Source organism: Rathayibacter sp. VKM Ac-2805 (assembly GCF_009834265.1).
Taxonomy (GTDB): Bacteria; Actinomycetota; Actinomycetes; order Actinomycetales; family Microbacteriaceae; genus Rathayibacter.
In genome coordinates, this window is sequence record NZ_CP047185.1 from 2,714,732 (window position 1) to 2,771,162 (window position 56,431).

Sequence of the window (56,431 nt, forward strand, 5' to 3'; positions counted from 1 at the left end):
CCGGAGGATCTGCGCAGGGGCGCCCCGCTCGACGACCACGCCGTCGGCCATGAAGACGACCTCCGAGGCCACCTGCCGGGCGAACTCGAGCTCGTGCGTCACGACGAGCATGGTCCAGCCCTCCCCCGCCAGCTCCCGCATCAGCGAGAGCACGTCGCCGACCAGCTCCGGGTCCAGCGCCGAGGTGGGCTCGTCGAAGAGGAGCAGATCGGGCCGCAGCGCGAGCGCCCGGACGATGCCCACGCGCTGCTGCTGACCGCCGGAGAGCTCGAAGGGGTAGGCGCTCCCCCGGCCGCCGAGGCCGACGCGCTCGAGCAGGCGCTCCGCCTCCGGGACCACCTCGGACGCGGGACGGCGCTGCACTCGCAGCGGCCCCTCCGTCACGTTCTGGAGGACGGTCAGGTGCGGGAAGAGGTTGAAGTGCTGGAAGACCATCGCGGAGTGGTCGCGCAGCCCGGTGAGCGCCTTCCGTCCGACGCCGCGGTCGAAGTCGAGGACGCTGCCGTCGGCGAGCTCGACCACGCCGCCGTCCGGCACCTCGAGGCTGTTCAGCGAGCGCAGGACGGTGGTCTTGCCCGAGCCGGACGGCCCGATCAGGGCGACGACCTCGCCGCGATGGACCTCCAGGTCGATGCCGCGCAGCACCTCCACCCCGCCGAACGACTTGCGGAGGCCGCGGGCCGTGAGCACGGGCCGGGCGTCGGTCGGGGTGTCAGCGGGCGACATAGCGGTCCAATCGCTTCTCGAGCAGGCCCTGGCCGCTGGAGAGCACCAGGCAGATGAGCCAGTAGATCAGAGCGGCCTCGAGGTAGAGGAGCATGAACTCGCTCGACGCGGTGGCGATCTTCTGCGCCTGCCGGAAGAGCTCGGTCACCAGGATGAGGGAGGCCAGCGAGGTGTCCTTCACCAGCGAGATGAAGGTGTTCGACAGCGGCGGGACGGAGACCCGCGCGGCCTGCGGCAGGATGATGCGGCGCAGCGAGAGCGAGCGGCTCATCCCGATGGTGTGCGCGGCCTCCCACTGCCCCTTCGGGACGCTGAGGATCGCCGCGCGGATCACCTCCGCCGCGTAGCCGCCCACGTTGAGGGCGAACGCGATGGTGGCGCTGGGCCAGGGGTCGATCTTCAGTCCGAGGCTCGGCAGCCCGTAGAAGATCACGAACAGCTGCACCAGGAGCGGCGTGCCCCGGATGACGGAGATGTAGGCGCGCGCGATCCAGGAGAGGATCCGCACCCGCGAGAGCCGCATCAGGGCGACCGCCAGCGCGAGCACGAGCCCGATGGCGAAGCTCGCCAGCGCGAGCGGGATCGTCCCGACGATGCCCCCGGAGAGGATCGGCCAGAACGACCGGAGGACGAGGTCCATTGTGTTCTCCCGCCTTCGCGGGAGGATCCGCGGTCGGCTCGATCGGGTGGTGGCGTCGGGGGCGGATCGTGTCCGCCTCCTGGGGAATGCTGGCACGCTTCGCGCCGGGGCGGGCGCCCTTGCAGGCGGACCCGCGGCCTGAGCCGCTCCGCCGCTCCCCCGCGACGGGACCGCTCACGCACGAGACGGCCCCTCCCGGAAGGGGAGGAGCCGTCTCGGGGTGGGGCTACTGGGAGACGTCGGCTCCGAAGTAGCGCTCGGAGATGGAGGCGAGGGTGCCGTCCTCGCGCAGCTCGTCGAGGGCGGAGTCGACGGCCTCGACGAGGTCGTCCGAGCCCTTCGGGAAGGTGAAGGCGCTCTCGGAGGTGTCGTCGGTGGTGACGGCGACCTTGAGGCCCGCGGCCTGGTCGGGGTAGGTCGTGGACCAGTCGAGCCAGGTGAGGCGGTCGTTCACGGTCGCGTCGACGCGGCCCTGCTCGACGAGGGCGATGGCCTGCGCCCAGCCCTCGACGCCCTCGACCTCGGCGCCGTTCTCCTGCGCGACGGTGTACCAGTTGCTCGAGAGCGACTGCGCGGTGGTCTTGCCGGAGAGGCCGGCGAGGTCGGTGATCGAGGTGTCGCTCGAGGGGACGATCACGACGCCGGGGCTGACCGAGTACGGCTCCGAGAAGTCGTACTTCGCCTCGCGCTCGTCGTTGATCGAGACCTGGTTCGCGATCACGTCGAAGCGCGCTCCGTCCAGGCCCGCGAACATCGCGTCCCACTGCGTCTCCTGGAAGTCGGGCTCGACGCCCAGCTTCTCGGCCACGGCGGTGATCACGTCGACGTCGTAGCCGGTGAGAGCTCCGGTCCCGCCGTCGGCGTGGAAGGAGAAGGGCGGGTAGGTGCCCTCGGTGCCGATGGTGAGCTTCCCCGAGTCCTTCACCTCGGACAGGCTCAGGCCGGAGCTCGCGGAGGCGGTGCCCTCGCCGCTCGAGCCGGAGACCACGTCGTCGGTCGAGGCGGGCGCGCAGCCGGCGAGGACCAGGGCGGCGGCGGCGGCGGTCGTGCCGAGCAGGACGCGCAGGGAGGTGCGGGCGGAGAGGGTCACGGTGTTGTCCTTCGGTGCATCACGGAGTCGTGGCGGTCCCGCTGCGCCGGATGCGGCGCGGGGATCGACGAGGGGACGGGTCGTCCCGGGGCGGACCGCTGCTCGGCGGAACCGCCCGGAGTGACGATAACCAGTGGAGGGGGCGGCCCTATTCCCGGATGTCGCCGTGTGACGCCGGGAGTCCGGCCAGGAAGTGCTCGGCACCGGCGACCTCGTCGCTCGTGAGGCCCGTCGCCGACTCCGGACGCACCAGGTGGAAGGGGGTGCTCTGCTCGCGGGCCCAGTCGTAGGCGTCCTCGTGGAGGTTGTCGTCGATCCACACCACGGCGTCGATCGCGCCGCGCTCGGCGGCCGCCTCCAGCCACACCGCGACGGGCTGGAGCTTGCCCGTCCGGCCCGGGAACCGCGGGTCGCGCGGGAGGCCGCCGTCGAAGACGATCGCCTCCGTGCCCGCCGGCAGCCCGAGGTCCTGGGCGAGGACCCGCGTCAATCTCGGCGGCCAGGTCGTGGCCCACACGATCGTGCCGACCGCGGCCAGGCGGGCGACGAGCGCCGCCCGCTCGGGCTCGAGCTCCAGGCGGTGCGAGCCCGAGGCGCGATCGCTGCGGACGGAGGGATTCAGGACGCCGTCGACGTCGAGCAGGATCAGGGCGGCCATGCCTGTCACCGTAGCGGCGGCGGGGCGGATCGCGCGAGGAGCGCTAGCGTGACGCGATGCCTCCGTCCCTCCTGCTGCCGGGAGGCCGCACAGCTGTGCTGGGGCCGGATCCCGTGCGGCCGGAGGCGCTGCTGCTCACGGTCGACGGCGCGGAGCAGTCGCTGATCGATCCGGGCGATCCCCGTGCTCTGCACCTCGAGTACCTCGCGCGCCTCGGCGCGGTGGTCGACGCCGCCGCCCCGCCCGGCGAGCCGCTGCGCGTGCTGCACCTCGGAGCCGGAGCCCTGGCCCTGGCCCGGTACGTCGCCGCGACCCGGCCGGGCTCCGAGCAGCTCGCGGTGGAGAGCGCGGCGGGACTCGTGGAGTTCGTGCTCGAGCACGCGCCGCTCCCCCGCGACGCGCGCGTCCGACTCCTCACGGCCGACGCCGCAGGGCCCCTGCCGCCCTGGAGCGCCGACCTCGTCGTGCTCGACGTCTACGACGGGGACGAGATCCCGGAGGCGTTCTACCGCGCGTCCGTCCTCGCTCCGCTCGCCGCCCGCGTCGGCGCCGACGGGCTCCTCGCGGTCAACGTCGCCGACGACGCCGACCACCGGAGGCTGGACCGCCTGCGCGGGGTCGTCCGGGAGCTGCTCCCGGTCACCGCGGCGGTCGGATCGACCGCCTTCGTCGAGGGGCGCACCGGCGGGAACGCGATCCTGCTCGCCTCAGGCTCGGCGCTAGCCGACCACGTCGCCGGCCGCCTGCTGCGCGCCGGCCCGCACCCGGTCTCCGGCGCGGCGGATGGCGACGTCGTGGTCGCCGAGGTGGCGGTAGAAGTCGACCCGTGAGTCGAGAGTGACGCCGGTCTCGAGGTACTTGGCTCGGATCCGCTTGATGTAGGTGCGGACGGTGTGCTCGGCGACGCTGAGGTCGACCGCGACGGTGCGGACCGCGGCACCCGCTCCGTAGGCGCGCATCACACGGCTCTCCTGGGGGCTCAGCACCGGGCGGCGCTCCTCGCGCCCGTGCACGAGCCGGTGGCGGGCGGTGTCCGAGATCCAGGTGCGGCCGGAGGCGACCGAGACGACCGCCGCGGCGAGCTCGCTGGGGTCGTCGCCCTTCCAGACGTAGGCCGCTCTCTCCCGTCGCAGCACGGCCCGCACCGGCTCCAGCGAGTCGGAGGAGGAGAGCACGACGAGGCCGACGGTCCGGGTAGCCGCACGCTCGAGGGTGTCGGCCACCTCCTCGCCGGGCACACCGTCCAGGTCGAGGACCGCGATGCGGTCGACGCCCTCCTCGTCGTGCGAGAACTGCGGCAGCAGCTGCGCGAGCAGCGCCTGCAGCGCGGCGCGCTCGATCGCTGGTCCGTCGACGACGGCCAGCGTGAACCGATCGAATCCGGTCACGGGGGTCCCCTAGCAGGGGCAGGTTCGGGTCCGCCCCGGCTGCACCGTAGCGGTCCGCGACGTCGTCCTGCACGTGATGGGACATTCCGTCTCAGTGGGAGGACGCCCCCAGAGCGCTCCGGATCGGCTCACGGAGCGCGTGGAGGACCATCCGCGACGCCGTCTCCGGCTAATGTCCCTCACCATGGACGACAGCGCAGAGGGCTCCCGGCGGGCCCGGAGGATCCCCGCGGAGCAGGTCCGCAGCCGCATGATCGACACGGCGCGCGATGTCGTCTCGAACCACGGCCTCACGGTCAGCTTCGCGCACCTGCCGATGGAGGAGTACATCCGCCTGGCCGGCGTGCCCCGCAGCTCCGTCTACCGCATCTGGAGCACGCGCGAGGAGTTCGTGGCCGACCTCGTCGGCGAGGTCTTCGTGCGGGACCGGTATGCGGAGGGCGCCGACCCCGAGGCCCAGCAGGAGATGCGCGAGGTCTACGAGCGCTCCACCGATCTCCTCTCCACGGCCGCCGGCCGCCGCCGGGTCGCCTGGGAGACCATCCGCATCGGCGCACGGGCGAACGCCGAGTCGCTCCGCCGCTCCGCCGACTGGTCGTCTTACAACGCGCTGCTCGCCTGCACCTTCTCGATGGAGGAGGGGCCTGCTCGCGACGCCGTGCGGGCCACGGCGAAGCGGATCGAGGGCATGCTCACGCGCCGGATGCGGGACTACTACGAGGAGACGCTGGAGGTCTTCGGCGGCACGATGCGCCCGGGATTCACGACGCTCCAGCTCGCGCACCTCACGGCGATCGTGATCGACGGACTCGCCCACCGCGGCCGTCTCCTCGACGACGACCTCGATGCTCCCGTGACCGCCCCCGGCCTCGACGGCGAGCCGGTGGAGTGGACCCTGGCGGCCTGGACGATCCGCTCGATCGTCGACGGGATGCTGGAGCCCGTCGCGGAGGACTGAGCGGGGCGCGGGCCGGACCCCGCGGCCCGGATCAGTCGTCCGGTTCGGTGAACCCGTCGATCAGCAGCAGCACCGACACCACCGCCAGCGACGGTCCGTCGGGATCGGCCGGGTCGAGCGGGCCGGTCACCAGCTCCGGTGCCGCGATCCGCGCGATGCACAGCCCCTCGATCAGGGCCGAGACGGCGGAGGCGAGAGCGGCGGAGCCGCGGTCCGGGCGCAGCCGGAGCCCCGCCTCGGCGAGGGTGTGCTCGTAGTACTTCGCCATGTTGTCGATGAAGTGCAGCTGGCGGGCGCGCAGAGCGGATCCGATGGCGGTCCGTGCCGGCTCTTCGTGCGATCCCACCGCGCCGGCGAGCGCGATGAAGTTGCGCCAGTGCTGCGACGAGAAGACGTTGTCGACGTTCGCGTCGACGGCGACCCGGACGGAGGCGGTCAGGGCCTCGCGGCGCTGCGCCGGGGTCGGCTCGGGGTCGAGGCTGCGGTGGAGGTGGGAGTTCCCGGCCCGCAGGGACGGCTGGTCGAGGCGGGTGGCGAGGACCCTCTCCGGGATCGCGGCGATCAGCTCGTCGTAGAACGACTGGCGGGTGGGCCAGATCCGGTACACGGTGCTGCGCGGAACACCCGCCGAGCGGATGACGTCCTCGAGGGGCAGGTGGGCGACTCCGACGCGCAGGCCCTCGGCGCGGACGACCGCGAGAGCGGCGTCCAGCAGGCGGGTGCGGACCTGCTCGCGGGTCAGGCGGGGAGGACGCGCCGACTCCTCCGCATCGAGGGGGTCGTCGCTCATCAGGCCTCCGGCGCCGGGATGCACGGAGGGAGTCTCCGGCATCTGCTGTCCAGCCGAGCGTACCCGGAGGGAGGGCGGAACGTGAGAGGAGATCGGGGACGGGCGCGGCCCGCGCATGCGGCTCGGGTGCCGCGCGGGCCGCGCTGCCTGTCCCCCAGGCGGCCTCCCCATGGGCCGGTTCGACCGTATGCTTCCCGACAGACGTCCGTCAACTGACGCGACATGATGTCTCCTCGGCGGCGTCCGCCGACCGGTCACGAGGACCGCCTCCGGGACTCCTCCGCCGCCGGGAGCACCCTCGCCGCGGTCTGCGCTCGAGAGGCGTGCGGAGCGGACAGCTCGCCCGCGACGACGTCCGACACGACGCCGGTGGCGTGCTCGACGAGGTCGACGTTCCGGGTCAGCCGCGCGTGGTGGCACGGGCTCGCGTCGACGTCGACCACGAGCTTCGCGAAGCGCAGAGCGTCGCCGAGCCGCGCGAACGGCGAGAGCTCGGCGACGAGGGACGGCACGTCCGCTGCGGCGAGGTAGGTGTAGCGGCAGGTCGAGACCACGTAGTCGTCGACTCCGGCCGTCGCCGATCCGGTCGCGACCATGATGTCGCCGAGGTCGACCGGGGCGCTGGCCAGGCCGAGCGCCACCGCGGCGGTCACCTGGATGTCACCCACCAGCGCCGTCACGTGGACACCGGCGGGCCAGGGCGGCAGGGAGCCGAGCTCGGTCGACCCCGTCCGCAGTCCCTTGCCCGCCGCCGAGGCGAGGGCGTCGATCATCGGCACTCCCGTGCACTCCCCCGCGTGCTCGGCGTCCTCCGAGACGGCGTCCCCGCAGGAGGCGAGCATCGCCGAGACGCTCAGCCGGCTCTGCGGGTCCAGTCCTGCGATCACCGCGGGGCTGACCTGGCCGGAGTCGTCGACCATCCGTCCGAGGCGCTCCGCGACGTCGGATCCCGTGTTCGGGGTGCCGAAGGTGAGGACGGACGAGACCATCGAGGCGACGGCGGTCCCGTCGACCGAGCCGCTCAGCGCCTGGCGGGCGGCGAGCCCTCCCATCGAGTGCGCGACGACGACGGCGCGGTGCCCGGTCGCGGAGACGAGGCAGGCGATCGAGGAGGCGAGCGCGTCGCTGATCCCCGGATCGGTGACCCAGCGCGCGGCGAGCCGGCGGTAGTCGAAGGTGTAGACCGCGGCGCCGTCGATCTGCTGCAGCCGGCCGAGGAGGGACGGCTCGGGAGCGTCGAGCGGAGCGGTCGCCGACTCCGACGACACCATGTCCACGAGATGGGAGAAGGCCCCTGTGCGGTCGGCGTCGTGCGTCGCCGTGCCCAGCCAGCCGTGCAGCATCACGATGGGGACCAGCGCGGCGGCGGAGCGCGGCCGGACGTCGTCGCCCGCGAGCACGGGAGCCAGCTCCGCAACGCCGCAGGACGAGGGAGCGACCGCCTCGGCCGCCTCCGCCCGCCCCGCGGGCACCACGACGACGCCGACCACCACGAGCAGTGCGGCCAGCACGACGATCACGAGTCTCATCCGCGCGTTTCCTCACGTGCCGCGACCAGGACGGGGAACGGTTACAGGCTCGACCCGACGAGCACGCATCGAGTCAATCACCCCGCTCCTGCGGGGAGGGCCGCTCGTCGCGAACGGGCGGCCCCCCGTGCGGGTGACCGCGGGCCGGAGACGACGAAGGCCCCGCCGGTGTCCCGACGGGGCCTTCGATCGTTCAGCTCACCTGGATCAGCTGTAGTTGCCCGGCTCGTAGCCGTCGCTCGAGAACGAGTCGAAGTCGACGAACGAGAGGTCGGCGTCGCTGAACGCGGCGTCGTCGGCGAAGATGCGGTTGGGGTACCGCTCGGCCTTCGCCTCCTCGGTCGCCTCGACCGACACGTTCCGGTACTTGGGCAGACCGGTTCCCGCCGGGATCAGCTTTCCGATGATCACGTTCTCCTTCAGGCCCATCAGCGGGTCGCGCTTGCCCTCCATGGCCGCCTGCGTGAGGACGCGGGTGGTCTCCTGGAAGGACGCGGCCGACAGCCACGACTCCGTCGCGAGCGAGGCCTTGGTGATGCCCATGACCTCCTGGCGGGCGGACGCGGTCCGCTTGCCCTCGGTCAGAGCCGCACGGTTGACCTCGCTGTAGCGCGAGCGGTCGACGAGCTCGCCCGGCAGCAGCTCCGTGTCGCCGTGGTCGACCACGGTGACCTTGCGGAGCATCTGACGCACGATGACCTCGATGTGCTTGTCGTGGATCGGCACACCCTGCGAGCGGTAGACGCCCTGGACGCCGCCCACCAGGTGCTTCTGGACCTCGCGGACGCCCAGCACGCGCAGGACCTCCTTCGGGTCGACCGTTCCGACGTGCAGCTGCTGCCCGAGCTCGACGTGCTGGCCGTCCTCGATGAGGAGCTGCGAGCGCTTGAGCACCGGGTAGATGACCGCCTCGTCGCCGTTGTCCGGCTGGAGGATGACGCGGCGGGCACGGTCGGTGTCCTCGATGGTGATCCGGCCGGCGGCCTCCGCGATCGGCGACGCGCCCTTGGGGGTGCGGGCCTCGAAGAGCTCCTGCACGCGGGGAAGACCCTGCGTGATGTCGTCGGCCGAGGCCGATCCACCGGTGTGGAAGGTGCGCATCGTGAGCTGCGTGCCGGGCTCGCCGATCGACTGGGCCGCGATGATGCCGACGGCCTCTCCGATGTCGACGAGCTTGCCGGTGGCGAGCGAGCGGCCGTAGCAGGCCGCGCAGACGCCGACGGCGGACTCGCAGGTCAGGACGGAGCGCACCTTGATGTGGCGCACGCCCGCTCCGACCAGCTTCTCGATGAGCACGTCGCCCACGTCCTCGCCGGCCTCGGCGACGAGCTCGCCGGCCTCGTTCGACGCCGGGGTGGCGAGCGAACGGGCGTAGACGGAGTTCTCGACGTTGGAGTCCTTGATCCAGGCGCCGGTGGCGTCCTGGAGCATGATCGGCAGGTCGAGGCCCTTCGAGGTGCCGCAGTCCTCCTCGCGGATGATGACGTCCTGCGAGACGTCGACGAGTCGACGCGTCAGGTAGCCCGAGTCCGCGGTGCGGAGCGCGGTGTCGGCCAGGCCCTTGCGGGCACCGTGCGTGGCGATGAAGTACTCGGCGACCGACAGGCCCTCGCGGTACGAGGAGATGATCGGTCGGGCGATGATCTCGCCCTTCGGGTTGTTCACCAGGCCTCGCATGCCGGCGATGTTGCGCACCTGCAGCCAGTTGCCGCGGGCACCGGAGGTGACCATGCGGTTGATGGTGTTGTCCGTCGGGAAGTTCGCTCGCATGGCCTTGGCGACCTCGTCGGTCGCCTCGGTCCAGATCTTCACGAGCTCCTGGCGGCGCTCCGCCTGAGTGGTCAGACCCTTGTCGTACTCGGACTCGACCTTCGCGGCCTTCTTCTCGTAGCCCGCGATGATCTCGGGCTTCGACGGAGGCGTGAGGATGTCGGACAGCGCCACGGTGACACCCGAGCGGGTGGCCCAGTAGAAGCCGGCGTCCTTGATCCGGTCGAGGGAGGCGGCGACCTCCACCTTCGGGTAGCGCTCCGCGAGGTCGTTGACGATCCCGGAGATGGTCGTCTTGTCGGCGACCTGCTCGAAGTAGGGGTAGTCGACCGGCAGCGCCTCGTTGAAGAGGGCGCGGCCGAGCGTGGTCTCGAGGAGGACCGGCGCGGTGACCTTGCCGTTCTCGTCGATCTCGACGCCCTCGGGGGCCTGACCCTGCGCGAAGTACACGTCCGACATGCGGATCCTGACCTTCGAGTTCAGGTGCAGCGAGCCCTGGTCCTTCGCGAGGATCGCCTCCGAGACGGAGGAGAACGCGCGGCCCTCGCCGGCGGCGCCCTCGCGGATCGTCGTCAGGTGGTGGAGGCCGATGATCATGTCCTGCGTGGGCAGGGTGACCGGACGGCCGTCCGAGGGCTTGAGGATGTTGTTCGACGCGAGCATCAGGATGCGCGCCTCGGCCTGGGCCTCGACGGACAGCGGCAGGTGGACGGCCATCTGGTCGCCGTCGAAGTCCGCGTTGAACGCGGCGCAGACGAGCGGGTGCAGCTGGATCGCCTTGCCCTCGACCAGCTGGGGCTCGAAGGCCTGGATGCCGAGACGGTGCAGCGTGGGCGCACGGTTCAGCAGGACGGGGCGCTCGCGGATGATCTCCTCGAGCACGTCCCACACCTGCGGGCGCGAGCGCTCCACCATGCGCTTGGCGGCCTTGATGTTCTGCGCGTGCGACAGGTCGATCAGGCGCTTGATCACGAACGGCTTGAACAGCTCCAGCGCCATCTGCTTGGGCAGACCGCACTGGTGCAGCTTGAGCTGCGGGCCGACGATGATGACCGAGCGTCCCGAGTAGTCGACGCGCTTGCCCAGCAGGTTCTGGCGGAAGCGACCCTGCTTTCCCTTGAGCATGTCGCTCAGGGACTTGAGGGCGCGGTTGCCGGTTCCGGTGACGGGGCGGCCGCGGCGGCCGTTGTCGAAGAGGGCGTCGACCGCCTCCTGGAGCATGCGCTTCTCGTTGTTCACGATGATCTCGGGGGCACCGAGGTCGAGCAGGCGGCGGAGTCGGTTGTTGCGGTTGATCACGCGACGGTAGAGGTCGTTCAGGTCGCTGGTCGCGAACCGGCCTCCGTCGAGCTGCACCATCGGGCGCAGCTCCGGCGGGATGACCGGGACGACGTCGAGGACCATCGCGGCCGGCGAGTTGCCGGTGGCGAGGAACGAGTTGACGACGCGCAGGCGCTTGATGGCGCGGATCTTCTTCTGACCCTTGCCCTCGGCGATCTGCAGGTGCAGCGTCTCGGCCTCGGCCTGGAGGTCGAACTGCTCGAGGCGCTTCTTGATCGCCTCGGCGCCCATGTAGGCCTCGAAGTAGACGCCGTACCGGTCGACGAGCTCGTTGAAGACCGCGTCCTCGGGCTTGAGGTCGCCGACCTTGAGGGTGCGGAACTGCTCCCACACGCTCTCGAGCCGCGCGATGTCCTCGTCGAAGGACTTGCGGATCTGGCCCATCTCCTTCTCGGCGCCGTCCTTGGTGCGGCGCTTCTGGTCGCTCTTGGCGCCCTCCGCCTCCAGGGCGGCGAGGTCGGTCTCCAGGCGCGCCAGGCGGTCCGCGATGCGGGAGTCGCGCTGGTCCGAGAGGGTCTTGATCTCGAGCCGGAGCTCGTTCTCGAGGCCGGGCATGTCGGCGTGACGGCCGTCGTCGTCCACGTCGATGATCATGTACGCCGCGAAGTAGATGACCTTCTCGAGGTCCTTCGGCGCCATGTCCAGCAGGTATCCGAGGCGCGAGGGGACGCCCTTGAAGTACCAGATGTGGGTGACGGGGGCGGCGAGCTCGATGTGGCCCATCCGCTCGCGGCGGACCGAGGACTTGGTGACCTCGACGCCGCAGCGCTCGCAGACGATGCCCTTGAAGCGGACTCGCTTGTACTTGCCGCAGGAGCACTCCCAGTCGCGAGAGGGTCCGAAGATCTGCTCGCCGAACAGGCCGTCCTTCTCGGGCTTCAGGGTGCGGTAGTTGATGGTCTCGGGCTTCTTCACTTCACCGTGCGACCAGCGACGGATGTCATCGGCCGTTGCGAGGCCGATGCGCAGCTCATCGAAAGTGGTTACGTCGAGCAATGTTTTCTCCTTGTCGGAAAACAGGGTGTCTCGTCAGAGACGGGAGGTCGTCAGATGCTGGCGCGGATCAGATGTCGTCGACGGAGGACGACTCGAACCGGGAGGAGATGTTGATGCCGAGCTCTTCCGCGGCGCGGTAGACCTCGTCATCGGTGTCGCGCAGGCTGACCGCGGTGCCGTCGGCCGAGAGGACCTCGACGTTCAGGCACAGGGACTGCATCTCCTTGATGAGGACCTTGAAGGACTCCGGGATGCCGGGCTCCTGGATGTTCTCGCCCTTGACGATGGCCTCGTACACCTTCACGCGGCCGAGGATGTCGTCCGACTTGATGGTGAGGAGCTCCTGGAGAGCGTAGGCGGCGCCGTAGGCCTCGAGGGCCCACACCTCCATCTCGCCGAAGCGCTGGCCGCCGAACTGCGCCTTACCACCGAGCGGCTGCTGGGTGATCATCGAGTACGGGCCCGTCGAGCGCGCGTGGATCTTGTCGTCGACGAGGTGGTGCAGCTTCAGGATGTACATGTAGCCGACCGAGACCGGGTCCGGGAAGGGCTCCCCGGAGCGGCCGTCGAACAGCTGCGTCTTGCCGGACGAGCCGATCAGGCGCTCTCCGTCGCGCGTCGGGGTGGTGGAGTCGAGGAGCCCTGCGAGCTCCTCCTCCGCCGCACCGTCGAAGACGGGGGTCGCGACCTTGGTGCCGGGCGCCGCCTCGCGGGCGTGCTCGGGCAGGCGCGCGGCCCACTCCGGCTGGCCCTCGACCTTCCAGCCCTGCTTCGCGATCCACCCGAGGTGGATCTCGAGGACCTGGCCGAAGTTCATGCGGCCGGGGACGCCGAGCGGGTTGAGGACGATGTCGACCGGGGTGCCGTCGGCGAGGAACGGCATGTCCTCGACCGGCAGGATCTTCGAGATGACGCCCTTGTTGCCGTGGCGGCCGGCGAGCTTGTCGCCCTCGGTGATCTTGCGCTTCTGGGCGATGTAGACGACCACGCGCTGGTTGACGCCCGAGCCGAGCTCGTCGTCGCCGTCCTGCGCGTCGAACACCTTGACGCCGATGATCGTGCCCTGCTCGCCGTGGGGCACCTTCAGCGACGTGTCGCGGACCTCGCGGCTCTTCTCGTTGAAGATCGCGCGGAGCAGGCGCTCCTCGGCCGAGAGCTCGGTCTCGCCCTTGGGCGTGACCTTGCCGACGAGGATGTCGCCGGGGCGGACCTCGGCGCCGATGCGGATGATGCCGCGCTCGTCCAGGTCGGCCAGGAGCTCCGGGCTGACGTTGGGGAGGTCGCGGGTGATCTCCTCCTTGCCGAGCTTGGTGTCGCGGGCGTCGACCTCGTACTCCTCGATGTGGATCGAGGAGAGGACGTCGTCCTTCACCAGGTTCTGGCTGAGGATGATCGCGTCCTCGAAGTTGTGGCCCTCCCACGGCATGAACGCGACGAGCAGGTTCTTGCCCAGCGCGAGCTCGCCGTTCTCGGTGGCGGGGCCGTCGGCGACGACCTCGCCGACCTCGATGCGCTCGCCGGCCGAGACGACCACGCGGTTGTTGTACGAGGTGCCCTGGTTGGAGCGGTCGAACTTGCGGAGGAAGTAGGTCTGCGTGCCGCCCTCGTCCAGCTGGACGGTGACGGAGTCGGCGGAGACCTCCTGGACGACACCGGCCTTGTCGGCGGTGATGACGTCGCCGGCGTCGATGGCCGCGAAGCCCTCCATGCCGGTTCCGACGACGGGCGACTCGCTGCGGAGCAGCGGGACGGCCTGACGCTGCATGTTCGCGCCCATGAGCGCGCGGTTCGCGTCGTCGTGCTCGAGGAACGGGATCAGCGAGGTCGCGACCGAGACCATCTGGCGCGGCGAGACGTCCATGTAGTGGACGCGCTCGGCGTCGACGAGCTCGACCTCTCCGCCCTTGGGGCGGACCAGGACCTTGCCCTCCGCGAAGCGGAAGTCCTTCGTGAGGGGGGCGTTCGCCTGGGCGACCAGGTACTCGTCCTCCTCGGACGCGGTGAGGTAGTCGATCTGCGAGGTGACGGTGCCGTCGACGACCTTGCGGTACGGGGTCTCGATGAAGCCGAACGAGTTGATGCGCGCGAAGGACGCGAGCGATCCGATCAGGCCGATGTTCGGGCCTTCCGGGGTCTCGATCGGGCACATGCGGCCGTAGTGCGAGGGGTGGACGTCGCGGACCTCGACGCCGGCGCGCTCACGGGAGAGTCCGCCGGGGCCGAGCGCCGACAGGCGGCGCTTGTGGGTCAGACCCGCGAGCGGGTTGTTCTGGTCCATGAACTGCGACAGCTGGCTGGTCCCGAAGAACTCCTTGATCGCGGCGACGACGGGGCGCACGTTGATCAGGGTCTGCGGGGTGATCGCCTCGATGTCCTGCGTGGTCATGCGCTCGCGGACGACGCGCTCCATGCGGGACAGTCCGGTGCGGACCTGGTTCTGGATCAGCTCGCCGACCGCGCGGATGCGGCGGTTGCCGAAGTGGTCGATGTCGTCGACGTCGAGACGCAGCTCGACCGGCTCGCCGTCGCGCACGCCGGGGAGGGCGGTGCGGCCGTCGTGCAGGGCGACCAGGTACTTGATGGTCGCGATGATGTCCTCGACCGTGAGCACCGAGTCGGACAGCGCCTTGTCGATGCCGAGCTTGCGGTTGATCTTGTAGCGGCCGACCTTCGCGAGGTCGTAGCGCTTGGAGTTGAAGTAGAAGTTGTCCAGCAGCGCGCGGGCGGCCTCGGCGGCGACCTGCTCGCCCGGACGGAGCTTGCGGTAGATGTCGCGGAGGGCGTCCTCCTTGGTGAGGATGTTGTCCTTCTCGAGGGTCAGCTCGATCGACTCGTAGCCGGCGAACTGCTCGAGGATCTCCTCGCTCGTCAGGCCGAGGGCCTTGAGGAACACGGTGACCGACTGCTTGCGCTTGCGGTCGATGCGCACGCCGACCTGGTCGCGCTTGTCGATCTCGAACTCGAGCCAGGCGCCGCGGCTCGGGATGACGCGGGCGGAGTAGATGTCCTTGTCGGACGTCTTCTCCTGCTGGCGCTCGAAGTAGACGCCGGGGCTGCGCACGAGCTGGGACACGACGACACGCTCGGTGCCGTTGATGATGAACGTGCCCTTCTCGGTCATCAGCGGGAAGTCGCCCATGAAGACCGTCTGGGTCTTGATCTCACCCGTGAGGTGGTTCATGAACTCGGCCTCGACGTACAGCGGAGCGGCATAGGTCTTGCCGCGCTCCTTGCACTCCTCGATCGTGTACTTCTCGGGCTCGAGGTACGGGTTCGTGAAGCTCAGCTGCATCGTCTCGCTGAGGTCCTCGATCGGGGAGATCTCCTCGAAGATCTCGTCGAGGCCGGAGTTGGCGGGGAGGTCCTCCCGGCCGGCGGCCTTCGCCTCGGCGACGCGGGTCTTCCACGCCTCCGAGCCGACGAGCCAGTCGAAGCTCTCGGTCTGCAGCGCGAGCAGATCCGGAACGGTCAGGGTGTCGCTGATCTTGGCGAACGAGAGACGCGAAGCTCCGCGTCCGTTCTTGGGTGAGGTGGTGGTCGCGGTGGACGCAGCAGCCAAGGAAGGAACCTCCGTAGACCCTCGCGGGTCTCAATCTGTGGGATGTGTGGAGTGGGCTCCCGCCGGACGGGCCGCCACCCCTGCCCGCACGCCGTGCGGACCGAGGCGACTCGGTCTTGGGGGCGGGGCTAGAGTGTGGCAACGGCATCCACCATCTGATGCCGGGTTCCGGTGACCTGCCGACCGCGATATGAGGGCATGGGTACTCGGGAGCGCAAAGTACGAATATAGCCGCATCGCGCCACGCCGCGCAAGTGCGGATGCTTGCGCCGCCCCGCGGGGTCCGGTATACGAGGCCACGGCCTCCCGGATCGATCCGACCGGGCCCGGCGCGGAGCCCCGCCGTCCCGCCGCCGCGGCAGACTGGTCGGATGCAGGAACGCACCGGCCGCCGACGCGGAGACGACTCCGAGCACCCCCGCGCCGTGCTCGCCAGCGGGTACACCGCGCGGATCGAGCCCGACCGCCACTCGCCCGAGGCGGCGACCCTGGTCGTCGACGGCACTCCGCAGTCGCACGTCGACCTCGCGGATCCGACGCACCTCTCGTTCGAGTACGTCCGCCGGATCGGCCACGCGATCGACCTCGTCGCCCCCGAGGGCGAGAGCGTCACGGCGCTCCACCTGGGCGCCGGAGCGCTGACCCTCCCCCGCTACGTCGCCGCGACCCGGCCGGGCTCGCGCCAGCAGGTCGTCGAGATCGAGGGCGCTCTGGTCGAGCTGGTGCGCGAGGCGCTCCCGCTCCCCCGCGGGGCGCAGATACGCATCCGCCAGGGCGACGCCCGCGAGGTGCTCGGCAAGCTGCCGCCCGGGCTGCGCGGCACGGTCGACGTGGTCGTCGTCGACATCTTCTCGGGCGCGCGCACTCCCGCGCACGTGACCAGCGCCGAGTTCTACGGGGCGATCGCGCCGCTGCTCGCCCCCGGCGGCCTGGTCGCGGTGAACGTGGCCGACGGCGGCGCGCTCGCCTTCGCCCGCGCCCAGGCCGCGACGCTCGCCTCCGTCTTCGCGCACACCGCGATCATGACCGACACCCAGATGCTCAAGGCCAAGCGCTTCGGGAACGTGGTGATGCTCGCCTCGGCCGATCCGCTGCCGCTCGACGGCCTGCCGCGGCGCCTCGCCTCCGACCCCGCCCCCTCCAAGCTGGTGCAGGGGCGGGAGCTCGGGAACTTCATCGCCGGCGCCCTCGTCGTCACGGACGCGACCGCCACCCCGTCGCCGCTGCCGGCGCGGAGCATCTTCCAGGTGCGACGGGGCTGACCCGGGCCGCGCGTCGGGGCGCCGTCCGGGGACCCGCCGGTACACTCGACGCCGGGGTCAGCGACCCCGACCGTCCTCTCGTCCGCCGCGCGCGACGACCCGGATCCGCACTCCACGAGGAAGCATCGCCCTGAGCATCATCATCCGCCACGACCCCGCGACCCTCCACGAGGAGATCGACGTCGACGCCGCCCAGGAGCGCCTGGAGGAGATCGGCGCGCTGCGCAGCCTCGCCGCGCTCACCGAGAAGGCGGAGCTGCTGCGCCTGCTCGGGCGCGTCGACGAGGCGTGGGACCTCGCGAACGAGGCCGTCCGCCGCACCCGCTTCTCCGGCGACCGCGCCGAGCTGCTCACCGCCCGCGTCCGCCGCGCCCGCCTCATGCAGCTGCGGGGCCGCACCGACGAGGCCCTCTCGGAGCTCGCGCTCTGCGTCGAGGAGGCGCGCACGCACGAGTGGCACCTCGAGCACTCCTTCGCGCTCAAGCACCGCGGCCTCACCTTCTTCGAGCTGGGCGAGTACGGCCGGGCGATACGCGACTTCGACGCCGCGACCGCCCTCGGCGAGCGCGTCGGGGTCCCCGAGGAGGAGCTCGAGGTCGCGCGCCTGGGCTACGCCGCCGCCTCCGAGTTCCAGGACGGGACCGACCGCGAGGCCCGCACCGACGGCATCGCCCGCGGCCGCCGCCGCGCCGACGGCGACGAGTCCTAGGCAGCGCCACCGGTGGCCGACCTCGAGGACGTGGCCCGCTGGGCCGACGCGCTGATCGAGGAGCACCTCGACCCCTCCTGGTCCTTCGCGCTCGACCACGCGCGCACCCGCGGCGGCGCCTGCCACTGGACGCGCCGCCGGATCACGGTCTCGCGCCACCTGGCAGCCCGCTGGAGCGACGAGGAGGTCCGGCAGACACTCCTGCACGAGGTCGCTCACGCGCTCGCGGGGCCCGACGCCGGGCACGGACCGCAGTGGCGGCGGATCGCGGCACGGCTCGGCTACACGGGATCGCGCACCCACAGCAACCCGACCGCGGACGAGCTCGCGCCGTGGGTCGGCACCTGCCCGGGCGGACACCTCTTCTACCGCCATCGCCGGCCCACCCGGCCCCTGGCCTGCGGCCGCTGCGCGCGCCGGTTCGAGCCCGCGAACGCGATCCAGTGGCGGCGCCGACCGGTCCCGGCGCCGTGACCCCGGACGAGGCCCCGCACGGCGGGCGCACGTCGGTCGCCGGGCAGTGGCTCCCCGAGGCCGACGGCCGGCGCTGGTGGTTCGACTCCGGAAGCCTCGCACTCGACTTCGCCACGACCGGAGCACTGCCTCCGGGAGCGGCCGAGCACCTCGACTCCGACGCCGCTCTGGCCGCCTGGCTCGCCGAGCGCTTCGAGGCGGTCGGCCCCGAGAGCCGGGACGCGCGCCTCGACGACGCGCTGATGCTCCGGGGCGCGATCGCCCGGCTGGCCGTCGCGGCCGAGGCCGGCACCGCGCCCGACCCGCGCGACGTCGACGTGGTCAACCTGGTCGCGGCGATGCCCGATATCCCGCCGGTGCTGAGCGGCGGATCGCGGCAGGCAGGACGGCTCCACGCGGCGGGCAGGCAGGCGCTCGCGTCCATCGCCCGGGAGGCCGTGGGGCTGCTGGGTCCGGCCGCGACCGGACGGCTGCGGCGCTGCGCGGATCCGGAGTGCCGGATGCTCTACCTCGACACGTCCCGAGCCGGGTCGCGCCGCTGGTGCTCGATGCAGCGCTGCGGGAACCGGTCGAAGGTCCGGGCCTACCGGGCGCGCGCCGCCGCCCCGCGCGGCTGACGCACCGCCGCGGCACCGGGAGCGGCGCCGCGGCGGGACGGGTCAGTCGGAGACGCGGACCGAGCGGTCGAAGGCGACGTAGCCCGAGAAGTCCTTGCCGACGCGGTCGAACGCCGTCGGGTAGGGGTGCGGGTACGACCAGGCCTTGTCCTTCTGCAGGCCGTCGCCGGTCTGCACCGAGAAGTACTGGCACTCGCCCTTCCACGGGCAGGTGTAGGGCGTGGGGCTCTCGACGAGCACGCCCTCGGCGATGCTCGACGGCGGGAAGTACCAGTTGCCCTCGATCGAGATCAGGTCGGAGTCGGGGGCGTCGGCGAGGACGACGTCGTTGAGGACGGCTTTCATGCGGGCCAGCTTTCGGTCGGGGCGGGGGGCGGAGGGACCGCCTCCGCCGAACGCTACGCCGGGGGCGGGCGAGTGGTCGAGGCGGCGGCTCGGATCCGCAGGGGCTTGTGCGCTCCGCGGACGCCCTGCACCGCTCGGAGGCCGCGCCCGCCGGAGCGGCGGGTCAGCGGAGGACCGACACCTCGTCGACGGCGTCGACCCGGGCGGCGGCGCGGACCTCGTCCGCCCGCCCCTCGGCGGCGAGCAGGCGGCCGGACTCGGACGCGGTGAGCAGATGCGCGCACGCCCGGCGCAGGCCCTCGTAGGACGCGCAGGCCACCGCGGCCTCGGGCGAGACGTGGTCGATGCCCAGCCCGATGAGCGCGTCGACGACGGCGCCGGCCGCCAGCTGGTCCTCCATCGCGAACCGCGCCGCTCCGCTGTCGTCGACGTCGCCGAGGGCGATCACGTTGACGCTGGTGCGCCCGCCGTTCTCGTGCTGGCGCTCCAGGATCCAGCGGGCGACGGCCGAGCGGTCGGCCAGGCCCGCGCGGACGACGCGGCCCTCCACTCCCCCGAGGTCGGGGCTCTCGCCTCCGGGCAGAGCGTCGACGAGCACCGTGACGTGGGCGGGGGCGAGCACGCGGAGGGCGCGCGCCCCCCACTCGAAGCGGATCTGATAGGTCGACTGGTCGACGGAGGCGGCGGGAGCGGTCACCCTGACACGGTAGCGAGCACCGGAGGCGCATACACGTCCGGGGCTCCGCGCGCACCCGGTTCCCGCGCAGGGGCGGGCGGAGGAGGATGTTCTTCGTGAAGGTGATGCTCAAGCACGTGCTCGACACCGACGCCGACTCCGCCTGGCGCGCCCTGCAGAGTCCGGCCGTGTTCCGGGAGGTGATGTCCCCGCTCCTGACCGCCGCGTCGCTGGACGAGGGCGGCTTCCGCCCGACCTGGGGGCTCGGCTCCCACGAGGTCGCGATGGACGCCCTCGGGATCGTGCCGATGGGCGCGCAGGAGATCGACCTCTCCTACCGCCGCGTCCCCTCGATGCCCGACGTGCGGATCCTGCGCGACAGCGGCGGGCCCCTCACCGGCTCCCTCCGCCTGATCACCGCGTGGGACCACCGCATGGCCGTCGCCCCGCTCCCCGACGGGCGCACGCTCTTCCGCGACCGCCTCGAGTTCTCGGCGGGCCTCGCCTCGGCCGCGCTCTGGCCGTCGATGTGGGCGTTCTGGCAGTGGCGCGGCATCCGCATCCGTTCCCTCGCCCCGTCCTGGCGCCACGATCTCGGTGCCGACACCCGCCCGCGCGGGGAGTCCGCCGCATGAGCCCCGACGGCGTCGCCGAGGAGGAGACCGAGCTGTCGCGCTCGGAGCTCCTGCGCCTCCAGTGGCCCTCCGCCGACGAGGAGGAGCAGGACGACGACGGCGTCTCGCCCCGCCGCCGCCTCACGACCGCGGTCGAGGTGTCGGACTGGCGCCGCCACGTCCAGGCCCTCTACTCGGAGGTGCGCCGGCTCTCGAACGTGGACCTGCTCGCCGCGCACGCGTCCTGGATCCGCGGGCGCAACGCGCTCTTCGCGCAGCACCCCTCCACCCCCCTCCTCCCGGCCGACCGCGCGCACTTCCGCTCGCTGCCGATCGCGCCCTACGACGCGGCCTGGCGCTTCGAGCTCGAGGTGGCTCCGGCCGAGGAGGCGCGGCGGATGGACGTGGAGACCGGCACCGACGGCACCGTCCCCTTCGAGCTGATCGGCACGGTCGAGGTGCCGGACGCCGGCAGCCTCGACGTCTGGCGCCTCGCGTCCTACGGAGGAGGCCTGTTCCTGCCGGTCAAGGACGCCCTCGCGGGGACACCCGGCGGCACCTACGGCGGCGGCCGCTACCTCCTGGACACCGTGAAGGGCGCCGACCTCGGCCCGGGCTCCGCCCCGGGGACGCTGGTGCTCGACTTCAACTTCGCCTACAACCCCTCCTGCGCCTACGACCCGGCCTGGGCCTGCCCGCTCGCCCAGGCGGGCAACCGGCTGCCGGTCGAGGTGCCGGTCGGCGAGCGCTACCGGGGCTGACACCGACCCTGGACGTTCTCGGAGGGGCGGCCGATAGCCTCCGGGCGGCGCCGTCGTGCGCCGGAAAGCAGGAAAGCCGCATGCCCCGTCCCGTCCTCCTCGTCACCGGAACCTCCACCGGCATCGGCCGCGCCACAGCGATCGAGGCCGCGCGCGCGGGCTGGCGGGTGGTCGCCACCGTGCGGGATCCGGAGCGGGCGGAGGGCCTGCGCGCCGCCGCCGCCGAGGCCCGCGTCGAGCTCGACCTGCGGGCGCTCGACGTGACCGACGCGGACTCCGTCGCCGGCTGCCTCCGCGCCGTGGAGGAGGAGCTCGGCGGTCTCGACGCCCTCGTGAACAACGCCGGAGCCGGCCACCTCGGCACCCTCGAGCTGGAGGATCCGGAGGAGCTGCGCCGCGTGATGGAGGTCAACTTCTTCGGCACCGTCGCGGTCACCCGCGCCGCGATGCCGATGCTGCGCTCGTCCCGCGGCCGCATCGTCACCGTCTCGAGCGTCGGCGGCGCGATCGGGCAGCCGTTCAACGAGGACTACTGCGCGGCGAAGTTCGCGGTCGAGGGGTTCTTCGAGGCGCTCGCCCCGGTCGCCGCCTCCGTCGGCGTCCACGTGTCGCTGATCGAGCCGGGAGCGGTCCGCAGCAGCTTCGTCGAGAACGTCGGCATCGACGCGGCGGCGATGCTCGCGCAGGCCGGCCCCTACGCGCCGGCGCTCGGCGCCTACCTCGACCGCGCCGCGTCGTCCTTCTCCTCGACCCACGCGCAGGACCCGTCCGACGTCGCCGCCGTCATCCTGAAGACCCTGCGCGACCCGGAACCGGCCTTCCGCGTGCAGACCTCGGACTGGGCGGGCGACTTCGTCGGGACCAAGCTGAGCGACCGCGACGGCTCCCGCGTGCAGGCCGCGATGCGCGGATGGATCGGCATCCACTAGAGTGGGACGGTGCGAGCGCAGCGACTGCGCTCCCCCGCGTCGTAGAACGCCCCTTGTCCCCTAGGACTCTGACCGTCGAGGATCCGTCCCGACCATCTGGCGCACGTGCATGAGGCCCCCGGCCGCGCGCACCGAATCGTACGGCGAACGGATGTGACCACCGTCACCTTCGCCCGAACGCCGATCACCCGCGCCCCGGCCACCGCCCGCGCGTCCTCGATCGGCATGATGCCCCCGAAAGGCACCACTCCATGTCGAACACCCCCCTCTCCTTCAGCGCCCTCGGCGTGCCGGCCCCCCTCGTGGCCGCGCTCACCGCGAGCGGCATCACCGAGCCCTTCCCGATCCAGGTCGACACGCTGCCCGACACCCTCGGCGGACGCGACGTCCTCGGCCGCGGCAAGACCGGCTCCGGCAAGACCCTCGCCTTCTCCATCCCGATGATCGCCCGCCTCGGCGGCTCGCTCGCCGGCGGACGCCGCCGCCCCGGCCGCCCGCTCGGACTCGTCCTCGCGCCGACCCGCGAGCTCGCCACGCAGATCACCGCCGCGATGCAGCCCCTCGCCGACGCCTACGGCATCGTCACCACCACGATCTTCGGAGGCGTCTCGCAGCAGCGCCAGGTCGCCGCGCTCAAGCAGGGCGTCGACATCGTCGTGGCCTGCCCGGGCCGCCTCGAGGACCTGATGAAGCAGGGCTTCGTGAACCTCGACGCCGTCGAGATCACCGTCCTCGACGAGGCCGACCACATGGCCGACCTCGGCTTCCTGCCGGTCGTCACGCGCATCCTCGACAAGACCCCCCGCGGCGGGCAGCGCCTGCTGTTCTCCGCGACGCTCGACAACGGCGTGGACAAGCTGGTCAAGAAGTACCTCCAGAACGAGGTGCTCCACTCGGTCGACGAGGCCAACTCGCCCGTCGCGCTGATGACCCACCACGTGTTCGAGGTCGACGGCCTCGACGCCAAGAACGCGCTCGTGAAGACGCTCGCGTCCGGCACCGGCCGCCGCATCCTCTTCATGCGCACCAAGCACCACGCGAAGAAGCTCGCCAAGCAGCTCACCGGCCAGGGCATCCCCGCGGTCGACCTGCACGGCAACCTCTCGCAGGTCGCCCGCGACCGGAACCTCGCCGCGTTCGGCGCCGGCACCGTCAAGGTCCTCGTCGCCACCGACGTCGCCGCCCGCGGTGTGCACGTCGACGACGTCGAGCTCGTCATCCACGTCGACCCGCCGATGGAGCACAAGGCGTACCTGCACCGCTCGGGCCGCACCGCCCGCGCCGGCAGCGAGGGAGACGTCGTCACCGTCGTCCTGCCCACGCAGCGCAGCGACGTGAAGACCCTCCTCCGCAAGGCCGCGATCCAGGTCGCGCCCCAGCAGGTGACGGCCGACTCGGCCGCCGTCGCGAAGCTCGTCGGCGACGTCGCTCCGTACGTCACCCCCAGCGCCGTCGTCGAGCCCGTCCGCGGCCAGTCGCAGGGCGGACGCTCGCAGGGCGCCAACGCGCAGCGCAAGCGCGCGGCCCGTACCGAGGGCACCGCCGCACCCCGCGGCGGACGCTCGACGGTGCCGCGACCGGCGGAGGCGACCGCCCCCGCCGCGACCGCACCGCCGCCGAGGGACCCGCCCGCGGCGGCGCCCGCGGAGGCCGCAGCCGCTCGGCCGCCGGTGCCCCCTCGACCTCGGGCGGATCGCGCTCGTTCTACAGCACCGCGACCGGCGGAGCAGCCTCGGCCGCTCCCGCCCGCGAGTCCGCCGGCGGCGGCGCCCGCCGCGGCGGCCGCCGCGCGCAGGGCTGAACCGTTTTGTGCGCCGCGTAGCGGCGCACCGCGGTCGACTTCAAGGACGGTCGCGGCGCGCAGAGCGTGTCGCGACCGGCTAGGTCCGATCCGCTCACACGCGGATCGACCGTTCGCCTCGCGGGCAGCCGCGGAGCGGCGCACCGCGGTCGGCTTCAAGCACGGTTGCGGTACGCAGAGCGTGTCGCGACCGGCTAGGCCGATCCGCTCGCACGCGGATCGACCGTTCGCCTCGCGGGGAGCGGCTGGTCCGGGGGCTGAGCGTTCGGTGATCGCACCTCAGCGCTCGTCCTGATCAGGGCGCCGACATCACGAAGGGCCGGGGCCCGCGACTTCTGGTCGCGGGCCCCGGCCCTTCGTCGTTCACGCTTCACCTCTTCGAGCGGAGTCCCGCACAGGGAGCTCCGGAAGTCCTCACCGCGTCATGATCAGGCGATCCCCTGCTGCGCCGTCGTCGGGCAGGGGCGCCGCCTCTCCTCGCCCGGTCACAGAGGTCCGGTGGACGCCGGATCCACGAGCCGAACGGCCGGGTCGCGTGCCGGCGGATCGGTCCAGGCGGACGCCCGACACTCCAGCCGGCCCGCCATCCTTGCAAGCCGACCGCGACGCGCCGCTATCGGTGCGCAGAAGGGAGCGCCGCGGCCGATCCGCGCCGCTAGGACAGGCGGCCGACGGAAGCGAGCGCGGCGCGGATCAGAGCGCCCCGCCCGCCCTCCATCTCGGCGGAGATCGCGTCGGAGCAGGCCTCGTCGGGGGTCATCCAGGTGAGCTCGAGGGCGTCCTGGCGGGGGTCGCAGGTGCCGGTGACGGGCACGACGTAGGCGAGGGAGACCGCGTGCTGGCGGTCGTCGGTGAACGGTCCCATGCCGGGCATCGGGAAGTACTCGGCGACGTGGAAGGGGAGCGGGCTCGCGGGGAGGAGGGGGAAGGCCATGGGGCCGAGATCCTTCTCGAGGTGGCGGAACAGCGCGTCGCGAAGCGTCTCGCCGTACATCACGCGGCCCGAGACGATCGTGCGGGTGATCTGGCCGGAGGGGGTCGCGCGCAGGAGCACACCGACCTCGGTGACCTGCCCGAGCCCGTCGACCCGGACGGGCACGGCCTCCACGTACAGCAGCGGGAGCCGCCGGCGGATCTCGGCGAGTTCGTCGTCGGACAGCCACCCGGAGTTCGGGTCAGGGGTGCGCACGCTCATGCAGCCATTCTCACCCTTCGCGGCTGGTGTTCCGACCGGCGGCGGCGATCCCGCACTCAGGGGGATGATGGTGCGATGGGAATCGACGCGAACGCGGTGCTGTGGTCCTCCTCCGAGCGCGACCGCGTCGGCAGGCCCCTCCTGGTGCTGCTGCACGGCTACGGCTCGCACGAGGGGGACCTGTTCTCGCTCGGCGCCTACCTGCCGCTGGAGCCGGTCCTCGCGTCCCTCCGGGCGCCTCTCGCCCTGGGCGGCGGGGCGAACGCGTGGTGGCCCCTCCGTGTCCCGCTGGTGCCGGACGAGCCGCGGGCCGATCCCGAGGCCGTCGAGGCGGCGGCGGCCGGTGTGATCGAGTGGCTCGACGGTCTGGAGCACCCGGGCCCGGTGGGGCTGCTGGGCTTCTCCCAGGGCGCCGCGCTGGCGGTGCAGCTGCTGCGGCGCGCGCCTGGCCGCTTCGCCTTCGCGGTCGCCCTGTCCGGGTTCGTGGTCCCGCTCGCCGAGGGCGACGACGCGGACGAGCGGCTCGCCCGCGAGCGTCCGCCGGTGTTCTGGGGCCGCGGGACGCTCGACACGGTGATCCCGGAGGAGCTCGTGCGGGACGCGGCGGCCTGGTTCCCGGAGCACACGGCGCTCGACGCCCGGGTCTACGAGGGCGTCGCCCACGGAGTCGGGCAGGCCGAGCTCGCCGACATCGGCACGTTCGTGCGTCTCGGCTTCGCCTGACGGGCGGACTCCCCCGCGTCAAGGGCTCGCCCCCGGGCCGCGGCCCCGGCAATGTCGGAGGTGGCAGGGAGGATGGATGCATGCCGGACGTCCTCGAGCGCTTCTCCCCCGCCACGCGCGCGTGGTTCGAGGGCGCGTTCCCGGCGCCGACCGCCGCCCAGGAGGGCGCCTGGTCGGCCATCTCGAGTGGAGCGCACGCCCTCGTGGTCGCTCCCACCGGCTCCGGCAAGACGCTCTCGGCCTTCCTCTGGGCGATCGACCGGCTCGTGCAGGGCCCGCCGCCGGAGGATCCGCAGCACCGCACGCGCGTGCTCTACGTCTCGCCGCTGAAGGCTCTCGGCGTCGACGTCGAGCGCAACCTCCGCTCGCCGCTCGTCGGCGTCACCCAGACGGCGCTGCGGCTGAGCGCCGAGGGCATCGGCAGCGCGCCGGCCACGGTCACCGTCGGGGTGCGGTCGGGAGACACGCCCGCCGCCGAGCGGCGCGTGCTGCAGAAGACGCCGCCGGACATCCTGATCACGACCCCCGAGTCGCTCTACCTCATGCTCACCTCGGCGGCGCGCGAGTCGCTCCGCGGCGTCGAGACGGTCATCGTCGACGAGGTCCACGCGGTCGCGTCGACCAAGCGCGGGGCGCACCTCGCCGTCTCCCTCGAGCGGCTCGACGCCCTGCTCCCGAAGCCGGTGCAGCGCATCGGCCTCTCGGCGACGGTGCGTCCGCGCGAGGAGGTGGCCCGGTTCCTCGCCGGCCGCTCCCCGGTCGCGATCGTGGCTCCGGCGTCCGAGAAGCAGTGGGACCTCAGCGTCGTCGTCCCGGTCGAGGACATGTCCGAGCTGGGGACGGCGGCTCCGCAGGACGGATCGACGATGGGGGCCACCGGTCCGCAGAGCGGGTCGATCTGGCCGCACGTCGAGGAGTCGATCGTCGACCGGGTCCTCGCGCACACCTCCTCCATCGTCTTCGCGAACTCCCGCCGTCTCGCCGAGCGGCTGACCGCCCGGCTCAACGAGATCTACGCCGAGCGCCGCGAGCTCGCCGCGGAGCGGGCGCGCGAGGCGGGCGAGCCCGTCGCCGTCGGGGCCCTGCTCGCCGAGGCGGCCTCCTCCTCCGTCCGCCGCTCCCCGGCCGAGGCGATGGGAGCGGCCGGGGGCACGAGCGGCAGCGGGCAGTCCGCGCCCGACGAGGAGCCGCTGCTCGCCCGCGCCCACCACGGCTCGGTGAGCAAGGAGCAGCGCGCGATCATCGAGGACGACCTGAAGTCCGGCCGCCTGCGCTGCGTGGTCGCGACCTCGAGCCTCGAGCTGGGGATCGACATGGGCGCGGTCGACCTCGTCGTCCAGGTCGAGACGCCGCCCTCTGTCGCGAGCGCCCTGCAGCGCGTGGGTCGAGCCGGCCACCAGGTCGGCGAGGTCTCGCGCGGGTCCTTCTACCCCAAGCACCGGGCCGACCTTCTCCACTCCGCCGTGACGACGGAGCGGATGCGCTCGGGCCTGATCGAGGCGATCGCCGTCCCCGCGAACCCGCTCGACATCCTCGCGCAGCAGACCGTCGCCGCGACGGCCCTCGAGAGCCTCGACGTGGACGACTGGTTCGACACCGTCCGCCGCAGCGCCCCCTTCGTGTCCCTGCCCCGCTCCGCCTACGAGGCGACCCTCGACCTCCTCTCGGGCCGCTACCCCTCCGACCAGTTCGCGGAGCTGCGGCCGCGCCTCGTCTGGGACCGCGACGCGAACACGCTCACCGGCCGGCCCGGCGCCCAGCGCCTCGCCGTCACCAGCGGCGGCACCATCCCCGACCGCGGGCTCTTCGGCGTGTTCATGGTCGGCGAGCCGGGCTCGACCGGCAACCGCGTCGGAGAGCTCGACGAGGAGATGGTTTACGAGTCCCGCGTCGGCGACGTCTTCGCGCTCGGAGCCACCAGCTGGCGCATCCAGGAGATCACCTACGACCGCGTGATCGTGACGCCGGCGTTCGGCGAGCCCGGGCGCCTCCCGTTCTGGAAGGGCGACTCGCAGGGGCGCCCCGCCGAGCTCGGCGAGGCGATCGGGGCGTTCACCCGCGAGGTGGGCGCCGCCGCCCCCGAGACGGCCCGCGAGCGCTGCACGGCGGCCGGGCTCGACGAGTACGCGACCAACAACCTCCTCTCCTTCCTCGACGAGCAGCGCCTGGCCACCGGGCAGATCCCGGACGACCGCACCCTCGTGCTCGAGCGCTTCCGCGACGAGCTGGGCGACTGGCGGCTGGTGCTGCACTCCCCGTACGGGATGCAGGTGCACTCGCCGTGGGCGCTCGCCATCGGCGCTCGCGTCCGCGAGCGGCACGGCGTCGACGGAGCGGCGATGGCCGGGGACGACGGCATCGTCGTGCGGATCCCCGACACGGAGTCGGAGCCGCCGGGCTCCGAGCTGTTCCTGTTCGAGCGCGAGGAGCTGGAGCAGCTGGTCACGAGCGAGGTCGGCGGCTCCGCCCTCTTCGCCGCCCGGTTCCGCGAGTGCGCGGCGCGGGCGCTCCTGCTCCCGAGGTACAACCCGGGCAAGCGCTCCCCGCTCTGGCAGCAGCGGCAGCGGGCGGCGCAGCTGCTCGACGTCGCCCGCACCTACCCGACCTTCCCGATCATCCTCGAGACCGTCCGCGAGTGCCTCCAGGACGTCTACGACCTGCCCGCGCTGCTCCGGCTCGCCGCGCGGCTGGACGGGCGCGAGCTGCGGATCCTCGAGGTCGAGACGCCGACCGCCAGTCCGTTCGCGCGGTCCATGCTCTTCGGCTACGTCGCGGCCTTCATGTACGAGGGCGACAGCCCGCTCGCCGAGCGCCGTGCCGCGGCGCTCTCGGTCGACGCGACGCTCCTCGGCGAGCTGCTCGGCCGGGCGGAGCTGCGCGAGCTGCTCGACCCGGCCGTCCTCGCGCAGATCGAGCGCGAGCTGCAGCGCGTCGAGCCCGAGCGCCGCCTCCGCGGGCTCGAGGGCGCCGCCGACCTGCTCCGGCTGCTCGGCCCGCTGACGCTCGACGAGCTCGGGGAGCGCCTGGTCGACGAATCGGTCGCCTCGGCGGACGTCGCGAAGGCGCCCGCGATCGAGCGTGCGGTGCTCGAGGCCGACGTGGCCGCGCTCGTGAAGGCCAAGCGCGTCCTGCCCGTGGGCCTCGGCGGTGAGCAGCGGTACGCCGCGATGGAGGACGCCTCCCGGCTCCGCGACGCTCTCGGCGTGCCCCTGCCGATCGGCGTCCCCGTCGCCTTCATCGACCCGGTCCGCGATCCGCTCGGCGACCTCGTCGCCCGCTACGCGCGCACCCACGGCCCCTTCACCGCCGCCGCCGTCGCCACCCGCCTGGGCCTCGGAGTCGCGGTCGTCACCGACACCCTGCGCCGCCTCGCGGGCGAGCGCCGCGTCTCGGAGGGCGAGTTCCGCCCCACCGGCACCGGGACCGAGTGGTGCGACGCCGAGGTGCTGCGCCGCCTGCGCAGCCGCTCTCTCGCCGCGCTCCGCAAGGAGGTGGAGCCGGTCGACGCGGCCGCGTACGCCCGCTTCCTCCCCGCCTGGCAGCACGTCGGCGGCTCGCTCCGCGGCATCGACGGCGTGGCCTCCGTGATCGACCAGCTGGCCGGCGCGCCCATCCCGGCGTCCGCCTGGGAGTCGCTGATCCTGCCCGCCCGGGTGCGCGACTACTCCCCCGCGATGCTCGACGAGCTCACCGCGACCGGCGAGGTCCTCTGGGCCGGCGCGGGCACCCTGCCCGGCAACGACGGCTGGGTGAGCCTCCACCTCGCCGACACGGCAGGGCTGACCCTCCCCGTCCCCGCCGCCGAATCCGTGACCCTGACCGAGCTCCAGCAGGAGATCGTCGGCGTGCTCGGCTCGGGCGGCGGCTACTTCTTCCGCCAGCTCTCCGACGCGGTCGGCTCCACCGACGACGCGGGCCTCGTCGAGGCCCTGTGGGAGCTGGTCTGGGCCGGGCTCGTCACGAACGACACCCTGGCGCCGCTGCGCACCCTCGTCGGCTCGACCGGCGGCGCCCACCGCCAGCCGCGCGCCCCCGCCCGCGCCCGCGCGCCCCGAGGCCGGATGACCGCCCGCCCCACGATGGCCACCCGCGTGGGGCCGCCGACCGCCGGCGGCCGCTGGTCGATCGTGCCGCTCGCGGAGTCGGACGCGACGATCCGCGGGCACGCGCTCGGCGAGACGCTGCTCGAGCGGTACGGGATCGTCACCCGCGGCTCCGTGCAGGCCGAGGGCGTCCTGGGCGGCTTCGCCCTCGCCTACAAGGTGCTGAGCGGCTTCGAGCAGCAGGGCCGCGCCCGGAGGGGCTACTTCATCGAGAAGCTGGGAGCAGCACAGTTCGGCACAGCCGGCAGCGTCGACCGGCTCCGCACGTTCGCCCCGCAGGACGAGGCGCAGGAGCGCTCACGACCGGTGCTCGCGCTGGCGGCGACCGACCCCGCCAATCCGTTCGGCGCCGCTCTGCCGTGGCCGCAGGGCGAGGGGCACCGCCCCGGTCGGAAGGCCGGCGCGCTGGTCGCCGTCGTCGACGGAGCGCTCGCGGTCTACCTCGAGCGCGGCGGCAAGACCGCCCTCACCTTCACCGCCGACGAGGCGGCCCTCGCCGACGCGGCCGGCGCCCTCTCGCAGCTCGTCCGCTCCCGCGGGGTCGAGAAGCTGACCGTCGAGAAGATCGACGGCGTCTTCGCGCTCGGCACGCCCTTCGGCGACGCCCTCGTCGCCGCCGGCTTCGTCGCGAATCCGCGCGGCCTGAGGATGCGCTCGTGAGCGCCGGAGGGAGCCCGCGTGCCCGAGGGTGACACCGTCTACCGATCCGCCCACAACCTCGCCGAGGCGCTGGACGGCGAGGTCCTGACCCGGTGCGACGTCCGCGTGCCGAAGTACGCGACGGTCGACCTCACCGGCGAGACGATCGACGAGGTCGTCCCCCGCGGCAAGCACCTGCTGATGCGGGTCGGCGACGCGCTGATCCACTCCCACCTCAAGATGGAGGGGAGCTGGCACCTCTACGCCCGCTGCGAGGGCGAGCGGCCGAAGTGGCACCGGCCGGCGTTCCAGGCCCGGATCGTCCTCGAGACCGAGGACTGGCAGGCGGTCGGCTTCGAGCTCGGGCTCCTCGAGATCGTCCCGCGCTCGGCCGAGGAGGACGTGGTCGGCTATCTCGGCCCCGATCTGCTCGGCGCCGACTGGGACGCGGACGAGGCGCTGCGACGCCTGTCCGCCGATCCGGAGCGGCCGATCGGGCTCGCGCTGCTCGACCAGCGGATCATGGCCGGACTCGGCAACGTCTACCGCGCCGAGCTGTGCTTCCTGCGCGGCGTGCTGCCCACGCGCCCGGTCGGCGGGAGCGGCGACCTCGTGCGCACCATCGCGCTCGCGAAGCGGCTCATCACCGTGAACCGCGAGCGGATCGAGCGCACGACGACCGGCAACCTGCGCCCGGGCCAGCAGCTCTGGGTCTACGGCCGCGACCGCAAGCCGTGCCGGCGCTGCGGCACTCCGATCGAGCGCGGTGAGCTCGGCGACGACGAGCTGCAGTTGCGGGTCACCTACTGGTGCCCGCACTGCCAGAGCTGAGGGGCTACTCCTCGACCGCGGAGCGGCGCCCGGGGACGTGCTTCTCGTGCACGCCGACGTCCGTCAGGCGCTCGATGCGGTCGACGTGGCGGCCTGGCTCGCCGCCGTCCGCGACGATCCAGCTGCCGACGAGGAGGAACCCGTCGCGGCCGCCGGCCGTCAGCGGGCCCGTGATCGTGAACGACCCGAGCGCCGGAGTCGAGAACGCCACGCGCACCGGGTCCCCGTGCTCGAGCCCCTCGGCCGAGCGCTCCCCGCCGACCTCGTCGGCGTCCGGAGCCAGGGCGATGCTCTGGATCTCGGTCCCCGTGCCGAGGAAGACGTCCGCGACGACGAGCTCGCCGCCGACGGCCTGGCGGACGACCCCCTCGATCCCGTAGAGGCCGTAGCGCGGGGAGCGGACGAGGACGCGCACCGAGTCGCCGATCGCGACCTCGGCGAGAGCACCCCGGATCGAGGCGACGTCCCTCCGCGCGGGAGGGGCGGACAGGGCGTCGAGGATCGGGCTGGGCATCCGATCAGGGTAGCCGCTCCGGGAGCGCACCCGCCCGGCGGATCGGCGGCGGATCCCGGGCGGCCGGGGCGTCGGGTCGCCTGGGCCGCCGACGCCGCGCGCGAGCGACGGAGCGCCGGCCGGAGGGCTCCGGCACCGCGAGACCCCGGCACTGCGGCGACACCGGCACCGCCGGGAGACGCCGGTACTGCGGCAGGCACCGGCACCGCCGGGAACGCCGAAGGCCCCGCCTGAGCGGGGCCTTCGGACGATGCGGAGTCGGTGGGATTTGAACCCACGGAACCCAATAAAGGGTTCTCCACCTTAGCAGGGTGGTGCACTCGACCGGACTATGCGACGACTCCCGAGCGCCCGCTGGCGGACGCACGACGACCATCATAACCGCACCCGCGAGGGCCTCGCGACACGGGCGCCCGCCCCTCCGCGGGAAGGCGAGAAGCCGCCTACTGGTCCGACAGGGGCCGGCCGATGGTGCAGGTCTCCTGCTGCGCGGTCTGCCCGGAGACGTCGCTCGGGAGGGTGACCGGCCCGTCGGGTGCGCTCGTCGCGGGGGCGTCGGTCGCGGGGGCGTCGGTGGCCGGCGACTCCGTGGCCGCCGGAGCGTTGGTCGCCCCGGGCTCCTCCCCCGTCGACTGCGAGCCACCGCCGGTGGTGCCGCTCAGCGCGATCGGCTGGTCGGCGAGGAGCGCCGCGTTCAGCGCCGCCGCCGCGTCCTCGCTGGGGTACACGCCGTTGCCGTCGATGAAGGTCGGGTACTGCACGAAGACCACATTCGCGAGGTCGACGTCCTTCACCGCGAGGCCGATCGACACGAGGGTGTTCACGTTCTCGAGCGAGGTGGAGAGCTGCATGTTCGAGACGGCCGCCTTCGCGAGGCCGTAGAGGTTCACCGGGTTCGAGAGCGTCGACGCGCTCTTCACCTTGCGCACCAGCGATGAGAGGTACACCTGCTGGCTCGAGATGCGGGTGAGGTCGCTGCCGTCGCCGACGCCGTGCCGGGTGCGGAGGAACGCCAGCGCCTCGGCGCCGACGAGCGTGTGCGTGCCCGCGTCGAGGTTCAGCCCCGTGTACTCGTCCTGGATCGGGGTGGCGACGCAGACGTCCACTCCGCCGACCGCGTTCGACATCTCGATGACGCCCTCGAACTGGATGAGCGCCGCGTAGGGGATCTCGAGCCCGGTCAGCTGCTCGACCGTCTGCACGGTGCACGCCAGCCCGCCGGCCTCGAGCGAGGTGTTGATCTTCGCCGAGTCCACCGCGTCCGAGACGGCGCCAGTGGCCGGGTCGGTGCAGGAGGGGATCGGGACGTAGAGGTCGCGGGGGAAGCTGACGACCTCCACGGTCGAGTGGTCGGCCGAGATGTGCATGAGCATCGTGACGTCGTTGAGGTTCTCGGAACGCTCGCCGTAGGCCCCGGCGGCCGATCCGTCGGCGCTGTCGCTGCCGGCGAGCAGGATGTTGACGCCGCCCTCGATCGCCCCGATCCCGGGCACGTCGCCTCCGCCCGAGTCGATCCCGAGGTCGACGGACGGACGCGCGCTCCCGGCGATCAGCGAGGCGGCGATCGCCACGATGCAGACCGCGCTGAGCACGCCGACGCCCACGCAGGCCGCGAGGATCCGCGCGGCGAAGCGCACGCCGCTCGGGCGGCGCAGGCGGCCGTGCCGTGCTGCTGTGGTCCGGGTGGACGCGCGTTCGCTCATCGGGTCGTACTCTCTCTCGGCTGCGGGACGCGTATCGTCCCGGAGTCAGCGCGCGAGGTGGAGAGCACCCGTGGTGCCGCCCGCCCTCGGCTCAGCCGAAGAAGCCGACCGAGCAGGTCTGCTGGTCGGCGCTCTGGCCGGTGACCGATTCTGGCAGGGCAACCTTGGATCCGTCCTCGGGAGTCGCTGCAGGAGTGCCGGGTGCCGCCTCGGCCGTCGCCAGCGGATCCGCGGTCGCCGGGCCCGACGGAGCGGCGGTGTCGGCCGGGGCCGCCGCCTCGCCCTCCACGGTCGCGCCGGCGCCCGTGCCGCCGGTGATGGCGATCGGCTGATCGGTCTGCAGGGCGCTCGCCAGGACGTCGCCCGCGGCGCGGTCCGGCTCCACTCCGCTCGGAGTCGCCCCGGTCGGGTACTGCGCGAAGACGACGTCCGCGAGGTCGACGTCCTTCAGCGCGAGTCCCATCTGGACCATCGTGTTCACGTTGTCGAGACCGGTCGAGAGCGTCATGTTGCCGAGCGCCGCCTTTGCGAGCCCGTAGAGCGCGACCGGGTTGAGGAGGGTGTCCGCGCTCTTGATCTGGCGCACGAGCGCCGAGAGGAAGACCTGCTGGTTGCTGATGCGGGTCAGGTCGCTGCCGTCGCCGATGCCGTGGCGGCTGCGGAGGAACTGCAGCGCCGCCATGCCCTCGAGCGAGTGCACGCCCGGCTCGAGGTAGGTGTTCGTGTAGGGGTCCGCGATCTCGGTCGCGACGCAGACGTCGACTCCGCCGACCGCGTTCGACATCTCGATCACGCCGTTGAACTGCACGACCGCGCCGTAGTCGACCCGGACGCCCATGAGGTCCTCGACGACCCCTGCCACGCAGCCGAGGCTGACGTCGCTGCCCATCGCCTCGTTGATCTTGGTGTCGTACCGGGCGGGGATCGTCTCGCCCGTAGCGGCGTTCACGCACTCCGGGATGTCGACGTACATGTCGCGGGGGAAGCTCACGACCGTCGCGTTGCTGTGGTCGGCCGAGACGTGCATCAGCATGTTGACGTCGTTGAGGACGCTCGTCTCCTCATCGGGGTCGCCGTAGGCGTCGCCCTGGCCCTTCCGCGAGTCGCTGCCGACGACGAGGACGTTGAAGCCGCCCTCCAGTGCGCCGATCTCCGGGGCGCCTCCGGCCTCGACGCTGGAGCCGGCCGCGCCCGGGTGCAGGTCGACCGAGGGCTGCACGGACTGGACGATCAGCGTCGCCGCGATCGCGACCACCGACACCGAGGCGACCACACCGACAAAGCCCACGAGGGCGGCTCCCTTCACCAGGGTCCGCGCGAGGGTGTGCCGCTTCTGGCGGCCGTGCCGCACGAAGGGGCGCGGCGTGCGCGGAGTGTCGCGAGTCTGTGTCGAAGGGCCCGTGCGGCGCATCCGTCTCCCGGTGTCGAGGCGTCAGTGGTGCGGAGTGAGGGCCGGGCGTCGATCCCGGGCGTCGCGCAATCCTATACAGAGGGGTGGCGCGTTCCGAAGGAGAGCGGGCGGCCTTCCGTCGTCGCACGCCAGGACGGGCGTCGGAAGGCGCCGGCGCAGGTCGGCGTCGGGGACGGGACGCTGTGGCGGAGGGCGTGGGATTCGAACCCACGAGACGTTTCCGCCCACCAGTTTTCAAGACTGGCTCCATCGGCCGCTCGGACAGCCCTCCCGGCCGCTCCCGCAGGAGCGACACCCGATAGTAACCGCCGGGCGCGCGGGGCCGTGGTCAGCGCAGCGCCGAGAGCGCGACCGCCACGCCGTCCTGGTGGACCGAGGGGATCACGGCGGAGGCCACGGCGCGCACCTCGTCGGGCGCCTGGCCCATCGCGAGCCCTGCGCCCTCGGCGGCGGCCCAGGTGAGCATCTCGATGTCGTTGCGGCCGTCGCCCAGCGCGACCACGTCGCTCCGCTCGATGCCCAGCTCCTCGCGGACGACCTCGAGCGCGGTGGACTTGTTGACGCCGTGCGGGGCGATGTCGAGCCAGGCGGTCCAGCCGATCGCGTAGCTGACCTGGTGCAGGCCCATCTCCTCGACCAGCGAGGTGAACTCCTCGATGCCGGTCTCGGGCGAGATCACGACGACGCGGGTGCACAGCCGGCCGAGCAGCTCCTCGAAGGGGACGTGGGTCGTCTCGGCACCCATCACGGCACCGCCCGGGAACGCCTCGGTGTAGAAGAAGGCGCCGTCCGCGTCCTCGACGGCGTAGTGCGCGTCGGGGAGGGAACGGCGGATGGTCTCGAGGACCTCCGTCGGGTCGAAGGTCTCGACCGTCTCGGGGACGTAGGCGCCGGACGCGTCGCGGCGGAGCGTGACCGCCCCGTTGCAGCAGATCACGTACTCGGGCGAGATCCCCAGCCGCTCGACGACGGGCAGGGTGGAGGAGGGCGAGCGCCCGGTGGCGAGCATCACCTCGTCGCCCTGGGCGGCCACGCGGGTGATCGCATCCGTCACCGCGCGGGTGATCGTGCCGTCCTCGTGCATGACGGTGCCGTCGATGTCGAGGGCGACGAGGCGGCGGCCGGAGACGCGGGCCGCGCTCATGCGACGGGCTCGAGCACCTCGAGGCCGCCGAGGTGGGGCCGCAGCGCCTCGGGGACGAGCACCGAGCCGTCCGCCCGCTGGTGGGTCTCGAGGAGGGCGACGATCCAGCGGGTGGTCGCGAGCGTGCCGTTGAGGGTGGCGACCGGGGCGGTCCTCCCCGACTCGGTGCGGTAGCGGGTGTCGAGGCGGCGGGCCTGGAACGTGGTGCAGTTCGAGGTCGAGGTCAGCTCGCGGTAGGTCTCCTGCGTGGGGACCCAGGCCTCCACGTCGAACTTGCGCGCGGCGCTCTGGCCGAGGTCGCCGGCCGCCGTGTCGATGACGCGGTAGTGCAGGCCGAGGCTCTGCAGGATGTCCTCCTGGTACGAGAGCAGGCGGGCGTGCTCCGCCTCGGCGTCCTCGGGGAGGGTGTAGACGAACATCTCGAGCTTGCTGAACTGGTGCACGCGGATGATGCCGCGGGTGTCCCGTCCGCCCGAGCCCGCCTCGCGGCGGTAGCAGGTGCTCCAGCCCGCGTAGCGCTTCGCGCCGCCGGAGAGATCGAGGATCTCGTCGGCGTGGTAGCCGGCGAGGGCGACCTCGCTGGTGCCGGTGAGGTAGAGGTCGTCGTCGCGGAGGCGGTACACCTCGTCGTCGTGCTCGCCGAGGAAGCCGGTGCCGTCCATGATCTCGGGGCGCACCAGGGTGGGCGTGATCAGCGGGGTGAAGCCGGCGGCGAGCGCCTTCTCGAGCCCCAGGTTCATCAGGGCGATCTCGAGGCGGGCGACCAGGCCCTTGAGGAAGTAGAAGCGCGCGCCGCTGACCTTCGCGCCGCGCTGCATGTCGATGCCGTCCAGCAGCTCGCCGAGCTCGAGGTGGTCGCGCGGGGCGAAGTCGAAGACGGGGCGCTCGCCGACCGTCCTGACGAGCTCGAACGACTCCTCGCCGCCCGCGGGGACGCCCTCGATGATCGGGTTCGCGATGCGCTTGACCAGCACGGTGAAGGCGTCGTCGGCCTCCGAGGCCTCGTGCTGGGCCTGCTTGGCCGCGGCGGCGAGGCGCTGGGCCTCGGCCACGAGGGCCGCCTTCTCGTCCTTCGGCGCCTTGGCGACGGTCTTGCCGAAGGCGTTCTGCTCGGCCCGCAGGCGCTCCGCCTCGGTGATCGCCGCACGGCGCACGCGGTCGGCCTCGAGCGCCTCGTCGACCAGCTCGACGGAGTCGCCGCGCGCCTCCTGCGAGCGCTTCAGGACGTCCGGGTTCTCGCGCAGAAGTACGGGATCAATCACCCCAGCAGTGTAGAGGAGGGCCGGGACGGGCCGCCGCCCGCGCGTACCCCCGGGGCCGGCTGAGCATCGGCCGCGAGGAGGCATCCGATCGCGCGGACGGCTGCGAATCTGAATCATCCCCCGAGAACGTCCCCCCGCGTTCGACACCCCTGCTCCCCTGAAGGCTCTCCCATGCACGCCACCCCCCTCATCGACGCGACCCCCGGCGTCGTCCTCGAGCGCGACGGCTCCGTCGCCCGGATCACCCTCAACCGCCCCGACGCCCTCAACGCGATCGACCTCGGCACCGCGCGACTGCTGCTGAGCACCGTCGCCGACCTCGACGCCGACGCCGGCTGCTCCGTCATCGTGATCGCCGCGGCCGGCCGCGCGTTCTGCACGGGCGGCGACATCTCGGCGATCATGGGGTCCGAGCACCCGGACCACTACCTGCGCGACGTCGCGACCACGACCGCCCAGGTGATCCGCCTGCTCGAGGACAGCCGCGCCGTCGTCGTCTGCGCGATCGACGGCATGGTCGCCGGCGCCGGCATCGCCTTCGCTCTGGCCGCCGACATCGTGATCGCGACTCCCGCCGCCCTCTTCCTCAGCGCGTACGGCGACGTCGGGCTCGTCCCGGACGTCGGAGTCACCGCCGCGCTCCCCCGCGTCGTCGGCCGCCGCCGCGCCCTGGACTTCGTGCTGTCGGGCCGCCCGGTCCGCGCGGCCGAGGCGCTGGAGTGGCAGCTCGTGACCGAGGTCGTGCCGCGCGCCGACCTCGCCGGTCGCGTCGACGAGCGCGTGCGCGCCCTGGCGGCGAAGCCGGCGCACGTCGCGTCCGCCGCCCGCCGCCTCCTGCGCACCGACCCGCTCGACCGCGCCGAGCGCATCGTCGAGGAGACGGACACCCTGGTCGAGTTCCTGGCGGTCCCCGCCACGCGCACGCTCCTGGACGCCGAGCACGAGCGCCAGGCCCGCCGCGCCGCCCGGGCGACCGCCTCGCTCTGACCCGGGGCGAGCCTCCGCGACGACGCTCCGGCCCGGGCCGGGCGGACGTCCGCCCGACGGCCCACGGATCGGCCGGGCGTTCTCCTCCGATCTCGGCTACGGTGGTCCCCGCGAAGGGGAGTAGTTCCCACCGTCCGCCGAGCGGACGACGAGGCGCGTCGACATGCTGGTCCGGGACGATCCGGGCCCGGCGCTCCACCCCTGCTCCGGCCGGGGCGAACGAGACCTTCGGTCAGTCGACGCACGTCCTGACCGGTCCTCTCGCGCGGGTCGGCGGACCTGAGCCAGGAGATCGCATGGCTACCACCGCCCCCACCCCCAGTCCCGCACAGGTGCGCCGCTGGCGCCGCTACCTCGCCGACGAGCTCGCCGAGGCCTCCGTGTACCGCGACCTCGCCGGCCGCCGCTCCGGCGAGGAGCGGGAGATCCTGCTCGCGCTCGCCGTGGCCGAGGGCCGCCACGAGGAGCACTGGCGGGAGTTGCTCGGCTCCGCGGCGGAGCCCGCGCCCCGCCCGGACCTCCGCACGCGCTTCCTCGGCTTCCTCACCCGCCGCTTCGGCTCGGTGTTCGTCCTCGCCCTGATCCAGCGCGCCGAGGCCCGCTCCCCCTACGCCGACGACGACGACGCCACCGAGGCGATGGCGGCCGACGAGCGGATCCACGGCGAGGTCGTCCGCGGGCTCGCCGAGCGCGGCCGGAACCGCCTCTCCGGGACGTTCCGCGCGGCGGTCTTCGGAGCGAACGACGGCCTGGTCTCGAACCTCGCCCTCGTGCTCGGAGTGGGAGCGAGCGGAGTCGGGACGGGCGTCGTCCTGTTCACGGGCATCGCGGGCCTGCTCGCCGGCGCCCTCTCGATGGGCGCGGGCGAGTTCGTCTCGGTGCGCTCGCAGCGCGAGCTGCTCGCGGCCTCCAGCCCGGACCTCGACGCGAACCGCATCGTCCCCGATCTGGACGTCGACGCGAACGAGCTCGCCCTGGTCTACCGCGCTCGCGGGATGACCCAGGAGCAGGCCGACGCGCGTGCCGCCTCCGTCTTCACAGGCCTGCGCGGCGGCGCCGTCACCTCCCCCATCACGCTGGGCGGTCCCGCAGGAGACCCCGACGTCGACGAGCACGAGTCGATCGGCACGGGCATGGGCGCGGCGCTGTCGAGCTTCTGCTTCTTCGCCTCGGGCGCGATCATCCCGGTGCTGCCCTACCTGCTCGGCCTGACGGGGCTCGCCGCGGTGGTCGTCGCCTGCGTGCTCGTGGGCATCGCCCTGCTCGCCACCGGCGCGGTCGTCGGGCTGCTCTCGGGCGCCCCGCCTCTGGCCCGGGCGCTGCGCCAGCTCGGGATCGGCTACGGCGCGGCCCTGGTGACCTACCTCCTCGGCCTGCTCTTCGGCGCGTCCGGAGTCTGAGCCTCGGCCTCGAGGAGCTGCGCGGACTCGCGCGGCTCCTCGGCGCGGGGCCGCAGGGCGACGCCGCGCCACCGCAGCGCGGCCACTCCGACCGCCAGCAGAAGCGACGCCGGCAGGCAGCCCAGCAGGGGGATGCAGGAGTAGTAGAGGAGCTGCCGCTGGATCCACGCGGGCGAGGGCACGTCGGAGTCGCCGTAGTAGGGCGGAGGAGGCGAGGAGTAGCCGGTGTAGAGGAGCGCGAGGCCGATCAGGGTCCCCGCGAGGCCGGCGAGCAGGAGCACGAGGAGCCACGGGTTCCGCAGCAGGGGCGCCTCGCGCACGGGCTCGGCGGGAGCCTCGGGAGCGGGGTCGGCGGCCGGCTCCGGCAGGGGTGCGGGCGCGGTCTCGGCGCCGAGGCGGTGCGACCGCCGGCCCTCGGCGGCTCCGGCGATGTCGGGCAGGGCCATGATGCGGCGCGGTCCGGGCACGGACGAGGAGCCGGGGCGGACCACGCGCGACTCCGGGAGCGCGGGACGAGCGGCGGCTCCGGACGTGGCGGCGGGAGCGCCGGGGGCGGCACCCGTGCCGGGCCTGGCGAACGCCCGCTCGTCGCCCCTCAGACGCTCCACCGGTCCCGAGAACCCGCGCTGGAAGGCCGGGTCGTAGCGCGGGTCGACCCGTTCGTCGTCGTCAGTCATCGTCGCGACCCGTCATCGTCGTCCCCGGTCATCGTCGACCTCCGGCTCGTGGGAGAGGATCCCGCGCAGCCAGTCGCGGGCCTCGAGGAACACCTCGTCGTCGTAGCGTCGCACGGAGGTGACCGGGCGGCGGTCAGCGCGCGGATACGAGCCGAGGAAGATCACCTTCGGGCTGAAGCGCCGCAGCCCCATCAGCGCGTCGGCGACCCGCTCGTCCTGGACGTGCCCGTCGAGGTCGATGACGAACCGGTACCGGCCGAGGGCGTCGCCGATCGGCCGCGACTGGATCATGCTCAGGTTCACCCCGCGGGTCGCGAACTGCTCGAGCATGTCGAGCAGGGCGCCCGGCTGGTCGGCCGGGAGCTCGGCGATCACGCTGGTCTTGTCGGCGCCGGTCGGCTCGGGCAGCGCGTGCGAGCGCGAGACGTGCACGAAGCGCGTGACGGCGTTCGGATTGTCGCCGATCCCCTCCGCCAGCACCGCGACGTCGTGGTGGGCGACGATCCCGGGAGGGGCGATGGCCGCGTCCGCGGGAGATCCGCCCAGCAGGTCGACGGTGGCCTGGACGTTGCTGGAGGCCGGCAGGTGCTCGTGGCTGGGGATCTCACGGTCGAGCCACACCCGGCACTGCCCGTAGGCGACGGGGTGCGCGGCGACGGTGCGCACCTCCTCGAGGCTCGTCCCCGGGCGGCCGACCAGGATGAACGACACCGGCACCAGGTACTCGCCGACGATGCGCAGCCCCGGAATCCGCGCCAGTGCGTCCTGCGCGGCCGTCACTCCGCCCTCGACCGAGTTCTCGATCGCGATCACCGCGCCGTCGCTGCGGCCGGTGACCAGATCGCTCAGCGCCTCCCCCACGTTCGCGACGCTGCGCCACAGCTGTCCGCGCGCCTCCGGGACCTGCGCGAGGGCCGCCTCCGTGAACGTGCCGCTGGGCCCGAGATAGCTGTAGGCACGGGTCTCGGGGGCGCTGTCGGGCATGGCGCAAGCCTAGCCAGCCGCGGTACCCCTGGAGGGGGCCGGACTGCCACTATGGACCGCATGACCGATCGCGCAGGGAAGCCGGCACAGGCCTCCGATCTCATCGACGTCGAGGCCCTCGTGAGGGCGTACTACGAGAAGAAGCCGGACGTCTCCGACCCGGCTCAGAAGGTGGTGTTCGGCACCTCGGGCCACCGCGGATCCTCGTTCGACACGGCCTTCAACGAGGACCACATCGCCGCCGTCACCCAGGCGATCGTCGAGTACCGGACCGAGCAGGGCATCACCGGCCCGCTGTTCATCGGCGCCGACACGCACGGGCTCTCCCGCCCGGCCCTCACCACCGCCCTCGAGGTCCTGGTGGGCAACCAGGTCCGCGTGCTCGTGGACGAGTTCGACGACTTCGTGCCGACCCCGGCGCTCAGCCACGCGATCCTCCGCTACAACAACGACCCCGCGCACACCGACCGGGCCGACGGCATCGTGGTCACCCCCTCGCACAACCCGCCCCGCGACGGCGGCTTCAAGTACAACCCGCCGCACGGCGGCCCCGCCGACTCCGACGCGACGACCTGGATCGCCGACCGGGCCAATGAGCTCATCGCCGACGGCAACCGCGGCGTGACCTCGGCCGAGCCCTCCGCGGTCGAGACCTACGACTACCGCACTCACTACGTCGCGGACCTGGCGAACATCATCGACCTCGACGCGATCCGGAAGGCCGGCGTGCGGATCGGGGCCGACCCCCTCGGCGGCGCCTCCGTGCACTACTGGCAGCTGATCGCCGAGATGCACGGCCTCGACCTGACCGTGGTGAACGGGGAGGTCGACCCGGCCTGGGGCTTCATGACCCTCGACTGGGACGGCAAGATCCGGATGGACCCGTCCTCCCCCAGCGCGATGGCCTCGGTGGTCGCGCGCGCCGGCGACTTCGACATCCTCACCGGCAACGACGCCGACGCGGACCGGCACGGCATCGTCACCCCCGACGGCGGGCTGATGAACCCCAACCACTACCTGGCCGTCGCGATCGACTACCTCTACCGCCACCGCACCGGCTGGCGCGAGGACGCGGCGATCGGCAAGACGCTGGTCTCCTCCTCGATCATCGACCGGGTCGCGGAGTCGCTGGGCCGGCGCCTCTGGGAGGTCCCGGTGGGCTTCAAGTGGTTCGTCCCCGGGCTGGTCGACGGCTCGGTCGGCTTCGGCGGCGAGGAGTCCGCGGGCGCCTCGTTCCTCCGCTTCGACGGCACCGTCTGGACCACCGACAAGGACGGCATCCTCCTCGCGCTGCTCGCCTCCGAGATCGTGGCGGTCACCGGGAAGAGCCCGTCGGCGCTCTACCGCGAGCTGACCGAGCGCTTCGGCGACCCGGTCTACGAGCGCGTGGACGCGGTGGCGACGAAGGCGCAGAAGGCGGCCCTCGGCAAGCTGGACGGCGACGCGATCGCGGCGACGACCCTCGCCGGGTCCGAGATCACCGCGAAGCTCTCGAAGGCGCCCGGCAACGGCGCGGCCGTCGGAGGCGTCAAGGTCGTCACCGAGGACGCCTGGTTCGCCGCGCGCCCCTCCGGCACCGAGGACGTCTACAAGATCTACGCCGAGAGCTTCCGCGGCCTCGACCACCTGCACGAGGTCCAGGCCGAGGCGCGCACGATCGTGGACGCGGCGCTGAACTCCTAGGCGCTGCGCTCAGTCGCCCGAGAAGGCTCGTTCCCGCCCAGGAGAACGAGCCTTCTCGGGCGACTCAGCGGCGGTGAGGAAAGGGCCGGCTACCAGCGCGGGTGGACGGTGGGGCGGAAGTGGGTGTCGTAGAGGGCGTTCACGGCCTCCATGAAGGCGGGGCCGAGGGGCGCGGCGGAGGCGGCGGCCGCGTTGGCGCGGGCCTGCTCGGGCGAGCGGGCGCCGGGGATCACCGAGGTGACGCCCTCCTGCTGGATGATCCAGGCGAGCGCGGCCGCCGCGGGGGCGAGGCCGTGGTCGTCGGCGAGGCGGGAGAACTCCTGCGCGGCCTCCACGCCGGTCGCGAAGTCGACGCCCGAGAAGGTCTCGCCGACGTCGAAGGCGGAGCCGTCGCGGTTGTAGCTGCGGTGGTCCTCCGGCGCGAACACGGTCTCGGTCGTGTAGCGGCCGCTGAGCAGGCCCGAGGCGAGCGGGACGCGCGCGAGGATGCCGACGCCGGCCTCGCGGGCGGCGGGCAGCACCTCGTCGAGCGGCTTGAGGCGGAACGCGTTCAGGATGATCTGGACGCTCGCGACGTTCGGGCGGGCGATGGCGGTCAACGCCTCCTCCGTGCGCTCGACCGAGACGCCGTAGGCGGCGATCGCGCCCTCGGCGACGAGGGTGTCGAGGGCGTCGTAGACGGCGTCGTCGGAGTAGACGGAGGTGGGCGGGCAGTGCAGCTGCACCAGATCGAGGGTGTCGACGCCGAGGTTGGCGCGCGAGCGGTCGGTCCAGGCGCGGAAGTTGTCGAGCACGTAGTTGGCGGGGATCTGCTCCGCGCGACGGCCCATCTTGGTGGCGACGAAGACCTGCGCGTCGGGGTGCGCCGCGCGGTAGGCGCCGATCGTCCGCTCGCTGCGGCCGTCGCCGTAGACGTCGGCGGTGTCGAAGAGGGTCACCCCCGACTCCACTGCGGCGTCGAGCACGGCGAGGGCGTCGGTCTCGGCGACGTCCCCCCAGTCGGCACCGAGCTGCCAGGTTCCGAGGCCGACGACGGAGACGGGGGCGCCGGTGCGTCCGAGGATTCGAGTTTCCATGCCTCCACCGTAGGTGCGGCCGAGCCCGCGGCGGACCCCCTTGCGCGTGCTCTAACGTCGAGGGCATGCCCCTCCTCGTGCTCGGAAGCGCCAACCTCGACCACGTCCACCGGGTCGCCCGGATCCCCGCTCCCGGAGAGACGGTGCTCGCCCTCGACGCGAGCACCTTCCCGGGCGGCAAGGGCCTCAACCAGGCCGTCGCGGCCGCACGGACCGAGCCCGGCACCGTCTTCGTCACGAGCCTCGGACGCGACTCGGCGGGAGACCGGCTCGCCGCGGTCCTCGGCGAGGAGCCGCTGGAGCTGCGCGCCCGCCGCGGCGACGTCCGCACCGGCACCGCGCAGATCACCGTGGACGAGCGCGGGGAGAACGCGATCGTCGTCGACTCCGGAGCGAACGCCGCCCTGGTCGGGCTGACCGCCGAGGAGTCGGCCCTGGTGGCGGCGGCCGACGCCCTGCTCCTCCAGCTCGAGATCCCGACGGCGGCGGTGACGGAGGCGGCCCGCGCCGCGCGCGCCGGCGGCACGGTGTCGATCCTGAACGCCGCCCCGATCGGACCGCTGCCGGAGGAGCTCCTGGCGGTGCTCGACGTGCTGATCGTCAACGAGCACGAGGCCCGCGAGCTCGCCGCCGATCGCGGCATCACCGCCGCCGACGACGACGCGCTCGCCGCTGCCCTCACCGCGCTGGTGCCGCTCGTGCTGGTCACCCTCGGCTCCGACGGCGTCGTCGTGGCGGTCCGCGACCGCGGGCCGGTGCGCACCCCGGCCTTCCGAGTGGAGGCCGTGGACACCACCGGCGCCGGCGACACCTTCTGCGGCGCCTTCTCGGCCCGGCTCGCCGCCACGGGAGCACGGCTCGACGATCCGGAGCAGCTGGTCGCCCTCACCCGCTGGGCGAGCGCGGCCGCGGCGATCTCGGTCACCCGCGCCGGAGCGGCGGTGTCCGCGCCGACGGCGGCCGAGACGGACGCGTTCCTCGCCGAGCGCGCCTGAGGGGGAAGCTCTTCGGGGAGGCTCGCCTGAGCGGGAAGCTCCTCAGGGAGGACGGAGCGGACACCGACCCCGGCGGCCCGCAGCACCGTCGCTCCGGTCGGCAGGGTGCACTCCGGAGGAGGGAAGCACGGGACCGACCGTCCCGGCTCCGCTCCTCGCGGCGGGGCGTCCCGCCCAGCGGACAGCCGCGCCCGCTCCCCGATCCGGCTAGTCGATCGCGGCGACCCGGACGGTCACCCGCGGCCGCAGCTCCGGATGCACCCGGACGCACCACTCGCGCACCGCGGCTCCGATCGCGCGCGCCACGTCCGGCGCGGACGCCTCCGCGGTCACGCAGAGGTCGACGGCCACGGACACCTCGTCCCCCGCGACGCGGACCAGGACCGGATCGGCGAAGGTGCCGCCGCTCGCGGTGCCCAGCGGCTCGACCACGATCCCGGTCGCGCTCAGCGCCGTCGCCGCATGCGCGAGCACGTCGCGCACCTCGGGCCTGGCCGGCATCAGGGTCGCGACGCCGTCCAGGGCGCGCAGCCCCGCAGCGAGCGCGGACACCGGATCGACCGGGGCCGCCGCCTCGAGGCCGCTCACGACTCCTCCGTCCCGGGGACGTAGACGTCCTCCACGCGGACGTCGATCCTCGACACCCGCAGCTCGGTCTGGGTCAGCAGCCGCGAGTGCACGCGCTCGCGCACCTGCTGGGCCGCCTCGGCGATCGGCACCCCCCAGAAGACCGAGATCGTCAGCTCCACCACGACCTCCGCGCCCGGCTCGGCGATGTCGCCGACCAGGCGGCAGCGGCCGACCAGCACGCCGGCGACGCTGTCGCCCGCCTCGCGCACGAGTCCGCGGACCGCTCCTTCGGTGATCGTGAGCGCCACGTCGGGCTGGACGCTCGCCAGCGGGATGTCGCGTCCGGCCCGCGACTCGCGGCGCACCTGGGTGAGGATCGAGCCGAACCAGCTCTCCTCCGGCGCGGGCAGGCGTGCGGCGTCGTCGTCGATGAGCGCGCCGGAGAGGGCGCGCACGCGCTCGAGGGCGCGCAGAGTGCGCCGGTGCTCCGGCGACTCCTCGATGGCGGGGTCGTACGGAGTGCGCCCGCGGTCGAGGTAGTCGCTCAGCTCGTCGATGCCGATGCCCTCCTGCTCCGTAGCGTCCGCCTCCTGCTCGAGCGCGGGCGGCAGCACGACGTCGTGCTCCCCCGCGCGCTCCGGCCCGTCGCCGGGACCCTGGTCCGCGTTCATCGCGTCTGCTCCCTCATCGCCAGTCCTCCATCGCCACGACCAGCGACTCGCGCGCTCGGGCGAGCTTGCCCCGCACGGCGGTCACCGTGAGACCGAGGTGATCGGCGATCTCGTTGTACGACTCCCCGCCGACCTCGCGCAGCACCCAGCACTGCCGCTGCGACTCCGGCAGTTCGGACAGGGCGTGCGCGAGAGCCCGCATGGCGTCGCTCTGCTCGGCGGCCTCGAACGGGCCGGGCTCTCGGGCCGGGGGATGCTCCACGGCGTCGACGTCGTCGGTCGGTCGGCGCTGGCGCAGCAGGTCGACGCTGGAGCGGCTGACGATCCGCATCATCCAGCTGCGCACGCTCGCCGGCTCCTTGAGCTGCGGGAGCTGCGCCCAGACCGTGATCAGCGCGTTCTGCACGGCGTCGGAGGCGTCGGCCTGCGAGCCGGTGAGGCGCCAGGCGTAGGCGCGGAGGATCGACTGGTGCCGCTTGACGAGCTCCTCGAAGGCGCGCACGTCGCCCTCGGCGGAGCGCTCGGCGAGCAGCGCGTCGCTCGCCGCTTCCAGTCCGGGCACGGCGCCTCCTCCCTCTCCGCTCACGCGGCCTCGGGCCGCCTCTCAGGTGACGCTCAGGAAAAAGTCCACCGAGCACCGTGACGAACGCCGTCCGGGCTCCGTCTCACTCATGAAAGCACAGCCCGACCGGATTTCCGCCGGGCCTTCGACCCCGGTCTGCTCAGCAACGGCAGCCGATGAGACGTTCAGGAGACCTCATGAGCGACACCACGCGCACCCCCTCCACCACCCGCGTCGACAAGACCCCCGTCGACACGGTCACGAGCCTCGGCGGCTCGCGGACCTCCGGCACCGCCCAGGGCACCACGGTCATCGACGACAGCGTCGTGGCCAAAGTCGCCGGCATCGCGGCCCGCCAGGTGCCCGGCGTCTTCGCCCTCGGCAACAACGCCGCCCGTGCCTTCGGCGCGATCCGCCAGGTCGTCGGCGGTGCCGACCACGCCCAGGGCGTGAGCGTCGAGGTCGGCGAGACGCAGGTCGCGGCCGACGTCACCATCGTCGTCGAGTACCCCGTGCCGATGCAGAAGGTCGCCGACTCCGTCCGCGCCGCCGTCTCCGAGGCCATCACCGAGCTCATCGGCATGGAGGCCTCCGAGATCAACGTCGCGATCGTCGACGTGCACATCCCGGGCGACGACAAGACCGACGACGACGACGCTGCCGAGAGCCGCGTCCGATGAGCGACTTCCAGCGCCCCGCGCCCACCGCCCCCGGCGGCCGCAGCACCGTCCTCGGTGTCGTGGTCGGCGCGATCCTCGCCTTCGCGGCCCTGATGTTCGGCTTCTGGGGCTTCGTCCTCACGGCCCTCTTCATGGCCCTCGGCGTCGTGATCGCCCGCATCGCCGACGGCACCCTCGACGTGCGCAGCCTCGTGGACGTGTTCCGCGGCCGCACCACCTCCCGCTAGGAGCCCACGTGACCGCTCTCGACACGCGTCCCGCATCGCCGGTGGCGGGCACCGTCACCATCACCGTCCGCTCCATCGAGCGCGCCGCCGTGGCGATCGTCCACGAGGAGCTGGGCGTGGAGGTCTCCGCGATCCGCGTCCGCCTCTCCGACGACCGGGGCGGCCTCGCCCTCGCGGTGACCGCGCCGGTCGTCGTCGAGCCGGGCACCGCCCCGGCCGGCGGCTCCCTGCTCGAGCGCCTGCACGGCGACCGCACCCGCATCGCCTCCCGCATGGAGGCGCTGACCGGGCGCACCGTCAGCCGGATCGACATCCGGGTCACGGGCACCCGCACCCGAAGCACGAGGAGAGTCGCATGAGCCCCGCACTGTCGGCGCCCGACACCCGCTACAGCCGCTACCTCCGTCGCGAGACCCACAAGTCCCGCTCCGCCGCGCAGATCGTCGTCCTGGTGCTCATCGCCCTGGTCGCGGCCTACGTCGGCACGGAGGCGGTGCTCGCGATCCTCGGCGCCGCGCCCCTGCTCGCCGCACCGTCCGCCCTGCTGGGCGCGATCGTCGGAGTCGCGTCGCTGGCGAACCCCGCCCTCATCGGCGTGGCCGTCGGCACGGGCGTCCTCGCCCTGGTCCTGCTGGTGCTCGCACTGGCGCCCGGGGCCCGGGCCCGCCACACCGTGGACGACGACCGCCTCGCCGTGGTCGTGGACGACGGCGTGATCGCCTCCTCCCTGGCTCGGGCAGCCCGCACGGCCGCCCACTCCCGCCGCGAGGACACCCGCGCCTCGCTCGGCCGGCGCACCGCACTGGTCGAGGTGACCCCCGCCTCCGGCGTCGCGGTCGACCGCGACGCCGTGCAGAGCGCCGTCGACGAGGAGCTCGTCCGCATCGGCGCGAAGCCCGCCCCGCGCTCCACCGTCCGCGTCTCGACCTCCGGGAGGATCTGATGACCACGAGCAACCGCTTCGTCAACCGGCTCGTCCTGCTCGTCGTGGGCCTCGTGCTCGCGCTGGTCAGCGCCGGAGCCGTCCTGATCGCCGTCTCGCAGCCGGTCCGCGACTCCTTCCTCTCCTTCGCCGACGGCGAGGGCGCGGCCCTGGTGTCGCGCCTCTCCCCCGAGGAGGGCACCGCCTGGAGCGATGCCGCCGTCCTCTGGCCGCTCTACGCCGTCGTCGGGATCTGCCTCCTCGGCATCGTCCTCGCGCTGGTGATGGCCTTCGCCCACGGTCACGGCCGCACCGGCACCGTCCTCCGCGACGAGGCCGAGGGCGCGCCCGCCGGAGGGATCGAGATCGCGACCGGCTTCGCGGAGGACGTCCTCGAGACGGCTCTCGCCGGGCGGACGGAGCTCCTCGACGTCACCGTCGCGGCCTACCGCCACGGCTCCGAGACGGCGCTGAAGGTGCGCGTCCTCCCCCGCGGCGGCGTCTCGCCCCGCACCGTGGTCGACGCCGTGCACCAGGAGGTCGACGCGCTCGACGCCCTGCTCGGCGCCCGCCTGCCGGTCCTGCTCGAGGTCGCCTCGAGCGCCCGGGCCGGCTTCTCCAAGGAGGACCGGGTCGCCTGACCCCGGTCCCGCAGCTTCCCCGGCACCCGCCGACGGATGGTCACACCGAACAGAAGGAGCCCCTCATGGGTGCAGACGACAAGATCCGCAACGCAGCCGAGAACCTGGTCGGCAAGGCCAAGGAGGCCGTCGGCAAGCTGACGGACAACGAGCGCCTCGAGGCCGAGGGCCAGGCCGACCAGACGAAGGCCCACACCAAGAAGGTCGGCGAGGACGTCAAGGACGTCTTCAAGAAGTGATCTGACCGGAACCTCGACGGGGCCGTCACCGCATCAGCGGTGGCGGCCCCGTCGTCGTGCGTGGAGCGGGTGCGTCGAGCGTCAGACGCCCCAGAACATGATCCGGCCGGCGGAGGCCGCGTCGATGCTCTGGTCGTGGTTGTCGGCGGTGTGCGAGGAGTAGAGGATCCTGTCGCCGTCGACGCTGGTCACGACGCCCGTGTGGTCCCAGTCGCCCGAGCCGTCCCAGTCGAACTGGACGATGTCGCCCGGCTTCACCCGGCTCCGCTCGGAGTCGGGGATGGCGGTCGCGCGCTCGGGGTGCGCGGCGAGGTAGGCGTTGAACGCTGTCGACGACGCCCAGGCGGAGCTGTAGCCGCCGGAGGAGGAGTAGCTCCACTCGCCGTCCATCTCCCAGCCGCGGGCGATCAGCGACTGCGAGGTGAAATTGACGCAGTCGTTGCCCGAGATCACGCCGTACTGGGCCGAGTTGTAGTCGTTCCAGTAGGTGGAGAGGTAGTCGAGCTGCGAGGCCAGGCGGCTCGCGTCCAGCGCGGCCTGGGCCTTCGCGGCCTCGATCGCCGGGTCGGGCGTGTAGGCGAAGGTGATCGCCGAGGCGACGACCTTCGTGCTGGCGAGCACGCCGGTCGCGGCGGGGCTGGGAGTGGCGGTCGCGGTCGGGGCGGCGAGGTCGGTCGAGGCCTCGGCCGTCGTGCCCTCCGCGGCGCCCGACGTGTCGACGGCCGGCTGCACCGCGTCGGCCGGGGTCCCGTCGACGGTGACCGCCGCGGCGGAGTCGGTGACCGCGTCGAACGTGATGGCCTGACCGTCGGCGTCGAAGAAGGCGACCGGGACCTCGCCCGCTGCCTCTCCGTCGGCCGGAGGGGCGGTGACCGTGATCTGGTCGGGGTTGTCGACCGCGACGCTGCCCTCGGCCTCGCCGAAGCGGACGGTCGCGACCGAGTCCAGGTTCGATCCCTCGAGCGTCACGCTCGTGCCGCCGGCGACGGTGCCGGAGGTGGTGGAGACGGAGCTGAGGACGACCCGGGCGGAGGCGGTGGTCGCGGGGAGCACGGCGACGCTGGTCGAGGTCGGAGCAGCGGAGGGCGTCGCGGTGGCCGACTCGGCCGAGGAGCCGGTGCCGACGGTGAGGCTCAGGCTCGACGCGACGGCCACGACGACGAGCCCGCCGGAGACGGCGAGCGCCAGCGTGCGCGGGGACGGGCGGAAGAAGGAGGCCCCGCGGCGGGCGGGCGCGGTGCGGAGCCGGTGCCCCTCCGCTTCGCGGCGGTCGCGGCGGGACGAGAACGATCCCTCCGGGGCGGGGTGCACCGGGGCGGGAGCCGAGGGCTGCGCGGGAGCGGCGGCGGGTGCGGCGGGCCGGATGCGGCCCTCGCGCTCGCGGGCCTCGCGGCGGGTCAGCGGAGCGCCGGGGGTCGGCGCGGGGGTCGCGGGGTGGTCGGCGGGCAGGGTGGAGCGGGTGGAGCGAGGGGGCACAGAGAGGTCTCACGGGTCGGCGGCTCGGCGGGGGACCGGGCTCGGGAGCAGGGGAAGCGGCTATGTCACCAGGCGGGGGTGGGAGACCCGTCAGACGGGCCTCCGAAAGCGCTCCGAATAACAGTACGGTAACGAGCGGCGCGTGTCACGCCCGATCGTGTCCGTCTGTGATCGCTAGACCGCCTAGGAAGTGGTCCCCGGCGCGTAATCGGGCGCATCCGGAAGGCCGAAGACGCGCTCGAGCGTCTCGATGCCGGAGTCGTGCAGGTACCCGGAGAGCTGGGTCCCGACGTACCGCAGGTGGTACGGCTCCGACTCGTACCCCGTGATCGGAGTGGTGTCGGGCTTGTAGCGCACGAGGAAGCCGAAGCGGTGGGCGTTGGCGCCGACCCACTGCCCCTCCGGAGTGTCGCCCCAGCAGATCTCGAGCGCGCACGCGCCCGACGCTCCCACCACGTCGACCGCCCAGCCGGTCTGGTGCTCGCTGTGCCCCGGGCGCGCACTCGTCGCATCCGCTCCCGCCTGTCCGCGCGAGGACACCCAGCCTGCGTAGACGCTGACCTGGGTGTCGTAGGAGCGGTAGGCGCTCTGCACGGCCAGTGAGAGGCCGGCCTCGGAGCGGGCGGCGGCGAAGAGCGGGACGAGGGCATCCGCGGTCGCCTGGCGCATCGGCTGCCGGTTGACGTAGGGCACGTCGGGGAAGGTCAGGTCGGCGGGGACGTAATCGACCGGCGCGAGCGTCCGCAGCTTGTTGACGACGACCCAGGTGCTCGCCGGGTCGTCGACGGACTGCGCGGTGAGGTCGATCCCGGAGGCGGTGGGAGTGGGAGTGGGAGTGGGAGTGGCGGTCGGCACCGCCGTGGGCGTCGAGGTGGTCGCGGCCGCGGAGGGCGACGGAGCGGGCGGCGCCGTCGAGGGGGTCGGCGAGGGCGCCGGCGCTCCGTTCCCGATGGCGGCTCCGACCCCCAGCGCGGTCAGGCCCGCCGCGGCGGCCACACCCCCGATGACCAGGGCTCGGCGGCGGACGGGGCGCCCATCGGTCGGCTCGTTCTCGTTCGACGTCATCCTCCGAGCCTAGACAGACCCGTTCCTGCGCAACTGCTGAAGCACCGGCGATCGGTTCTGTCCACCCGTGCCCCTCCACGCGGGTCGCGCATATCCTCTAAGGATTCACATAAGCAGACCCCCTAGCTTGAGTGACAGCCACGACTCCGCGTGCGACCGCCCCCTCGGCCGCACGGCCCCCCACGGAGCCGTCGATGGAAGGACCCCATGCTCCGACCCCTCACCGCACCCTCCGTCCCTCTCGCCGCCCTCGCTCGGACGCTCGAGATCGGCGACGAGGGCGGCCTGACGGCCGAGATCAGCGGAGTGACGCTGATCGCCTCCGACGTCGAGCCCGGCGACCTCTTCGTCGCCCTGCCCGGGGTCAACCGCCACGGGGCCGAGTTCGTCGAGCAGGCCGTGGCCCGCGGCGCCTCCGCCGTGCTGACCGACACCGCGGGCGCCGACGCCGCGCGCGCGACCGGTCTGCCCGTCCTCGTGGTCGACGACCCCCGCTCCCGCCTGGGCGCCGTCGCCGCCGCCGTCTACGGGACGGCCGAGCGCTCCCCCGTGCTGCTCGGCGTGACCGGCACCAACGGCAAGACGTCGACCGTCCACATGCTCGAGGGGATCCTCCGCCAGCTCGGCGTCGTTCCCGGCCTCAGCTCGACCGCGGAGCGTCACATCGGCGACACCTCGGTGACCAGCGGCCTGACCACCCCGGAGGCGACGGAGCTGCACGCGCTCGTCGCCCGCATGGAGGAGGAGGGCGTCGGCGCGGCCGCGATCGAGGTCAGCGCCCAGGCGCTCACCCGCCACCGCGTCGACGGCGTGGTCTTCGACGTCGCCGGCTTCACTAACCTCAGCCACGACCACCTCGACGACTACGGCGACATGGACACCTACTTCGGCGAGAAGGCCCAGCTGTTCCAGCCCGATCGCGCGCGCCGGGCCGTCGTCTCGCTCGACTCCCCCGCGGGCGCGCGCCTCGTCGAGGTCGCCGGCGTGCCGGTCACCACGATCACCTCCCTCCCGGGCGTCGACGCCGACTGGACCGTGACGGTGCTCGAGCAGGAGTTCGGTCGCACCCGCTTCCGGATCGGCAACCGCGAGGGCCGTGCCATCACGACCTCCGTCCCGATCATCGGCACCCACATGGCCGCCAACGCCGGGCTGGCGATCGTGATGCTGATCGAGTCCGGTCGGCCGATCGGCGAGATCCGCGCCGCGCTGCACCGCGACGGCGGAGTGGACGCCTCCCTCCCCGGCCGCACCGAGCGCGTCTCGGGCGAGCGCGGCCCCACGGTGTACGTCGACTTCGGCCACAGTGCCGACGCCTTCGCCCGCACCTTGGAGGCCGTCCGCGAGGTCACTCCCGGCCGCGTGGTCATGGTGTTCGGCGCCGACGGCGACCGGGACGCGCTCAAGCGCCCGGCGATGGCCGAAGCCGCCGTCCTGGGCAGCGACGTGCTGGTCGTCACCGACCACCACCCGCGCTTCGAGGACCCGGCCTCGATCCGGCGCACCCTCGTCGAGGCCGCCCGCGCCGCGCGTCCGGACGCCGAGATCCACGAGGTCGACGACCCCAAGCGCGCCATCCGCGTCGCCGTGTCCCTGGCGCACGAGGGCGACGCCATCCTCTGGGCCGGCCCCGGGCACCAGAACTACCGCGACATCCTCGGCGTGCGCACGCCGTACTCGGCCCGAGCCGAGGCCCGCGCAGCGCTCCGTGAGGCCGGCTGGGCGGACGAGGCGGTCCCCGCTCCGGCCTGACGCACGGCCCCGGCACGGCGGCCCTGAGATCCCGTTCAGGCTCGCCGGACGCTCTGTCGCGCTCTCCGCACGCGGTGTAACTTTGCGCAGCACGCAACGTTTGCGGCGGATCGCCGTGCCTGGACGCGTCCGCCAGACAAGGGGACCACCGTGGCCGACTCCGCCTCCGCTCCATCCGCTCCGACCTCGACGCCGTCCGGCGCCGTGATGTCGCACCGGCAGATCCTGTTCGTCATCTTCGGCCTGATGGCGGGGATGTTCCTCTCCTCGCTCGACCAGACCATCGTCGGCACCTCGATGCGCACCATCGCGGACGACCTCGACGGCCTCTCGCAGCAGGCGTGGGTGACCACCGCCTACCTGATCGTCTCGACGATCGCGACGCCGATCTACGGCAAGCTCTCCGACATCTTCGGACGCCGCCCGCTCTACCTGATCGCGATCGTGCTGTTCCTGATCGGCTCGACGCTCGCCGGCTTCTCGACCTCGATGCTCGGCCTCGCGGGCTTCCGCGCCGTGCAGGGCCTCGGCGCCGGCGGGCTCATGTCGCTCGCGCTCACGGTGATGGGCGACATCCTGCCCCCGCGCGAGCGCGCCAAGTACCAGGGATACTTCCTGGCCGTCTTCGGGATCTCCAGCGTCGTCGGACCGCTCATCGGCGGCCTGCTCGCCGGCACCCCCGAGATCCTCTTCATCACCGGCTGGCGCTGGGTCTTCCTGATCAACCTCCCGATCGGCGCCGTCGCGCTCTTCATCGTCGTGCGGTTCCTCCACCTGCCCAAGCCCGCCGGCAAGCGCTCGGTGCGGATCGACTGGTGGGGCGCCTCCCTCGTCGTCATCGCCGCGGGACCGCTGCTGCTGATCGCCGAGCAGGGCCGCGAGTGGGGCTGGGGCTCGCCGATCGCGTGGGTCTGCTACATCGTCGGCGCGCTGGGCGTCATCGGCTTCATCGCGGCCGAGCGGATGATGGGCGACGACGCGCTCATCCCCCTCAAGCTCTTCCGCTCGCCGACCTTCTCGATGGCGACCGTGCTGGGCGTCCTCGTCGGCTTCGGCATGTTCGGCGGCATGATGGCGATCCCGCTGTACCTGCAGCTGGTGAACGGCGCCACGCCGACCGAGTCCGGCTTCCTGATGCTGCCGATGATCCTCGGCCTGATGATCGCCTCGATCGTCTCGGGCCAGATCATCTCGCGCACGGGCCGCTACCGCGCCTTCCCGATCGTCGGAACCTTCCTGATGTCGGCCGCGTTCTTCTACTTCACCTTCGTGACGATCGACAAGCCGGTGATCTTCATGATGGGCGGGATGCTGATGCTGGGCCTCGGGCTCGGGCAGATGATGCAGACCCTCACCCTGGCGTCGCAGAACTCGGTCGACGTGGCGAACATGGGAGTCGCGACCAGCGCCTCCACGTTCTTCCGCCAGATCGGCGGCACCCTGGGCACCGCCGTGATCTTCTCGGTGCTGTTCAGCCGCATCCCCGACACCATCGCCGCGGCCTTCAAGAACCCGGCGCTCGCGGCGGATCTGCAGCGGGCCGCCACCGATCCGGCCGTCGCCGCGGACCCGGCCAACGCCGGGATCCTGAAGCTGCTGCAGTCGCAGGACACCGCCGCGATCGGCTCCGCGCTCGACGGGGACACCTCCTTCCTGAACACCGCGGACCGCGCCCTGTCGGCTCCGTTCCTGACCGGGTTCAACGACGCGACCGTGACCGTGTTCCAGGTCGCGCTGGGCGTGGTCCTGCTGGCCTTCGTGCTCTCGTGGTTCCTCAAGACCCCGCCGCTGCGGGCGAAGTCGGCCATGCAGGAGGCGCACGACCTCGCGGCCGAGGACAGCGCGGAGGAGCTGCGCCGCACGGACCCGCAGCTCGCCGCGCGCGCCGGGGCCGACCTGGCCGCGGGCAGCATCGAGCCGGACGTCCGGACGGACTCGATCCGCACCGCCCCTCCCCGCGACGGGCACGGCGCCCACCGGGCCTGATCGGGAAGCGCCGGCCGCCCGCGTCCTGCGCTCCGCTCCGCCCCTCCGAGGCGCCGCCTCCGCCGCCCGGACACCGCCCTCACCGCGGTGTCCGGCCGGGGAGGCGGCGCCTCGCGGTCGTCCGCGGTGCGATGTCCCGCGTTCCGGGGCGAGAGAGCGCTCCACCGGGGCTCTAGGATGGTCGGACCGCTGCCGAAGGAGTCCGCAATGAGCGCCGCCCCCACCCCCTCCCCCGCGACCCCGAGCCTCTCGGAGCAGATCGCCCGCGCCGACCGGCTCGCCGTCCGCGACTGGCCCGCCGGCTTCCTCTGGGGATCCGCGACCGCCGCCGCCCAGATCGAGGGCGCCGGCCACGAGGGCGGCAAGGAGGACAGCATCTGGGACGCGTTCTCCCGCGTCCCCGGAGCGGTCGCGAAGGGCGACACCCCCGAGGTCGCGGTGGACCACTACCACCGGATGCCCGCGGACGTGCGGCTGATGAAGGAGCTGGGGCTCGGCTCCTACCGCTTCTCGGTCAGCTGGGCGCGCGTCAAGCCGGGCGACCGCGCGGTGAACCCCGAGGGCCTCGACTTCTACTCCCGCCTGGTCGACGAGCTGCTCGGCGCCGGCGTGCTGCCGTGGCTCACCCTCTACCACTGGGACCTCCCGCAGGCCGTCGAGGAGACCGGCGGCTGGGCGAA

51 protein-coding genes and 2 tRNA genes (2 of these 53 cut by a window edge) are annotated in these 56,431 nt (G+C 72.9%); 26 read left to right on the forward strand and 27 right to left on the reverse strand.

Features of this window, described 5'->3' with window-relative positions:
- The 4 genes from GSU40_RS12715 to GSU40_RS12730 form a co-directional block, all read right to left on the reverse strand.
- Window positions 1–726, reverse strand: partial view of an amino acid ABC transporter ATP-binding protein gene (locus GSU40_RS12715; protein ID WP_104224573.1) — the 5' portion only. 60 nt of this gene lie to the left of the window's left edge; only the first 726 of its 786 coding nucleotides appear in the window; its start codon is at window positions 724–726; the stop codon falls past the left edge of the window.
- Complete coding sequence (locus GSU40_RS12720; protein ID WP_104224574.1) at window positions 713–1,366, reverse strand: amino acid ABC transporter permease; 654 nt, start codon at window positions 1,364–1,366, stop codon at window positions 713–715. The genes GSU40_RS12715 and GSU40_RS12720 overlap by 14 nt, the downstream gene beginning before the upstream one ends.
- 226 nt (window positions 1,367–1,592) lie before the next feature.
- Entirely contained in the window at window positions 1,593–2,354 is a 762-nt protein-coding gene (locus GSU40_RS12725; RefSeq protein WP_244229678.1) for an amino acid ABC transporter substrate-binding protein, read from the reverse strand.
- A 250-nt stretch (window positions 2,355–2,604) separates the two neighbouring features.
- Entirely contained in the window at window positions 2,605–3,114 is a 510-nt protein-coding gene (locus GSU40_RS12730) for an HAD domain-containing protein (protein ID WP_104224575.1), read from the reverse strand.
- 56 nt (window positions 3,115–3,170) lie between these two features.
- On the opposite strand from GSU40_RS12730, the gene GSU40_RS12735 reads away from it, so the two are divergent.
- Window positions 3,171–3,944: an SAM-dependent methyltransferase gene (locus GSU40_RS12735; RefSeq protein ID WP_160035176.1), complete on the forward strand. Its 774-nt coding sequence runs from the start codon at window positions 3,171–3,173 to the stop codon at window positions 3,942–3,944.
- Here the strand turns inward: GSU40_RS12735 and GSU40_RS12740 are convergent.
- On the reverse strand, window positions 3,834–4,502 hold the full coding sequence (locus GSU40_RS12740) for a LuxR C-terminal-related transcriptional regulator (protein ID WP_160035177.1): 669 nt from the start codon (window positions 4,500–4,502) through the stop codon (window positions 3,834–3,836). The genes GSU40_RS12735 and GSU40_RS12740 overlap by 111 nt on opposite strands.
- Before the next feature lie 184 nt (window positions 4,503–4,686).
- On the opposite strand from GSU40_RS12740, the gene GSU40_RS12745 reads away from it, so the two are divergent.
- Window positions 4,687–5,460 carry a hypothetical protein gene (locus tag GSU40_RS12745; protein ID WP_160035179.1) on the forward strand — a complete coding sequence of 258 codons (774 nt, stop codon included), beginning with the start codon at window positions 4,687–4,689 and terminating at the stop codon, window positions 5,458–5,460.
- A 31-nt stretch (window positions 5,461–5,491) separates the two neighbouring features.
- On the opposite strand, the gene GSU40_RS12750 is transcribed toward GSU40_RS12745, so the two are convergent.
- From GSU40_RS12750 to rpoB, 4 genes are all read right to left on the reverse strand, one after another.
- Window positions 5,492–6,250 carry a TetR/AcrR family transcriptional regulator gene (locus GSU40_RS12750; RefSeq protein WP_160035181.1) on the reverse strand — a complete coding sequence of 253 codons (759 nt, stop codon included), beginning with the start codon at window positions 6,248–6,250 and terminating at the stop codon, window positions 5,492–5,494.
- A 254-nt stretch (window positions 6,251–6,504) separates the two neighbouring features.
- On the reverse strand, window positions 6,505–7,779 hold the full coding sequence (locus GSU40_RS12755) for a hypothetical protein (protein WP_160035183.1): 1,275 nt from the start codon (window positions 7,777–7,779) through the stop codon (window positions 6,505–6,507).
- Between the two features lie 207 nt (window positions 7,780–7,986).
- The gene (locus GSU40_RS12760; RefSeq protein ID WP_104224580.1) at window positions 7,987–11,886 is read right to left on the reverse strand and encodes a DNA-directed RNA polymerase subunit beta'; all 3,900 of its coding nucleotides are present in this window, start codon (window positions 11,884–11,886) and stop codon (window positions 7,987–7,989) included.
- Between the two features lie 67 nt (window positions 11,887–11,953).
- Complete coding sequence (gene rpoB, locus GSU40_RS12765; protein ID WP_104224581.1) at window positions 11,954–15,445, reverse strand: DNA-directed RNA polymerase subunit beta; 3,492 nt, start codon at window positions 15,443–15,445, stop codon at window positions 11,954–11,956.
- A 371-nt stretch (window positions 15,446–15,816) separates the two neighbouring features.
- Here rpoB and GSU40_RS12770 point away from each other — a divergent pair, with 371 nt between their 5' ends.
- The 4 genes from GSU40_RS12770 to GSU40_RS12785 all read left to right on the forward strand — a co-directional run bounded on the left by GSU40_RS12770 (window position 15,817) and on the right by GSU40_RS12785 (window position 18,507).
- A complete protein-coding gene (locus GSU40_RS12770; RefSeq protein WP_160035185.1) occupies window positions 15,817–16,707 on the forward strand; it encodes a fused MFS/spermidine synthase in 891 nt (296 codons plus the stop codon).
- A gap of 379 nt (window positions 16,708–17,086) precedes the next feature.
- Window positions 17,087–17,416 carry a hypothetical protein gene (locus GSU40_RS16950; protein WP_208543316.1) on the forward strand — a complete coding sequence of 110 codons (330 nt, stop codon included), beginning with the start codon at window positions 17,087–17,089 and terminating at the stop codon, window positions 17,414–17,416.
- Between the two features lie 12 nt (window positions 17,417–17,428).
- Window positions 17,429–17,890, forward strand: coding sequence for a SprT-like domain-containing protein (locus tag GSU40_RS12780; protein WP_104250885.1), 462 nt, complete (start codon window positions 17,429–17,431; stop codon window positions 17,888–17,890).
- Complete coding sequence (locus GSU40_RS12785) at window positions 17,860–18,507, forward strand: CGNR zinc finger domain-containing protein (RefSeq protein ID WP_244229477.1); 648 nt, start codon at window positions 17,860–17,862, stop codon at window positions 18,505–18,507. The genes GSU40_RS12780 and GSU40_RS12785 overlap by 31 nt, the downstream gene beginning before the upstream one ends.
- Window positions 18,508–18,549: 42 nt before the next feature.
- Here GSU40_RS12785 and GSU40_RS12790 read toward each other — a convergent pair whose 3' ends face one another.
- Both GSU40_RS12790 and GSU40_RS12795 read right to left on the reverse strand, forming a co-directional pair.
- The gene (locus GSU40_RS12790; RefSeq protein WP_104224584.1) at window positions 18,550–18,852 is read right to left on the reverse strand and encodes a DUF427 domain-containing protein; all 303 of its coding nucleotides are present in this window, start codon (window positions 18,850–18,852) and stop codon (window positions 18,550–18,552) included.
- Window positions 18,853–19,015: 163 nt separating this feature from the next.
- On the reverse strand, window positions 19,016–19,549 hold the full coding sequence (locus GSU40_RS12795) for a 2-phosphosulfolactate phosphatase (protein WP_104226768.1): 534 nt from the start codon (window positions 19,547–19,549) through the stop codon (window positions 19,016–19,018).
- Window positions 19,550–19,635: 86 nt separating this feature from the next.
- Here GSU40_RS12795 and GSU40_RS12800 point away from each other — a divergent pair, with 86 nt between their 5' ends.
- From GSU40_RS12800 to GSU40_RS12815, 4 genes are all read left to right on the forward strand, one after another.
- The gene (locus GSU40_RS12800; RefSeq protein ID WP_160035187.1) at window positions 19,636–20,163 is read left to right on the forward strand and encodes a hypothetical protein; all 528 of its coding nucleotides are present in this window, start codon (window positions 19,636–19,638) and stop codon (window positions 20,161–20,163) included.
- Complete coding sequence (locus GSU40_RS12805) at window positions 20,160–20,903, forward strand: DUF1684 domain-containing protein (protein WP_160035189.1); 744 nt, start codon at window positions 20,160–20,162, stop codon at window positions 20,901–20,903. Before GSU40_RS12800 ends, GSU40_RS12805 begins: the two co-directional genes overlap by 4 nt.
- A gap of 80 nt (window positions 20,904–20,983) precedes the next feature.
- Window positions 20,984–21,832: an SDR family oxidoreductase gene (locus GSU40_RS12810; protein WP_104269391.1), complete on the forward strand. Its 849-nt coding sequence runs from the start codon at window positions 20,984–20,986 to the stop codon at window positions 21,830–21,832.
- A 251-nt stretch (window positions 21,833–22,083) separates the two neighbouring features.
- Window positions 22,084–23,928 (forward strand): DEAD/DEAH box helicase, encoded by a 1,845-nt coding sequence (locus GSU40_RS12815; RefSeq protein WP_244229478.1) that lies wholly within the window; start codon window positions 22,084–22,086, stop codon window positions 23,926–23,928.
- Window positions 23,929–24,288: 360 nt separating this feature from the next.
- Here GSU40_RS12815 and GSU40_RS12820 read toward each other — a convergent pair whose 3' ends face one another.
- Window positions 24,289–24,828, reverse strand: a complete 540-nt coding sequence (locus GSU40_RS12820) for an NUDIX hydrolase family protein (RefSeq protein WP_104225113.1) — start codon at window positions 24,826–24,828, stop codon at window positions 24,289–24,291.
- Between the two features lie 75 nt (window positions 24,829–24,903).
- On the opposite strand from GSU40_RS12820, the gene GSU40_RS12825 reads away from it, so the two are divergent.
- From GSU40_RS12825 to GSU40_RS12835, 3 genes are all read left to right on the forward strand, one after another.
- Complete coding sequence (locus GSU40_RS12825; RefSeq protein ID WP_104260904.1) at window positions 24,904–25,551, forward strand: alpha/beta hydrolase-fold protein; 648 nt, start codon at window positions 24,904–24,906, stop codon at window positions 25,549–25,551.
- 80 nt (window positions 25,552–25,631) lie between these two features.
- A complete protein-coding gene (locus tag GSU40_RS12830) occupies window positions 25,632–30,314 on the forward strand; it encodes an ATP-dependent helicase (protein ID WP_104295954.1) in 4,683 nt (1,560 codons plus the stop codon).
- An 18-nt stretch (window positions 30,315–30,332) separates the two neighbouring features.
- On the forward strand, window positions 30,333–31,124 hold the full coding sequence (locus GSU40_RS12835) for a DNA-formamidopyrimidine glycosylase family protein (protein WP_160035191.1): 792 nt from the start codon (window positions 30,333–30,335) through the stop codon (window positions 31,122–31,124).
- 4 nt (window positions 31,125–31,128) lie between these two features.
- Here the strand turns inward: GSU40_RS12835 and GSU40_RS12840 are convergent, their stop codons facing one another.
- From GSU40_RS12840 to serS, 7 genes are all read right to left on the reverse strand, one after another.
- Window positions 31,129–31,638, reverse strand: a complete 510-nt coding sequence (locus tag GSU40_RS12840; protein ID WP_104233937.1) for a hypothetical protein — start codon at window positions 31,636–31,638, stop codon at window positions 31,129–31,131.
- Between the two features lie 253 nt (window positions 31,639–31,891).
- Window positions 31,892–31,982: transfer RNA gene (locus GSU40_RS12845), tRNA-Ser, on the reverse strand.
- 99 nt (window positions 31,983–32,081) lie between these two features.
- Window positions 32,082–33,341, reverse strand: a complete 1,260-nt coding sequence (locus GSU40_RS12850) for an LCP family protein (protein ID WP_160035193.1) — start codon at window positions 33,339–33,341, stop codon at window positions 32,082–32,084.
- A gap of 91 nt (window positions 33,342–33,432) precedes the next feature.
- Complete coding sequence (locus GSU40_RS12855) at window positions 33,433–34,629, reverse strand: LCP family protein (protein WP_244229479.1); 1,197 nt, start codon at window positions 34,627–34,629, stop codon at window positions 33,433–33,435.
- Between the two features lie 306 nt (window positions 34,630–34,935).
- Window positions 34,936–35,023: transfer RNA gene (locus tag GSU40_RS12860), tRNA-Ser, on the reverse strand.
- Between the two features lie 57 nt (window positions 35,024–35,080).
- Complete coding sequence (locus GSU40_RS12865; protein ID WP_160035197.1) at window positions 35,081–35,896, reverse strand: HAD family hydrolase; 816 nt, start codon at window positions 35,894–35,896, stop codon at window positions 35,081–35,083.
- The gene (serS, locus tag GSU40_RS12870; RefSeq protein ID WP_160035199.1) at window positions 35,893–37,158 is read right to left on the reverse strand and encodes a serine--tRNA ligase; all 1,266 of its coding nucleotides are present in this window, start codon (window positions 37,156–37,158) and stop codon (window positions 35,893–35,895) included. Before serS ends, GSU40_RS12865 begins: the two co-directional genes overlap by 4 nt.
- A gap of 171 nt (window positions 37,159–37,329) precedes the next feature.
- On the opposite strand from serS, the gene GSU40_RS12875 reads away from it, so the two are divergent.
- Window positions 37,330–38,145 (forward strand): enoyl-CoA hydratase/isomerase family protein, encoded by an 816-nt coding sequence (locus GSU40_RS12875; protein WP_104238091.1) that lies wholly within the window; start codon window positions 37,330–37,332, stop codon window positions 38,143–38,145.
- A gap of 296 nt (window positions 38,146–38,441) precedes the next feature.
- Window positions 38,442–39,545 carry a VIT1/CCC1 family protein gene (locus tag GSU40_RS12880; RefSeq protein WP_160035201.1) on the forward strand — a complete coding sequence of 368 codons (1,104 nt, stop codon included), beginning with the start codon at window positions 38,442–38,444 and terminating at the stop codon, window positions 39,543–39,545.
- Here GSU40_RS12880 and GSU40_RS12885 read toward each other — a convergent pair.
- Window positions 39,506–40,222 carry a hypothetical protein gene (locus GSU40_RS12885; protein WP_160035203.1) on the reverse strand — a complete coding sequence of 239 codons (717 nt, stop codon included), beginning with the start codon at window positions 40,220–40,222 and terminating at the stop codon, window positions 39,506–39,508. The genes GSU40_RS12880 and GSU40_RS12885 overlap by 40 nt on opposite strands.
- A gap of 12 nt (window positions 40,223–40,234) precedes the next feature.
- Window positions 40,235–41,206 carry a prephenate dehydratase gene (gene pheA, locus GSU40_RS12890; protein WP_104315321.1) on the reverse strand — a complete coding sequence of 324 codons (972 nt, stop codon included), beginning with the start codon at window positions 41,204–41,206 and terminating at the stop codon, window positions 40,235–40,237.
- Window positions 41,207–41,266: 60 nt separating this feature from the next.
- On the opposite strand from pheA, the gene pgm reads away from it, so the two are divergent.
- Window positions 41,267–42,889: a phosphoglucomutase (alpha-D-glucose-1,6-bisphosphate-dependent) gene (pgm, locus tag GSU40_RS12895; protein WP_104226793.1), complete on the forward strand. Its 1,623-nt coding sequence runs from the start codon at window positions 41,267–41,269 to the stop codon at window positions 42,887–42,889.
- A gap of 89 nt (window positions 42,890–42,978) precedes the next feature.
- On the opposite strand, the gene GSU40_RS12900 is transcribed toward pgm, so the two are convergent.
- Window positions 42,979–43,965, reverse strand: coding sequence for an aldo/keto reductase (locus GSU40_RS12900; RefSeq protein WP_104226781.1), 987 nt, complete (start codon window positions 43,963–43,965; stop codon window positions 42,979–42,981).
- A gap of 65 nt (window positions 43,966–44,030) precedes the next feature.
- Here GSU40_RS12900 and GSU40_RS12905 point away from each other — a divergent pair, with 65 nt between their 5' ends.
- Window positions 44,031–44,960, forward strand: coding sequence for a ribokinase (locus GSU40_RS12905; RefSeq protein ID WP_160035205.1), 930 nt, complete (start codon window positions 44,031–44,033; stop codon window positions 44,958–44,960).
- A gap of 207 nt (window positions 44,961–45,167) precedes the next feature.
- On the opposite strand, the gene GSU40_RS12910 is transcribed toward GSU40_RS12905, so the two are convergent.
- From GSU40_RS12910 to GSU40_RS12920, 3 genes are read right to left on the reverse strand one after another with little or no spacing between them, the layout of a single operon-like run.
- A complete protein-coding gene (locus tag GSU40_RS12910; RefSeq protein WP_104329144.1) occupies window positions 45,168–45,548 on the reverse strand; it encodes a hypothetical protein in 381 nt (126 codons plus the stop codon).
- Window positions 45,545–46,201 (reverse strand): Asp23/Gls24 family envelope stress response protein, encoded by a 657-nt coding sequence (locus GSU40_RS12915; protein WP_160035207.1) that lies wholly within the window; start codon window positions 46,199–46,201, stop codon window positions 45,545–45,547. Before GSU40_RS12915 ends, GSU40_RS12910 begins: the two co-directional genes overlap by 4 nt.
- Before the next feature lie 13 nt (window positions 46,202–46,214).
- On the reverse strand, window positions 46,215–46,763 hold the full coding sequence (locus GSU40_RS12920; RefSeq protein WP_160035209.1) for a sigma-70 family RNA polymerase sigma factor: 549 nt from the start codon (window positions 46,761–46,763) through the stop codon (window positions 46,215–46,217).
- 197 nt (window positions 46,764–46,960) lie between these two features.
- Here GSU40_RS12920 and GSU40_RS12925 point away from each other — a divergent pair, with 197 nt between their 5' ends.
- From GSU40_RS12925 to GSU40_RS12950, 6 genes are all read left to right on the forward strand, one after another.
- Window positions 46,961–47,443: an Asp23/Gls24 family envelope stress response protein gene (locus GSU40_RS12925; RefSeq protein ID WP_159915462.1), complete on the forward strand. Its 483-nt coding sequence runs from the start codon at window positions 46,961–46,963 to the stop codon at window positions 47,441–47,443.
- Window positions 47,440–47,670 (forward strand): DUF2273 domain-containing protein, encoded by a 231-nt coding sequence (locus tag GSU40_RS12930; RefSeq protein WP_104224954.1) that lies wholly within the window; start codon window positions 47,440–47,442, stop codon window positions 47,668–47,670. Before GSU40_RS12925 ends, GSU40_RS12930 begins: the two co-directional genes overlap by 4 nt.
- Before the next feature lie 8 nt (window positions 47,671–47,678).
- Window positions 47,679–48,029, forward strand: a complete 351-nt coding sequence (locus tag GSU40_RS12935) for a hypothetical protein (protein WP_104224953.1) — start codon at window positions 47,679–47,681, stop codon at window positions 48,027–48,029.
- Window positions 48,026–48,613: a DUF6286 domain-containing protein gene (locus GSU40_RS12940; protein ID WP_160035211.1), complete on the forward strand. Its 588-nt coding sequence runs from the start codon at window positions 48,026–48,028 to the stop codon at window positions 48,611–48,613. Before GSU40_RS12935 ends, GSU40_RS12940 begins: the two co-directional genes overlap by 4 nt.
- Window positions 48,613–49,233 carry a hypothetical protein gene (locus GSU40_RS12945; protein ID WP_160035213.1) on the forward strand — a complete coding sequence of 207 codons (621 nt, stop codon included), beginning with the start codon at window positions 48,613–48,615 and terminating at the stop codon, window positions 49,231–49,233. Before GSU40_RS12940 ends, GSU40_RS12945 begins: the two co-directional genes overlap by 1 nt.
- Window positions 49,234–49,298: 65 nt before the next feature.
- The gene (locus GSU40_RS12950) at window positions 49,299–49,472 is read left to right on the forward strand and encodes a CsbD family protein (RefSeq protein ID WP_104226788.1); all 174 of its coding nucleotides are present in this window, start codon (window positions 49,299–49,301) and stop codon (window positions 49,470–49,472) included.
- An 81-nt stretch (window positions 49,473–49,553) separates the two neighbouring features.
- Here the strand turns inward: GSU40_RS12950 and GSU40_RS12955 are convergent, their stop codons facing one another.
- A complete protein-coding gene (locus GSU40_RS12955; RefSeq protein WP_104354701.1) occupies window positions 49,554–50,948 on the reverse strand; it encodes an amidase domain-containing protein in 1,395 nt (464 codons plus the stop codon).
- Window positions 50,949–51,131: 183 nt separating this feature from the next.
- Window positions 51,132–52,013 carry a M15 family metallopeptidase gene (locus GSU40_RS12960; protein ID WP_160035215.1) on the reverse strand — a complete coding sequence of 294 codons (882 nt, stop codon included), beginning with the start codon at window positions 52,011–52,013 and terminating at the stop codon, window positions 51,132–51,134.
- Window positions 52,014–52,220: 207 nt separating this feature from the next.
- Here GSU40_RS12960 and GSU40_RS12965 point away from each other — a divergent pair, with 207 nt between their 5' ends.
- The 3 genes from GSU40_RS12965 to GSU40_RS12975 form a co-directional block, all read left to right on the forward strand.
- Window positions 52,221–53,765, forward strand: coding sequence for a UDP-N-acetylmuramoyl-L-alanyl-D-glutamate--2,6-diaminopimelate ligase (locus tag GSU40_RS12965; protein WP_104283202.1), 1,545 nt, complete (start codon window positions 52,221–52,223; stop codon window positions 53,763–53,765).
- Window positions 53,766–53,972: 207 nt separating this feature from the next.
- Entirely contained in the window at window positions 53,973–55,751 is a 1,779-nt protein-coding gene (locus GSU40_RS12970; RefSeq protein ID WP_104226227.1) for an MDR family MFS transporter, read from the forward strand.
- A gap of 207 nt (window positions 55,752–55,958) precedes the next feature.
- Window positions 55,959–56,431: the beginning of a GH1 family beta-glucosidase gene (locus tag GSU40_RS12975; protein ID WP_160035217.1), read on the forward strand. It continues 1,003 nt past the right edge of the window; only the first 473 of its 1,476 coding nucleotides appear in the window; it begins with the start codon at window positions 55,959–55,961; its stop codon lies off the right edge, out of view.

Coding starts and splice junctions, on each gene's coding strand:
- GSU40_RS12970 (WP_104226227.1), top strand. CDS start 53,973: ATGTCGCACCGGCAGATCCTGTTCGTCATCTTCGGCCTGATGGCGGGG.
- GSU40_RS12915 (WP_160035207.1), bottom strand. CDS start 46,201: ATGAACGCGGACCAGGGTCCCGGCGACGGGCCGGAGCGCGCGGGGGAG.
- GSU40_RS12945 (WP_160035213.1), top strand. CDS start 48,613: ATGACCACGAGCAACCGCTTCGTCAACCGGCTCGTCCTGCTCGTCGTG.
- GSU40_RS12810 (WP_104269391.1), top strand. CDS start 20,984: ATGCCCCGTCCCGTCCTCCTCGTCACCGGAACCTCCACCGGCATCGGC.
- GSU40_RS12815 (WP_244229478.1), top strand. CDS start 22,084: ATGTCGAACACCCCCCTCTCCTTCAGCGCCCTCGGCGTGCCGGCCCCC.
- GSU40_RS12940 (WP_160035211.1), top strand. CDS start 48,026: ATGAGCCCCGCACTGTCGGCGCCCGACACCCGCTACAGCCGCTACCTC.
- GSU40_RS12850 (WP_160035193.1), bottom strand. CDS start 33,341: ATGAGCGAACGCGCGTCCACCCGGACCACAGCAGCACGGCACGGCCGC.
- GSU40_RS12720 (WP_104224574.1), bottom strand. CDS start 1,366: ATGGACCTCGTCCTCCGGTCGTTCTGGCCGATCCTCTCCGGGGGCATC.
- GSU40_RS12875 (WP_104238091.1), top strand. CDS start 37,330: ATGCACGCCACCCCCCTCATCGACGCGACCCCCGGCGTCGTCCTCGAG.
- GSU40_RS12965 (WP_104283202.1), top strand. CDS start 52,221: ATGCTCCGACCCCTCACCGCACCCTCCGTCCCTCTCGCCGCCCTCGCT.
- pheA (WP_104315321.1), bottom strand. CDS start 41,206: ATGCCCGACAGCGCCCCCGAGACCCGTGCCTACAGCTATCTCGGGCCC.
- GSU40_RS12825 (WP_104260904.1), top strand. CDS start 24,904: ATGGGAATCGACGCGAACGCGGTGCTGTGGTCCTCCTCCGAGCGCGAC.
- GSU40_RS12770 (WP_160035185.1), top strand. CDS start 15,817: ATGCAGGAACGCACCGGCCGCCGACGCGGAGACGACTCCGAGCACCCC.
- GSU40_RS16950 (WP_208543316.1), top strand. CDS start 17,087: ATGCAGCTGCGGGGCCGCACCGACGAGGCCCTCTCGGAGCTCGCGCTC.
- GSU40_RS12755 (WP_160035183.1), bottom strand. CDS start 7,779: ATGAGACTCGTGATCGTCGTGCTGGCCGCACTGCTCGTGGTGGTCGGC.
- GSU40_RS12880 (WP_160035201.1), top strand. CDS start 38,442: ATGGCTACCACCGCCCCCACCCCCAGTCCCGCACAGGTGCGCCGCTGG.
- GSU40_RS12730 (WP_104224575.1), bottom strand. CDS start 3,114: ATGGCCGCCCTGATCCTGCTCGACGTCGACGGCGTCCTGAATCCCTCC.
- GSU40_RS12905 (WP_160035205.1), top strand. CDS start 44,031: ATGCCCCTCCTCGTGCTCGGAAGCGCCAACCTCGACCACGTCCACCGG.
- pgm (WP_104226793.1), top strand. CDS start 41,267: ATGACCGATCGCGCAGGGAAGCCGGCACAGGCCTCCGATCTCATCGAC.
- GSU40_RS12805 (WP_160035189.1), top strand. CDS start 20,160: ATGAGCCCCGACGGCGTCGCCGAGGAGGAGACCGAGCTGTCGCGCTCG.
- GSU40_RS12925 (WP_159915462.1), top strand. CDS start 46,961: ATGAGCGACACCACGCGCACCCCCTCCACCACCCGCGTCGACAAGACC.
- GSU40_RS12960 (WP_160035215.1), bottom strand. CDS start 52,013: ATGACGTCGAACGAGAACGAGCCGACCGATGGGCGCCCCGTCCGCCGC.
- GSU40_RS12745 (WP_160035179.1), top strand. CDS start 4,687: ATGGACGACAGCGCAGAGGGCTCCCGGCGGGCCCGGAGGATCCCCGCG.
- GSU40_RS12750 (WP_160035181.1), bottom strand. CDS start 6,250: ATGAGCGACGACCCCCTCGATGCGGAGGAGTCGGCGCGTCCTCCCCGC.
- GSU40_RS12900 (WP_104226781.1), bottom strand. CDS start 43,965: ATGGAAACTCGAATCCTCGGACGCACCGGCGCCCCCGTCTCCGTCGTC.
- GSU40_RS12735 (WP_160035176.1), top strand. CDS start 3,171: ATGCCTCCGTCCCTCCTGCTGCCGGGAGGCCGCACAGCTGTGCTGGGG.
- GSU40_RS12950 (WP_104226788.1), top strand. CDS start 49,299: ATGGGTGCAGACGACAAGATCCGCAACGCAGCCGAGAACCTGGTCGGC.
- GSU40_RS12800 (WP_160035187.1), top strand. CDS start 19,636: ATGTTCTTCGTGAAGGTGATGCTCAAGCACGTGCTCGACACCGACGCC.
- GSU40_RS12790 (WP_104224584.1), bottom strand. CDS start 18,852: ATGAAAGCCGTCCTCAACGACGTCGTCCTCGCCGACGCCCCCGACTCC.
- GSU40_RS12820 (WP_104225113.1), bottom strand. CDS start 24,828: ATGAGCGTGCGCACCCCTGACCCGAACTCCGGGTGGCTGTCCGACGAC.
- GSU40_RS12930 (WP_104224954.1), top strand. CDS start 47,440: ATGAGCGACTTCCAGCGCCCCGCGCCCACCGCCCCCGGCGGCCGCAGC.
- GSU40_RS12840 (WP_104233937.1), bottom strand. CDS start 31,638: ATGCCCAGCCCGATCCTCGACGCCCTGTCCGCCCCTCCCGCGCGGAGG.
- GSU40_RS12885 (WP_160035203.1), bottom strand. CDS start 40,222: ATGACTGACGACGACGAACGGGTCGACCCGCGCTACGACCCGGCCTTC.
- GSU40_RS12830 (WP_104295954.1), top strand. CDS start 25,632: ATGCCGGACGTCCTCGAGCGCTTCTCCCCCGCCACGCGCGCGTGGTTC.
- GSU40_RS12865 (WP_160035197.1), bottom strand. CDS start 35,896: ATGAGCGCGGCCCGCGTCTCCGGCCGCCGCCTCGTCGCCCTCGACATC.